This is a genomic window from Streptomyces sp. NPDC047022 (assembly GCF_040644155.1).
Lineage (GTDB): Bacteria > Actinomycetota > Actinomycetes > Streptomycetales > Streptomycetaceae > Streptomyces.
The window spans coordinates 1-57,671 of record NZ_JBEYVV010000027.1; the positions used below are offsets into that span (position 1 = coordinate 1).

The 57,671-nt window shown below is 70.4% G+C and carries 45 protein-coding genes, 1 tRNA gene and 2 pseudogenes; 34 read left to right on the forward strand and 14 right to left on the reverse strand.

Annotated features, from left to right (window positions below):
• The 3 genes and pseudogenes from ABZ845_RS24065 to ABZ845_RS24075 all read left to right on the forward strand — a co-directional run.
• A pseudogene (locus tag ABZ845_RS24065) lies at window positions 1–651 on the forward strand (bi-functional transferase/deacetylase); the annotation flags it as partial.
• Window positions 652–671: 20 nt separating this feature from the next.
• Complete coding sequence (locus ABZ845_RS24070) at window positions 672–2,927, forward strand: transglycosylase domain-containing protein (RefSeq protein ID WP_360982963.1); 2,256 nt, start codon at window positions 672–674, stop codon at window positions 2,925–2,927.
• Window positions 2,928–3,196: 269 nt separating this feature from the next.
• The gene (locus ABZ845_RS24075) at window positions 3,197–4,390 is read left to right on the forward strand and encodes a S53 family peptidase (RefSeq protein WP_360982965.1); all 1,194 of its coding nucleotides are present in this window, start codon (window positions 3,197–3,199) and stop codon (window positions 4,388–4,390) included.
• Between the two features lie 183 nt (window positions 4,391–4,573).
• Here ABZ845_RS24075 and ABZ845_RS24080 read toward each other — a convergent pair.
• A tRNA-Gly gene (locus ABZ845_RS24080) sits at window positions 4,574–4,647 on the reverse strand.
• Window positions 4,648–5,141: 494 nt separating this feature from the next.
• Here ABZ845_RS24080 and dcd point away from each other — a divergent pair.
• The 3 genes and pseudogenes from dcd (at window position 5,142) to ABZ845_RS24095 (ending at window position 8,111) form a co-directional block, all read left to right on the forward strand.
• A complete protein-coding gene (dcd, locus tag ABZ845_RS24085) occupies window positions 5,142–5,717 on the forward strand; it encodes a dCTP deaminase (RefSeq protein ID WP_360982967.1) in 576 nt (191 codons plus the stop codon).
• A gap of 52 nt (window positions 5,718–5,769) precedes the next feature.
• Window positions 5,770–5,973, forward strand: a pseudogene (locus tag ABZ845_RS24090) (phosphoribosyltransferase family protein); the annotation flags it as partial.
• Window positions 5,974–6,449: 476 nt separating this feature from the next.
• Window positions 6,450–8,111: a right-handed parallel beta-helix repeat-containing protein gene (locus ABZ845_RS24095; protein ID WP_360982969.1), complete on the forward strand. Its 1,662-nt coding sequence runs from the start codon at window positions 6,450–6,452 to the stop codon at window positions 8,109–8,111.
• A gap of 258 nt (window positions 8,112–8,369) precedes the next feature.
• Here the strand turns inward: ABZ845_RS24095 and ABZ845_RS24100 are convergent, their stop codons facing one another.
• The 3 genes from ABZ845_RS24100 to ABZ845_RS24110 all read right to left on the reverse strand — a co-directional run bounded on the left by ABZ845_RS24100 (window position 8,370) and on the right by ABZ845_RS24110 (window position 11,851).
• Window positions 8,370–9,362 carry a Yip1 family protein gene (locus tag ABZ845_RS24100; RefSeq protein ID WP_360982971.1) on the reverse strand — a complete coding sequence of 331 codons (993 nt, stop codon included), beginning with the start codon at window positions 9,360–9,362 and terminating at the stop codon, window positions 8,370–8,372.
• A 96-nt stretch (window positions 9,363–9,458) separates the two neighbouring features.
• A complete protein-coding gene (locus ABZ845_RS24105; RefSeq protein WP_360982973.1) occupies window positions 9,459–10,679 on the reverse strand; it encodes an MraY family glycosyltransferase in 1,221 nt (406 codons plus the stop codon).
• Between the two features lie 5 nt (window positions 10,680–10,684).
• Complete coding sequence (locus tag ABZ845_RS24110) at window positions 10,685–11,851, reverse strand: NAD-dependent epimerase/dehydratase family protein (RefSeq protein ID WP_360982975.1); 1,167 nt, start codon at window positions 11,849–11,851, stop codon at window positions 10,685–10,687.
• A 261-nt stretch (window positions 11,852–12,112) separates the two neighbouring features.
• Between ABZ845_RS24110 and ABZ845_RS24115 the strand changes: the two genes are divergently transcribed.
• Window positions 12,113–13,399, forward strand: a complete 1,287-nt coding sequence (locus ABZ845_RS24115; protein WP_360982977.1) for a nucleotide sugar dehydrogenase — start codon at window positions 12,113–12,115, stop codon at window positions 13,397–13,399.
• Between the two features lie 392 nt (window positions 13,400–13,791).
• On the opposite strand, the gene ABZ845_RS24120 is transcribed toward ABZ845_RS24115, so the two are convergent.
• The 4 genes from ABZ845_RS24120 to ABZ845_RS24135 form a co-directional block, all read right to left on the reverse strand.
• On the reverse strand, window positions 13,792–14,730 hold the full coding sequence (locus ABZ845_RS24120; protein ID WP_360982979.1) for an NAD-dependent epimerase/dehydratase family protein: 939 nt from the start codon (window positions 14,728–14,730) through the stop codon (window positions 13,792–13,794).
• On the reverse strand, window positions 14,727–15,944 hold the full coding sequence (locus ABZ845_RS24125) for a glycosyltransferase (protein WP_360982981.1): 1,218 nt from the start codon (window positions 15,942–15,944) through the stop codon (window positions 14,727–14,729). Before ABZ845_RS24125 ends, ABZ845_RS24120 begins: the two co-directional genes overlap by 4 nt.
• A gap of 233 nt (window positions 15,945–16,177) precedes the next feature.
• Window positions 16,178–18,460 (reverse strand): (Fe-S)-binding protein, encoded by a 2,283-nt coding sequence (locus ABZ845_RS24130; protein ID WP_360982983.1) that lies wholly within the window; start codon window positions 18,458–18,460, stop codon window positions 16,178–16,180.
• Window positions 18,461–18,722: 262 nt separating this feature from the next.
• On the reverse strand, window positions 18,723–19,217 hold the full coding sequence (locus ABZ845_RS24135; protein WP_360982985.1) for an LPXTG cell wall anchor domain-containing protein: 495 nt from the start codon (window positions 19,215–19,217) through the stop codon (window positions 18,723–18,725).
• Between the two features lie 431 nt (window positions 19,218–19,648).
• Here ABZ845_RS24135 and ABZ845_RS24140 point away from each other — a divergent pair, with 431 nt between their 5' ends.
• The 8 genes from ABZ845_RS24140 to ABZ845_RS24175 all read left to right on the forward strand — a co-directional run bounded on the left by ABZ845_RS24140 (window position 19,649) and on the right by ABZ845_RS24175 (window position 29,380).
• Window positions 19,649–21,109, forward strand: a complete 1,461-nt coding sequence (locus tag ABZ845_RS24140) for a polysaccharide biosynthesis tyrosine autokinase (protein ID WP_360982987.1) — start codon at window positions 19,649–19,651, stop codon at window positions 21,107–21,109.
• Window positions 21,106–21,822 (forward strand): hypothetical protein, encoded by a 717-nt coding sequence (locus tag ABZ845_RS24145; protein WP_360982989.1) that lies wholly within the window; start codon window positions 21,106–21,108, stop codon window positions 21,820–21,822. Before ABZ845_RS24140 ends, ABZ845_RS24145 begins: the two co-directional genes overlap by 4 nt.
• A 213-nt stretch (window positions 21,823–22,035) precedes the next feature.
• Window positions 22,036–23,883: a molecular chaperone DnaK gene (gene dnaK, locus ABZ845_RS24150; RefSeq protein WP_360982991.1), complete on the forward strand. Its 1,848-nt coding sequence runs from the start codon at window positions 22,036–22,038 to the stop codon at window positions 23,881–23,883.
• Window positions 23,880–24,542: a nucleotide exchange factor GrpE gene (gene grpE / locus ABZ845_RS24155; RefSeq protein ID WP_360982992.1), complete on the forward strand. Its 663-nt coding sequence runs from the start codon at window positions 23,880–23,882 to the stop codon at window positions 24,540–24,542. The genes dnaK and grpE overlap by 4 nt, the downstream gene beginning before the upstream one ends.
• A gap of 84 nt (window positions 24,543–24,626) precedes the next feature.
• Window positions 24,627–25,808: a molecular chaperone DnaJ gene (dnaJ, locus tag ABZ845_RS24160; RefSeq protein ID WP_360982994.1), complete on the forward strand. Its 1,182-nt coding sequence runs from the start codon at window positions 24,627–24,629 to the stop codon at window positions 25,806–25,808.
• A gap of 4 nt (window positions 25,809–25,812) precedes the next feature.
• On the forward strand, window positions 25,813–26,256 hold the full coding sequence (locus tag ABZ845_RS24165) for a helix-turn-helix domain-containing protein (protein ID WP_360982996.1): 444 nt from the start codon (window positions 25,813–25,815) through the stop codon (window positions 26,254–26,256).
• Between the two features lie 266 nt (window positions 26,257–26,522).
• The gene (locus tag ABZ845_RS24170; protein WP_360982998.1) at window positions 26,523–27,629 is read left to right on the forward strand and encodes a substrate-binding domain-containing protein; all 1,107 of its coding nucleotides are present in this window, start codon (window positions 26,523–26,525) and stop codon (window positions 27,627–27,629) included.
• Window positions 27,630–28,282: 653 nt separating this feature from the next.
• Complete coding sequence (locus ABZ845_RS24175) at window positions 28,283–29,380, forward strand: LuxR C-terminal-related transcriptional regulator (protein ID WP_360983000.1); 1,098 nt, start codon at window positions 28,283–28,285, stop codon at window positions 29,378–29,380.
• On the opposite strand, the gene ABZ845_RS24180 is transcribed toward ABZ845_RS24175, so the two are convergent.
• Window positions 29,316–30,326: a helix-turn-helix transcriptional regulator gene (locus ABZ845_RS24180; protein WP_360983002.1), complete on the reverse strand. Its 1,011-nt coding sequence runs from the start codon at window positions 30,324–30,326 to the stop codon at window positions 29,316–29,318. The two genes, ABZ845_RS24175 and ABZ845_RS24180, sit on opposite strands and share 65 nt — an antisense overlap.
• Window positions 30,327–30,655: 329 nt before the next feature.
• Here ABZ845_RS24180 and ABZ845_RS24185 point away from each other — a divergent pair, with 329 nt between their 5' ends.
• Window positions 30,656–30,991, forward strand: a complete 336-nt coding sequence (locus ABZ845_RS24185; protein ID WP_360983004.1) for a hypothetical protein — start codon at window positions 30,656–30,658, stop codon at window positions 30,989–30,991.
• Window positions 30,992–31,162: 171 nt separating this feature from the next.
• On the opposite strand, the gene ABZ845_RS24190 is transcribed toward ABZ845_RS24185, so the two are convergent.
• Window positions 31,163–31,576, reverse strand: coding sequence for a TIGR03618 family F420-dependent PPOX class oxidoreductase (locus ABZ845_RS24190; protein ID WP_360983006.1), 414 nt, complete (start codon window positions 31,574–31,576; stop codon window positions 31,163–31,165).
• A 141-nt stretch (window positions 31,577–31,717) separates the two neighbouring features.
• Between ABZ845_RS24190 and clpB the strand changes: the two genes are divergently transcribed.
• Both clpB and ABZ845_RS24200 read left to right on the forward strand, forming a co-directional pair.
• A complete protein-coding gene (clpB, locus tag ABZ845_RS24195; RefSeq protein WP_360983008.1) occupies window positions 31,718–34,315 on the forward strand; it encodes an ATP-dependent chaperone ClpB in 2,598 nt (865 codons plus the stop codon).
• 139 nt (window positions 34,316–34,454) lie between these two features.
• Entirely contained in the window at window positions 34,455–34,979 is a 525-nt protein-coding gene (locus ABZ845_RS24200) for a YbjN domain-containing protein (protein ID WP_360983010.1), read from the forward strand.
• A gap of 73 nt (window positions 34,980–35,052) precedes the next feature.
• Here the strand turns inward: ABZ845_RS24200 and ABZ845_RS24205 are convergent, their stop codons facing one another.
• Window positions 35,053–36,252: a mannosyltransferase family protein gene (locus ABZ845_RS24205; protein WP_360983012.1), complete on the reverse strand. Its 1,200-nt coding sequence runs from the start codon at window positions 36,250–36,252 to the stop codon at window positions 35,053–35,055.
• Window positions 36,253–36,356: 104 nt separating this feature from the next.
• A complete protein-coding gene (locus ABZ845_RS24210) occupies window positions 36,357–37,547 on the reverse strand; it encodes a pyridoxal phosphate-dependent aminotransferase (protein WP_360983014.1) in 1,191 nt (396 codons plus the stop codon).
• 224 nt (window positions 37,548–37,771) lie between these two features.
• Between ABZ845_RS24210 and ABZ845_RS24215 the strand changes: the two genes are divergently transcribed.
• From ABZ845_RS24215 to ABZ845_RS24255, 9 genes are all read left to right on the forward strand, one after another.
• Complete coding sequence (locus ABZ845_RS24215; RefSeq protein WP_360983016.1) at window positions 37,772–38,626, forward strand: hypothetical protein; 855 nt, start codon at window positions 37,772–37,774, stop codon at window positions 38,624–38,626.
• Between the two features lie 169 nt (window positions 38,627–38,795).
• Window positions 38,796–39,116 (forward strand): hypothetical protein, encoded by a 321-nt coding sequence (locus ABZ845_RS24220; RefSeq protein ID WP_360983018.1) that lies wholly within the window; start codon window positions 38,796–38,798, stop codon window positions 39,114–39,116.
• Window positions 39,117–39,584: 468 nt separating this feature from the next.
• Window positions 39,585–40,109, forward strand: a complete 525-nt coding sequence (locus tag ABZ845_RS24225) for a DUF2617 family protein (protein ID WP_360983020.1) — start codon at window positions 39,585–39,587, stop codon at window positions 40,107–40,109.
• A 96-nt stretch (window positions 40,110–40,205) separates the two neighbouring features.
• Entirely contained in the window at window positions 40,206–41,849 is a 1,644-nt protein-coding gene (locus ABZ845_RS24230) for a polyamine aminopropyltransferase (RefSeq protein WP_360983022.1), read from the forward strand.
• Between the two features lie 78 nt (window positions 41,850–41,927).
• A complete protein-coding gene (locus ABZ845_RS24235; RefSeq protein WP_360983024.1) occupies window positions 41,928–42,869 on the forward strand; it encodes an SRPBCC family protein in 942 nt (313 codons plus the stop codon).
• Between the two features lie 157 nt (window positions 42,870–43,026).
• Window positions 43,027–43,815, forward strand: coding sequence for an aldose 1-epimerase (locus ABZ845_RS24240; protein WP_360983026.1), 789 nt, complete (start codon window positions 43,027–43,029; stop codon window positions 43,813–43,815).
• A gap of 10 nt (window positions 43,816–43,825) precedes the next feature.
• The gene (pyrE, locus tag ABZ845_RS24245; RefSeq protein ID WP_360983028.1) at window positions 43,826–44,374 is read left to right on the forward strand and encodes an orotate phosphoribosyltransferase; all 549 of its coding nucleotides are present in this window, start codon (window positions 43,826–43,828) and stop codon (window positions 44,372–44,374) included.
• 145 nt (window positions 44,375–44,519) lie between these two features.
• Window positions 44,520–45,551, forward strand: coding sequence for a class II fructose-bisphosphate aldolase (gene fbaA, locus ABZ845_RS24250; RefSeq protein ID WP_360983030.1), 1,032 nt, complete (start codon window positions 44,520–44,522; stop codon window positions 45,549–45,551).
• A gap of 164 nt (window positions 45,552–45,715) precedes the next feature.
• Complete coding sequence (locus ABZ845_RS24255) at window positions 45,716–47,212, forward strand: MFS transporter (protein ID WP_360983032.1); 1,497 nt, start codon at window positions 45,716–45,718, stop codon at window positions 47,210–47,212.
• A 57-nt stretch (window positions 47,213–47,269) separates the two neighbouring features.
• Here ABZ845_RS24255 and ABZ845_RS24260 read toward each other — a convergent pair whose 3' ends face one another.
• Complete coding sequence (locus ABZ845_RS24260; protein ID WP_360983034.1) at window positions 47,270–47,689, reverse strand: DUF3151 domain-containing protein; 420 nt, start codon at window positions 47,687–47,689, stop codon at window positions 47,270–47,272.
• A gap of 4 nt (window positions 47,690–47,693) precedes the next feature.
• The gene (locus ABZ845_RS24265) at window positions 47,694–49,268 is read right to left on the reverse strand and encodes a hypothetical protein (protein ID WP_360983109.1); all 1,575 of its coding nucleotides are present in this window, start codon (window positions 49,266–49,268) and stop codon (window positions 47,694–47,696) included.
• Window positions 49,269–49,705: 437 nt separating this feature from the next.
• Here ABZ845_RS24265 and ABZ845_RS24270 point away from each other — a divergent pair, with 437 nt between their 5' ends.
• The 7 genes from ABZ845_RS24270 to ABZ845_RS24300 all read left to right on the forward strand — a co-directional run bounded on the left by ABZ845_RS24270 (window position 49,706) and on the right by ABZ845_RS24300 (window position 57,594).
• Window positions 49,706–50,554, forward strand: coding sequence for a tryptophan 2,3-dioxygenase family protein (locus ABZ845_RS24270; RefSeq protein ID WP_360983036.1), 849 nt, complete (start codon window positions 49,706–49,708; stop codon window positions 50,552–50,554).
• Window positions 50,547–51,800 (forward strand): kynureninase, encoded by a 1,254-nt coding sequence (kynU, locus tag ABZ845_RS24275; RefSeq protein ID WP_360983038.1) that lies wholly within the window; start codon window positions 50,547–50,549, stop codon window positions 51,798–51,800. The genes ABZ845_RS24270 and kynU overlap by 8 nt, the downstream gene beginning before the upstream one ends.
• Window positions 51,801–52,070: 270 nt before the next feature.
• Window positions 52,071–53,024 carry an alpha/beta hydrolase gene (locus ABZ845_RS24280; RefSeq protein WP_360983040.1) on the forward strand — a complete coding sequence of 318 codons (954 nt, stop codon included), beginning with the start codon at window positions 52,071–52,073 and terminating at the stop codon, window positions 53,022–53,024.
• Window positions 53,025–53,198: 174 nt separating this feature from the next.
• Window positions 53,199–54,287, forward strand: a complete 1,089-nt coding sequence (locus ABZ845_RS24285) for an alpha/beta hydrolase (RefSeq protein ID WP_360983042.1) — start codon at window positions 53,199–53,201, stop codon at window positions 54,285–54,287.
• The gene (locus ABZ845_RS24290) at window positions 54,280–55,503 is read left to right on the forward strand and encodes an acyltransferase (RefSeq protein WP_360983044.1); all 1,224 of its coding nucleotides are present in this window, start codon (window positions 54,280–54,282) and stop codon (window positions 55,501–55,503) included. Before ABZ845_RS24285 ends, ABZ845_RS24290 begins: the two co-directional genes overlap by 8 nt.
• A 10-nt stretch (window positions 55,504–55,513) precedes the next feature.
• Window positions 55,514–56,923, forward strand: coding sequence for a sensor histidine kinase (locus ABZ845_RS24295; RefSeq protein ID WP_360983046.1), 1,410 nt, complete (start codon window positions 55,514–55,516; stop codon window positions 56,921–56,923).
• Window positions 56,920–57,594 (forward strand): response regulator transcription factor, encoded by a 675-nt coding sequence (locus ABZ845_RS24300; protein WP_360983048.1) that lies wholly within the window; start codon window positions 56,920–56,922, stop codon window positions 57,592–57,594. Before ABZ845_RS24295 ends, ABZ845_RS24300 begins: the two co-directional genes overlap by 4 nt.
• The last annotated feature ends 77 nt before the right edge of the window (window positions 57,595–57,671 follow it).

Genomic DNA, 57,671 nt, shown 5'->3' on the forward strand with positions numbered 1-57,671 from the left:
TGCTACGGCACCCTGCAGGCGATGTGGAAGCACCGCGGCGCGCTGGTGCAGCGCGGTGCCGCCGGCAAGCTGGGCCGCCGCGGCCTGGTCTACCTCCTCCTCTTCCAGGTACTGCTGCCCCTGCTCGCGCCGGTCGTGGACGTCTTCGCCCTGTACGGCCTGGTCTTCCTGGACCCGGCCCGGATCACCGCCCTGTGGCTCGCCTTCCTTCTTCTGCAACTCGGCATGGGCCTGTACGCGTTCCGCCTGGACGGCGAACGCCCCGGCCCGCTGTGGAGCCTGCCGTTGCAGCAGTTCGTATACCGGCAGCTCATGTACCTGGTGGTGGTCCAGTCCGTCTTCACCGCTGTGTCCGGATCACGCCTTCGCTGGCAGCGCATGGAGCGCTACGGCAGCCTGCGGGCACCGGCGGGAGCGGAGCCTTCCGGGGAGGGCCGCATCACGGCACCCGCACAGCCGGAACCGGAACCCTTCGAAGGCGCCGCGCAGCCGGAACCGTACGCGGCTGCCCCCGGACCGTACGCGACCGCCCCGCAGCCCGGACCGTACGAGTCCCACCCGGGCCCCTGGCCGTACCAGGACCATCCGCAGCCCTGGCCGTACGCGGTCCCTCCACAGCACGCACCCCGCGATACCACCCATTGGTACTGAAAGGAGAGTGATCCGATCCCATGAGCGGTACCCGGCGCAGGCCGCCGCAGCGCACCATCTCCGGCAGGCGGGCGCGGGTTCGTCGCAGCGTGAGCCGCACCGCATCGCGCAGACGCTGGATCGATTACCCGAGAAAGGGCCGCGCGGGCGCGCGCCGCTGGCTGCCCTCGTGGCGCCAGGTGCTGGCGTCGCTGCTGTTCTGCGTCGGTGCGACGACCGCGGCCATCGGGTACGCCTACGCCACGGTCACCATCCCCGACCCCAACCCCTCGACGCTGCTCCAGAACAACGTCTACTACTGGTCAGACGGCACGGTCCTGGCGACCGACGGCAGTGTCAACCGGGAGAACATCTCCCTGTCGAGGGTCCCGGTGGGCGTACAGGGCGACTTCATCGCCGCCGAGAACGCCTCTTTCTACTCCGACCCGGGCATCGACCCGCAGGGCATCGCGCGCGCCGTCGTGCACATGGCCGGGGGAGGCTCCGTCCAGTCCGGTTCGACGATCACCCAGCAGTTCGTCAAGAACACCTACCTCGACCAGTCGCAGACGATCTCCCGCAAGCTCAAGGAGCTGCTGATCTCCGCCAAGATCGGCGCGAGCATGAGCAAGCAGCGGATCCTCCAGGGCTATCTGAACACCTGCTACTTCGGCCGGCAGGCGAACGGCATCGAGGCCGCCGCGCGTGTGTACTACGACCTTCCGGTCGAGAAGCTGACCGTGAGCCAGGGCGCCTTTCTCGCCGCCGCCGTCAACGAGCCGAGCCTCTTCCAGTACGCCGACTCCGCCGCCGGGGCGCGGACGCAGGCCCAGGCCCGCTGGTCCTGGGTGCTCGACCGCATGGTGGAGACCGGGAGGCTGACGGAGCAGCAGCGTGCCCAGTACGCGGCGGCCGGTTTCCCGGCGCCCAGGAAATGGACCCCCGGCTCGGGTCTCACCGGCCAGGCCGGCTATCTGGTCCAGGTGGCCCGGTCGTACGTCCAGCAGCACGACCCCGGCATCACCGACAGCAGCCTGAGCCGGGGCGGCTACCAGATCCACACCACCTTCGACCGCACGAAGACGGGGCAACTGGCCAGTGCCGTCGCGAAAGTACGTGCGCAGCGCCTCGACCCCGCCCACCGGGCGGCCGACCGGGATGTCCAGACCGGCGCCGCCTCGGTGGACCCGGCCACCGGCCGGATCCTGGCCCTCTACGGCGGTCCCGGCTACGAGCGGGACCACTACGCGGACAACGCCGACACCTCCGGCGTCCCGGTGGGCTCGACCTTCAAACCGGTCGTCCTCGCCTCCGCGCTCCAGTACGGGGCCGTCCTGAAGCCCGGCACGTCCCCGGCACCCGTCACCCCGGCGAGCAGGTTCGACGGGGACGACGGCATACGGATCAAGGACCGGCAGGGCACCTACGTCACCGACGACAAGGACCCGACCGGCCTCCTCCACCAGCACAACGACACCACTAACCGGTGGGGGTACATCTCCCTGCGCACGGCGATGGAGCAGTCGGTCAACACGCCGTACGTGCAGCTGGGCGAGGACGTCGGCTACACCGACGTCTCCCGGACGGCGAAGGCGATGGGCCTGCGCTCCGGGAGCCTTGCAGCGCCCAGCGCCGGCTTCTACATCGGCACCTCGACCCCGAGCGCCATCCGCATGGCGGGCGCCTACGCGACGTTCGCCGCGTCCGGGACGCAGGTCACGCCGTACTCGGTGGTCAGGGTGACCCACGACGGGGCGATACGGCCCGGCTTCACCGCACCCGCCCCCGTACGCGCCCTGCCGGCGCCAGTCGCCGACAACGTGACCGACGTTCTGCGTGGCGTCATCACCCGGGGCACCGGCACCAAAGCCGAGGCCCTCGGCCGGATCGCGGCGGGCAAGACCGGGACCACCGACGACTACCGGTCGGCATGGTTCATCGGCTACACCCGCCAGCTCGCCACCTCCGTCGTCCTCTTCAAGGAAGATCCTGCCCATCCCCAGCTCCAGTCCTTGGTGGGCGTCGGCGGCCTTCAGAAGGTGTTCGGCGGCGACATCCCGACCGAGATCTGGACCCGGTACATGCACGACGCCCTGACCGGCCTGCCCGACCTCCCCTTCCCCACCCCCACGTCGCTCGGCCGCGGCACCGACGAGCCCGGCGTCCCCTCCGCCTCTCCCACCCCGGCCCCCACCAAGCACGCAGGCCGGCCCGGCAGGCGAGCGACGCCCACGGCCGCCCCCAGGCCGGGCCTTCCGACGTCCGGTCCCAAATGCCGCCCGCACAAGTGCCGTTGACGCTGGATCGATGCAGCTCTGTCAACCCACGGGAGGGTCGAATTTTGGCCATGTTTTATTGGGAAACGGCATATGTGCTGCACAGGAACGGCAAAGGAATGCTTCCCGCTTCAACCTCATCTTGTTGACGTGGTCTCGACATCCGTATGTTCTGCGCGGCCCTGGTGCGTACCCCGCGCCACGGTCGTACCGCGCACCCCCCACAGCCCTTCCCGGTACACCCACCACGTGGAGGACGTACGTTGCGCAGAACCGTTTCCCTCACCGCCGTGACCACACTTGCCACGGCCGCCCTCGCCCTGGCCGCCCCCGTCGGCCAGGCGGCCGAGGCCACCGCCCCCTCGTCCCACGGCGTCTCCGCCGCCCGCGCCTGCGCGGTCCCGACGAAGAAGGACGTGATGGCCTGCAACGCCCTTCAGGTCACCGCGGGCACCCCGGCCTCGGCGCACGCCGAGAGCGCTCTGACGGCCGCCGCCGCACCCTCCGGCTACGGTCCCGCCTCGCTCCAGTCGGCCTACGACCTGCCCTCCGCGAGCGGTGGTTCGGGCCAGACCGTGGCGATCGTCGACGCCTACAACGACCCCAGCGCCGAGTCCGACCTCGCCGTCTACCGCTCCCAGTACGGTTTGTCCGCCTGCACGACGGCCAACGGATGCTTCCAGAAGGTGGACCAGAACGGCGGCACCAAATACCCGCGCGGCAACTCCGGCTGGGCCGAGGAGATCTCGCTCGACCTCGACATGGTCAGTGCGGCCTGCCCGAACTGCAAGATCCTGCTGGTGGAGGCGAGTTCCTCCAGCATGACCAACCTGGGCACGGCCGTGAACACCGCCGTCAGGCTGGGCGCGAAGTTCGTCTCCAACAGCTACGGCGGCTCCGAGTCCTCCAGTGACGCGTCGTACGACTCCACGTACTTCAACCACCCGGGCGTCGCCATCACCGTCTCCTCCGGTGACGGTGGCTACGGTGTCGAGTACCCGGCGGCCTCCAAGTACGTGACGGCGGTGGGTGGTACGTCCCTGAAGACCGCCTCGAACTCCCGGGGCTGGACCGACACCGTGTGGAGCGGGGCGGGCTCCGGCTGCTCCAAGTACGACGCCAAGCCCAGCTGGCAGAAGGACTCCGGCTGCGCGAACCGCACGGTCGCGGACGTCTCGGCCGTCGCCGACCCGAACACCGGTGTCGCGGTGTACGACACCTACGGCCAGGGCAGCGGCTGGATGGTCTTCGGCGGCACAAGCGCCTCCTCCCCGCTGATCGCGGCGGTCTACGCGTTGGCCGGTGTCCCGTCCTCCGGTTCCTACCCGGCGTCCTTCCCGTACGCGCACACCTCGGCGCTGTACGACGTCACCAGTGGCTCGAACGGCAGCTGCGGCGGCTCGTACCTGTGCACCGGCGCCACCGGCTACGACGGGCCGTCCGGTCTCGGCGTCCCGAACGGCACGGCCGCCTTCACCGGCTGAACCCTCCCTGTGGGGTAAGCCGGTCGCCTGTGTGCACCACGCGGAGTACGGTCGGCCTCCTTGCTGCGGCTCTCCCGATCCTGCGCCACGGGCCCGGCCGCTTCGTTCCGCCATGCCAGAAGTCACGCCCCCCAAGAGATGACCAAAAACAAAACCCCAGGTCGCCGACCTGGGGTTTCCCATTGGAGCGGGTGACGAGAATCGAACTCGCGCTCTCAGCTTGGGAAGCTGATGTTCTACCATTAAACTACACCCGCGTAAGACGCCGATGATCATCGGTGTCGTAGTGCTCGCTCACTCTACCTCATGTCGGGCCCCCGGTGTCGAAGCCGCGGGGCCCGCCGTCGTTCGGGGGTGTGGACAGGGCTGCGGCGGGCCGGAGTTGGGGCGTACGGTGGGGGTGTTGGAGAGGGGCCGCGGGCGGTCGGAGTGCCGCCTGGAGGGCCGTCCCTTTCATCCCGTAATGTGGCTTTCGTCGCCGTCACGCCAGTGAGACGAAGGCTCTTGGGGAAGGGACTCAGAGGACTTGATGGAGCGCACCGTCGTCCGTTGTGCCGAAGGGCACGTGTTCAGCACCGCTTCGTTCCCGATGCAGCAGGCCGGGCGCCTCGGTCCCGGCCGGCTCGTCCGGTGTCCGCGCTGCGCCCGGCTGCGCAGTGCGGTGCCGGTGGCTCTGGAGAAGCGCTAGCGTACGGGCGCGCGGGGACGTCACGATTGTGGCGGCTCCGCGCGCCTTGCGTATTCTCGGGACGTGCTTCTCTCAGACATGGACATCCGGACCGAGATCGACAAGGGGCGGGTCGTGATCGACCCGTTCGAACCGAGCATGGTGCAGCCCTCGAGTATCGACGTGCGCCTCGACCGCTACTTCCGGGTGTTCGAGAACCACAAGTACCCCCACATCGACCCCTCCATCGAGCAGGCCGACCTCACCCGGCTCGTGGAGCCGGAAGGCGATGAGCCGTTCATCCTGCACCCTGGTGAGTTCGTGCTCGCCAGCACGTACGAGGTGATCACCCTCCCCGACGATCTCGCCTCGCGCCTCGAGGGCAAGAGTTCCCTCGGGCGGCTCGGGCTCGTCACCCACTCCACCGCCGGGTTCATCGACCCCGGCTTCTCCGGGCATGTGACGCTCGAGCTGTCCAACCTCGCCACGCTCCCGATCAAGCTCTGGCCGGGGATGAAGATCGGGCAGCTGTGCATGTTCCGCCTCAGCTCGCCGGCCGAGTTCCCGTACGGCAGCGAGCGGTACGGCTCGCGCTACCAGGGGCAGCGCGGTCCGACCGCCTCCCGCTCCTTCGTCAACTTCCACCGGACCCAGGTGTGAGCGGGGCCGGACGGGCATGACAGGCGAGCCGGGCAAGGCAGGCGAGGCGGACATGGCAGAGGCGACGGACGGCCGGGAGAACCTCTCGTACGAGGAGTTCGGGCTCGCCGTGCGCGAGCTGGCCCAGGCGATCGCCGACGACGGGTACCGGCCCGACATCGTTCTCAGCGTCGCGCGCGGTGGTGTGTTCGTGGCCGGCGGGCTGGCCTACGCCCTCGACTGCAAGAACATCCACCTCGTGAACGTCGAGTACTTTGGGCTGGCTGCTTAGCATCTAGGGTCTGACCTTGGCAAACACGCTGATGAGGCCATGCGTCCTCGCAGTTCGATCTTGCCGGTGATTGGCGTTGATTACCGCTGATCATGGTCCCTGTGCTGAGTCAGTGCTGACTCGCCTGCCTTGCTGTCGGCGTTGCAAGCATTCCCTTCCTCTGCATCGCCTAGGGCCTGTGGTGAGTGGTCATCACCTTCACCCTTGCCGCAGCCCTGTGGCGGCTTGTCCTGCGGGAAGCCGTAGCTCCTCGACTGAGTGATCGGTCCGCGGCTGTGGTCCGCGCCATCCCTCGCCTTCCTCCTTCGCGCGCGCCCAGGCGGTACCGCCGTACTGGTCATCGCGTCTGCCCGTACCGGCGAGTCTGCTTGTCCCTCTCCTTTGTGTGATCACACAGTGCAAGCGGACAGCGATACCGATGCAAGGTCACCAGGCGCTGTGCGCGGCGTGGGGGAGCTCTGTTGTCGCGTCCGCCGTTGTCGGCCATCCATCTGGACAAGCAGGTGAAGATGAAGATGCGTCGTGCCGTTGTGCCGGTGCTCGTGGCAGTGCTCACAGTGCTCTCGGCGTTCCCCGCGTTCTCGGCCACGACCGGCCGACCGAGAGCGTCCACGCTGATCGTGGACGATGACGGGGTGCAGTGCCCCACGGCGACTTTCACGACGATCCAAGCCGCGGTCAACGCCGCCTCGCCCGGGGACACCATTCAGGTCTGCCCCGGCACCTACAACGAGATCGTCAGCGTCAACACGTCGGATCTGACGCTGGTGGGCCAGACCACGCTCCCGGCGAACTGCGATGTTTTCGTGGCGCCCGACCCGACCGTCGACTCGATCATCCAGGCCACGACCCCGATCGGGAACGGGATCGTGAACCTCGGCGCGGACAACATCCACCTTCAGGGTTTCACGATCCAGAACAATGCGGGGTCGACCTTCGGCGGCTACGGCGTCAACACGTCCGTCCAGCACTCCGGGTACCTGGTCACGAACAACGTGATCCAGAACAACCCGGCGGGGGTGTACTTCAACACGAGCGGCGTGACGCAGTCCGAGGTCGCGAGCAACTGCATCCGCCTGAACAACACGGGCTTCCCTGCCCAGCCTGCATCCGGGAACGGTGTCTACTCCGACCAGGGCATCGCCAACGCGGTGATCGACAACAACGCGTTCTTCCAGCACCAGAACGGTGCGATCACCCTCGACAGGTTCCAGAACACGGTGCAGGTCAACATCAACCACAATGTCTCGCACCAGGACGCCGGGCTGCTGAGCATCTTTCACTCGACAAACAGCGTGGTGAGCGACAACACGGCCGTCGACAGCGCCTTCCCCTCGATCTTCGTCGCCGACGACAACCACGGGCTGCAGGTCCTGCGCAACACCATCCAGACAAGTACTGGCGGCGTGGAAGTGGGAACCTTCTCGGTGGGCAGCGACCACGTGACGATCAGCGACAACACCATCAGCGACTCCACGCAAAACGGCATCATCGTAGACCCCGGCTCGCTGTCCGATTCCACGATCTCGAACAACACCGTGACCAACAGCGCGAACGACGGCGTCCTCATCCAGGACACGAGCGGCAACAGCGGCAACCTGGTCACCACCAACGTGCTACAGGGCAGCGGCCACTTCGACTGCGAGGATCTCACCACCGGTAGCGGCACAGCCGGGACGGCGAACACCTGGACCGCCAACCAGGCAACGACGAGCAACCCCGCCGCCTTGTGTGCCTCTTCCTCCCCCGCCCTGACGATCACGAAGACCCACCCGGGCAACTTCAAAGAGGGCAAGCACGGCACGTACATGATCATCGTCGGCAACAGCGGCCCCGCACCCACCGACGGCACCACCATCACCGCGCACGACACCCTCCCTGCGGGACTGACCGCCACCGCCATCAGCGGTCCCGGATGGACCTGCACCCTCGCCACCCTCACCTGCACCCGCAGTGACGTCCTGCCCGCCGGAAGCAGCTACCCGCCCATCTTCCTCAAGGTCTACGTGCAGTGCGGAGCCCCGGCCCAGGGAACCGATACCGCCACCGTGACCGGAGGCGGAGACCCCACCACCCATACCGCCACCGACCCCACCACCATCAAGCCCAGCAATAGCTGCTGAGAGAAGAACAAACACGACAAGTACGAGTACCCGAAGTGGTAGAACCGCCCGCCTCAACCGCGTGGCGCGCACGCCCCGGCTGCAACTGCCCCTGAGCCGCGGCGGAATGAAAGGTGGGGGCAGAAACGCTCGTTTCCGCCCCCACCGCCGACCCGTACAGTGCTGACCCTGCGGGAGGTGCTGAGCTGGTGCTGAGTTGAGGCGCAGTTGTCGGGCACGCTCCGGCACAGAGCACCGTGCCGGGTATCTGCGAGTGGGCTAGAACGTGCCGAGCTTCACGATCGACAGGATCGCGATCAGCTGGATCGCCGATGCCGCCAGCGCCCGCGGCCAGGGCAGATCGTGGGACTTGGACACCATCAGGGTGAGCAGCGCGCCCGCCCCGATCCAGGTCGCCCAGCCCAGAACCTGGACGAAGGAAGCGTCGCCGCCGGCGAACATCGCGACGAACAGACGCGGCGCGTCCGTGATGGCCATGATCAGCATGGACAGGCCGACCGTGGGCTGCCAGGCCCCGTCGCCGCCGAGCTGACGGGCGAGGGTGTGCGTGACCACGCCCAGCACGAAGGAGCTGAGCACCATGGCCACGGCCGTCGTCAGGACGATCGGGATCGCGTTCGACAGGGTGGCGTTGATCGCGTCCTTCCGCGCGCCGTCGAAGCCGAAGACCGCGAGCAGGCCGTAGAGGAAGGTCACGATGAGAGCCGGGGCCCACATCGTGTAGTCCCGCATCTGGAGGAAGGTCTGGGCCGGAGCCGTCACGATGCCCCGCAGCAGGGCCTTCCAGTGCAGCCGGGGGCCGACCGGCGGCGCGGACGCCTGACCCGCGCGGTAGGTCTCACCCGCGCTGTAGGGGTCCTCGCCGACGGAGAATGCCTGCGTGTGGCCCGGGTTGTTCGCCGCGTACGGATCCGCCGTCCCGGGGTGGCCCTGGCCGCCGTCGCCGAAGTACTCCGGCTCCCCCTGGCCCTGTGGCGCACGCCACTGGGGCCGGCCGCCGTACGGTCCTGGACCGCCGGCGGGCTGTGCTCCGCCGTGCTGCTGCCGCGGCGGCGCGGAGGGGTAGCCGTACGGCGAGCGCTGCGATGCCTGCTGTCCGTACGGGGGGTGTTGCGGTCGCGCTTGAGGGGCGCGGTTGTCACGACCGCGTCCGATCCTGAATCCAGCCACGTCTTCGAACGTACCTGGTCCCGGAAGACGGCGTACCGGGCCCGGGGCAACGGGCCCGGCTTTGCTGCCGAGCTGTGACATCCCCTAGGGGATCCGGGAACAGAACCGGTAAGGGATCCGGTAGGGGCTCCGGTGAGGGCTCCGGCACGTGTTTCCGAGGCTCCCTCGAGCGGACTTTCAAGGGGCGGCGGGCGGCGAGGGCGCGGGCGCCGTGCGCGCCGCCCGTGAGTGCGGCACCGCGGTCGGCCGGGACGGTCCGCCCCGGCGCCCGGACCAGCCACGCGGCCTCAGCTGGAGCGTGACCGGGGAGACCGCGGCGGGTGCCGGAGCGGCCGGGACCCTGACGCCCGGCGACGAGGCTGAAGTGGCTGAAGTCGTTGAAGTGGCTGAAGTGGCCGAAGTGGCGGGGATCTTGAGCAGCAGCCGTACCACGGTGACGCCCACCAGGCAGGCCACGGCGAGTGCCGCGCCGGGAGCGAGCAGCCTGTGGGTCACCAGCGACGACGCCAGGCAGCCCGCCACCGCGAACACGCTCAGGCTCCGTACGACCTGCCGCACCGGCATGCCCATGCGGCGCAACCGGTGGGCGATGTGGTCCGTGCCGCCCTGGAGCAGGGGCCTCGACTCCCGGTGGCGGGAGAGCATCACCAGCGTGGTGTCCAGCGTCGGCACCAGGGTGGCGAGGAGAACGCTGACCGGTCCGGAAAGACCCTCCTGGCCGCTGTGGAGCACCACCATCGCGGAGGCCAGTGTGAAGCCGAGGAAGAGCGAACCCGCGTCGCCGAGGAAGATCCGCGCCGGATGCCTGTTGTGGAAGAGGAAGCCGAGGCAGGCCCCGCTGAGGGACGCCATCAGCACTGCCAGGACGTCCGGACCGTCGATGAGGGCCATCACGCACACGAATCCGCCCATGACGACGCACAGCGACGACGCCGCCCCGTCCATGTTGTCCAGGAAGTTGAACGCGTTCATGGTGAAGACGATCCATACGACGGCGAGCAGCACGTCCGTCGCGCCGCCGAAGACGGCCGGGTGCCCCCCGGCGAGGACCACCACCGTGGCCGTCGCAGTCTCCACGCCCAGCCGGATCCCGGCGCCGAGGGGACGCAGATCGTCGATGAGCCCGAGCACGCACATGGCCGCGGCGCCCGCGAGCAGCACTCCGAGAACCGGGCCGAACGCGCCCGCCACGGCGGCGACCGTGCCGCCCGCCGCGAGGGTCGCGACCGCGATGGCGATCCCGCCGAGGTAGGGCGTCGGGCGGGTGTGCGCCTTGCGGGAGCTGGGACGGTCGGTGATCCCGTGGCGCAGGGCGAAGCGTCTGAGCGGTTCCGTCAGCAGCAGTCCGAGCAGCAGGGCCGCGCCGCCCGCGCCCGCCGTCGCCATTACCTCGCTCACGCCGCTCACCGGCGCGCCAGCGCGGACCCGGCGACGGGCCTGCAGGCGGACGGTGCGGCCGAGGGAACGGTCGGCGTGACGGACGACGGTACGACCGACGGAACACGCTGCTCCGGGGCGCTCGGCACACGCGCCGGCGTCTCGGCGCGCACATCGATGTGGGGTTCGCCGTGCGGTTCACCGTGCGGATCGGCGTGCAGACCGGCCCGGGCGTCCGCGATCGCGTCCGCGAGGATGTCGTCCAGTGTGTGCCGGGGCTGCCAGCCCGTCAGGGCGCGCAGCTTGGCGGTGTCGGGAACACGTCGTTCCATGTCCTCGAAGCCCGGCCCGTACGCCTCGGCGTACGACAGGTGCTGCACCGGTGAGACGCTGCCGGCCCGGGTGATGAGCCGGTCGGCCAGCTCGCGGATGCTGATCTCGTCGTCCGCGCCGATGTTGAAGGTCTCTCCTTCGGCCCCCGGGTGTTCCAGCAGGAGCAGCAGAGCCGCGACGGCGTCCGCGACGTGCAGGAAGCAGCGCCTCTGACGGCCGTCCGCGTGGATCGTGAGGGGTTCGTTCCGTACGGCCTGCCGGGCGAAGCGCGGGATGACCATTCCGTACGCCGGGCTCTGGCGGGGACCCACGGTGTTGAAGAACCGGACGACGGTCGACCTCAGCCCTCGCTCCTGGTGGTAGAAGCAGGCCATGATCTCGTCCACCGCCTTGGCGGTGCTGTAGGACCACCGGGCCACGGAAGGGCTGCCGAGGATACGGTCGGAGGTCTCGTCGAGCGGCCCCGAGGAATTCTTTCCGTAGATTTCCGAAGTGCTGGCGACAAGAATCCTACGGTCATGCCGCTGAGCGCACTCGATGACGTTCTCGGTGCCTTTTGTGTTTGTCACGAACGACTTCAGGGGCTGCTCAATAATGAGCTTGACCCCTACGGCGGCGGCCAAATGGATGACGCTATCGCATTCAGCTACCAGTTCGTCGACGAGCGGGGCATCCAGAATGGATCCCTGAACGAAGCGGAATCGTGGATCCGTCTGTGCCCGGGTGAGGTTCTCCTGCCGTCCGGTGGTGAGATCGTCGAGCACCGTCACGCTGTGTCCGCCTGCCAGCAACGCGTCGACGAGGTGGGAGCCGATGAATCCGGCTCCGCCCGTGACCAGGTAATTCCAACTGCGATCCATGTGCGGCTTCACTCCGGTTCGGGTCGTGGTGTCTCAGTTCCACAGAGCTCGACCGCATTGCCGAGCCAACGTCACCTATGCGATCAATAGCGGAAACTGAAACCTCGTCAGACAATGCCCGTCTCTTCGGCGCGTCGTTTGGTTACGGAATCAGGGTGATGCCGGTCGGACACAGCCAGATGGCTTCCAACGGATCCATCGCACATGCGTCAATGGAGGTTGGCATATGCCGAAACCCCCCACAAAAACGGAGTGATGAGTGTGCGTCAGAGAAGCGACGTGGTCGCGGACGGACGAAAGCTGGTCGTCGTAGGCCTGGGGTATGTGGGCCTTCCCCTGGCCATGCGGGCCGTGGAGGCGGGCTATTCCGTCGTCGGAGTGGACACGGACGAGTTGCGGGTGAAGCGACTCGGCGCCGGTGACTCCTACGTCGAGGACATCGACGACGTACGTCTCATGGCCGCCGTCGACAGCGGCCGTCTCCACGCCACCACCGACTACGCCCGGACCGTCGGCTTCGACGTCTGCGTCATCACCGTGCCGACCCCGCTGCGCGAGGGCGTGCCGGATCTGAGCTTCGTGGAGTGCGCGGGCCGGAGCATCGCCGCCCACCTCACCCCTGGCGCCACCGTGGTCCTGGAGTCGACCACCTATCCCGGGACCACCGAGAGCCTGCTGCGTCCGCTGCTGGAGGAGGGCAGCGGACTGAAGGCCGGCGAGGACTTCCACCTCGGCTACAGTCCGGAGCGCATCGACCCGGGCAACTCCGAGTGGCGCCTGGAGAACACCCCCAAGGTGATCTCCGGGATCGACTCCGCGTCGCTGCGGCACGTCGAGCGCTTCTACGGTGACATCGTGGAGCGCACCGTGCCCGTGAGCTCCTGCCGCACTGCCGAGCTGACCAAGCTGCTGGAGAACACCTTCCGGCATGTCAACATCGCCCTGGTCAACGAAATGGCCATGGTGTCACGGCAGTTGGGTGCCGACATCTGGGAGGCGGTCGACGCCGCCAGTACCAAGCCCTTCGGCTTCATGCCGTTCAGACCCGGTCCCGGGGTGGGCGGGCACTGCCTCCCGGTGGACCCGTCCTATCTGTCGTGGCAGGTGAAGAGGCTGCTGCGGCAGGACCTCCGGTTCGTCGGCCTGGCCAACGAGATCAACGACCACATGCCCGCGCATGTCGTCAGGCGGATCGTCCGCGGGCTGAACGAGCGCGGCAAGCCGGTCAATGGCTCCCGGGTGCTCCAACTCGGCCTGGCCTACAAGAAGAACACCGGCGACATCCGCGAGTCCCCGGCCCTCACCCTCGCCCGCTCACTGCTCACGCTCGGCGCCCGGCTGGTGGTGGCGGAGCCGCACACCGACGCGTATCTCGTGCCGCCGGACATCACACGCGTCGAACTCTGCGAGGCGGAGGTCCGGGCGGCGGACGTGGTCGTGGTCGCGACCGACCACGACGACTTCGACTACGCACTCGTCGAGCGGGCGGGCGCCTATGTCCTCGACACGCGCAACCGCTGCCGTGGAGACCGGGTCGAGGTCCTCTGACCCACCTTCCCACGCAGATACCCGTGCCCCTGTCGTGTGTTGCCGGGTGCGGGTGCGTTGTGCTGCTCGCGCAGTTCCCCGCGCCCCTACGCAGTTCCCCGTGCCCCTGTCGGGGTGTGTCTCGTGCGTTGCCGGGTGCGGGTGTGTCGTGGTTTTTCGCGCAGTTCCCCGCGCCCCTATAGGGCGCACCGTGCGTCTTGGCCGGTCACGCACAGGCGAGGAACCGCCATACCCCCGCAGGCGACAACGCGCGGAACCCACCCACCAGGGGCGCGGGGAACTGCGCAAAAACCCACGACGTACGGGCAGATGGCGACGCACCGGTACGCACCCGATGGGGGCGCGGGGAACTGCGCAAAAACCCGCAGCACACCCCGGCAGGGACCCGCAGGCTACGCCGCCCCGCCCCCGCCCCGGAACCACCGCACCGTCTCCTCCAGCCCCCGCTCCAGCGAAACCGCCCTCAGCCCCGGGAACAGCTCGCGCAGCACCCCGTCATCGGCCTGGGAGTCCCGTACATCGCCCCGCCGGGGCTCCTCATGGCGGATCTCGACCGCCGACTCCATGGTCTTGGCGACCCGGTGGGCGAGTTCCAGGACGCTCACCCGCGTGCCGAAGGCCAGGTTGACCGGGCTCGCGCAGGTGACCTTCCGCTCGACGGCGTCGGCGAGCACGCGCGCGACCGTTCCGACGTAGGTGAAGTCGCGGGTCTGGTGGCCGTCCCCGTACACCGTCAGCGGCTCCCCGCGCAGCGCCGCGTCGATGAACGAGGGGACGACCGCGGCGTACGCGTGCCCCGCGGGCTGCAGCGGCCCGTAGACGTTGAAGAAGCGGAAGACGAGGGCCGGGAGGCCGAAGGCCGGCCCGTAGGCCAGTGTGTAGGCCTCGGTGGCGAGCTTGCTGGCGGCGTAGGGGCTCAGCGGCCGGGTCGGCAGGTCCTCGTGCTTGGGCAGGTCGGTGACCGCGCCGTACACCGAGGACGAGGACGCGGCGACCAGATGCGTGCCCCTGCGGCGGCACGCTTCCAGAACCCGTACGGTGCCGGTCGCGTTGACCTCGTGGCTGGCGAACGGATCCGCCAGGGAGCGCGGCACGGACGGGCGTGCGGCCAGGTGGACCACGGCGTCGGCCCCGGCCACCACGTCCTCCAGCAGGGTGCGGTCGAGGATGCTGCCCTCGACCAGTTCCGCGCCCGTGCCCGCGAGGTTGGCCGCCGAGCCGGTGCTCAGGTCGTCCAGGACCAGGACCTCGCCGACCCCGGGGCGGGAAGCGAGCTCGCGGCACAGGTTGGCTCCGATGAAGCCGGCGCCTCCGGTCACTACGACGTTCAACGGTTCACACCTTTCGGTTGGGCTGGTGAGGGCCACCAGCCGCGTGCGACAGCGATGGAGGCGTAGAGGTCGTGGGTGTCCCGGACCAGGCGCTCGGCCCCGAACCGCGCCGCGGTGTAGGTGCGCGCCTGCTGTCCCAGGCGGTGGCGGAGCGGGGCGTCGCGGAGCAGTTCGACGGTGTGCCGGGTGAGTTCACCGGCGTCGGGTGGGGCCAGCAGGCCGGTGCGGCCGTCCTGGACCACTTCGGCCACGCTGCCGACGTTGGTCGCCACGGTCGGCAGTCCTGCTAGGCCGGCCTCGATGAGGCTGACCGGCATGCCCTCGTTGTCCGAGGTGAGCAGCACCAGATCCGCGGCGGCGTACACGGTCTCCACGTCGGGGCGCCAGCCCAGCAGATGCAGTGACTCGCGCAGATCGCCCGCCCCCGCGAGCTCACCGTGGAGGTCACCGTCTCCGCACACCAGGAACCGCGCGTCCGGAACCGCCCGGCGTACCTCGCGGGCCACCGTCAGGAACCTGTCCGGCCGTTTGATCCTCGTCAGCCGTCCTACGTAGGCGACGACGGGGCCGTCCTGCGGGAGCCCGAGTCGTGCGCGTGCCTCGGACCGCGGGGGAGGCACGGCGGAGGTGGTGCCGGGCGGGATCACGGCGTACTGCCGTGGCCGGCCGATGCCGGCGGCGAGCAGGTCGTCGCGGACGGCACCCCCGACCGCCACCAGCCGGTCGGTGACGGCCGCCAGGCTCCGCTCGGCCTGGACGAGGATCCGGGTCTTGGCCGGTGAGAAGTAGCCCTGGAGAAGGTGGCCGTGGAAGGTGTGCACGCACGAGGGCACCCGGGCGAGTTTGGCCGCGGCGCGTCCCAGCGCCCCTGCCTTGGCGGTGTGCGTGTGCACGATGTGCGGCCGGAACGCGCGCATGGCCGTGGTCAGCTCGGCCAGTGCCCGCAGATCGTCGGTGGGCCGCACGGCGCGGCCGAGGGTGGGGACCCGCCGTACCCGTACGTCAGGGGCCCGCTGGTCGACGTAGTCGGCCTCGTCCGGGCCGACATGTCCGGCGTACAGCCGGTGGTCGAACAGTTCCTCGTCGAGCCCGCGCATCAGCGTGGAGACCTGGAGGGCCGGGCCGCCCACGTTCATTCTCGCGATGACCCTCATCACCCGGATACGCCGGGCGCGGGGGTCGTGACCGGTGGTGCGACGCCGGGCAGTCACCATTCAGCCTCACTGCGTTCCAGGCCCTGGCCACCGCCGAGGCGGGCACCGGTGCACGTTCATGACGGGCCGTCATCGTCACACGGCGGAAAGTGAGGGGAGGGGCGACGTGCCGCCCGCGCTGGGACCGGCACACCTACGGCGTACACGTATCCCGCCGGTACACGCCGAAGGGGCCGGGATCGCGCTCTGCGACCCCGGCCCCTTCGGCGTGCCAGAACACTGGCGGCACTGGCCTACTTCACGGGCTCCGGCTCCGGCTCGTTCTCCGTCTGCGCCTCGCCCGCCGGGTCGATCGGCGTCCTGACGGAGTCGAGGAGCAGCTGGGCGACGTCCACGACCTGGATGGACTCCTTGGCCTTGCCGTCGTTCTTCTTGCCGTTGACCGAGTCGGTCAGCATGACGAGGCAGAACGGGCAGGCGGTGGAGACGATGTCCGGGTTCAGGGAGAGGGCCTCGTCGACGCGCTCGTTGTTGATGCGCTTGCCGATCCGCTCCTCCATCCACATCCGGGCGCCGCCGGCGCCGCAGCAGAAGCCGCGCTCCTTGTGGCGGTGCATCTCCTCGTTGCGCAGGCCCGGGACCTTGCCGATGATCTCGCGCGGCGGCGTGTAGATCTTGTTGTGGCGGCCCAGGTAGCACGGGTCGTGGTAGGTGATGATGCCCTCGACCGGGGTGACCGGGATCAGCTTGCCCTCGTCCACCAGGTGCTGGAGGAGCTGGGTGTGGTGGATGACCTCGTAGTCGCCGCCGAGCTGCGGGTACTCGTTGCCGATCGTGTTGAGGCAGTGCGGGCAGGTCGCGACGATCTTCTTGGCCGACCTGGGCTTGCGGGACTCCTCCGTCACCTTGCCGTCGTCGTCCATCTCCTCGCCGAACGCCATGTTCAGAGCCATGACGTTCTCCATGCCGAGCTCCTGGAACAGGGGCTCGTTGCCGAGGCGGCGGGCGGAGTCACCGGTGCACTTCTCGTCGCCGCCCATGATCGCGAACTTGACGCCCGCGATGTGGAGCAGCTCGGCGAACGCCTTGGTGGTCTTCTTGGCCCGGTCCTCCAGGGCGCCGGCGCAGCCGACCCAGTACAGGTACTCGACCTCGGTGAGGTCCTCGATGTCCTGGCCGACGACCGGCACCTCGAAGTCGACCTCCTTGGTCCACTCCAGGCGCTGCTTCTTGGCCAGGCCCCAGGGGTTGCCCTTCTTCTCCAGGTTCTTGAGCATCGTGCCCGCCTCGGACGGGAACGCGGACTCGATCATCACCTGGTAGCGGCGCATGTCGACGATGTGGTCGATGTGCTCGATGTCCACCGGGCACTGCTCGACGCAGGCGCCGCAGGTGGTGCAGGACCACAGGACGTCCGGGTCGATGACGCCGTTCTCCTCGGCGGTGCCGATCAGCGGGCGCTCGGCCTCCGCGAGGGCGGCGGCGGGGACGTCCTTGAGCTGCTCCTCGGACGCCTTCTCCTCGCCCTCCACGGTCTTGCCGCCGCCGGTGAGCAGGTAGGGCGCCTTGGCGTGCGCGTTGTCGCGCAGCGACATGATCAGCAGCTTCGGGGACAGCGGCTTGCCGGTGTTCCAGGCCGGGCACTGCGACTGGCAGCGGCCGCACTCGGTGCAGGTGGAGAAGTCCAGCAGGCCCTTCCACGAGAACTGCTCGACCTGCGAGACACCGAAGACGTCGTCCTCGCCCGGGTCGGTGAAGTCGATCGGCTTGCCGCCGCTCGACATCGGCAGCAGCGCGCCGAGCGCGGTCTCGCCCTTGGCGTTCCGCTTGAACCAGATGTTCGGGAAGCCCAGGAAGCGGTGCCAGGCCACACCCATGTCCGTCTTCAGGGAGACCGTGATCATCCAGATGAAGGAGGTGGAGATCTTCAGGCACGCGAAGAAGTAGGTGAGGTTCTGGAGCGTGGAGAGGTTCATGCCCCTCAGCCACGACACCACCGGGTACGAGATGAAGAACGACGCCTCGTAGCCGCCCACGTGGTGCTGGGCGCCCTCAAGCGCGTGCAGCATGAAGATGCAGACGCCGATGATGAGGATGACGGCCTCGACGAAGTACGCCTGGCCGAAGTTCGAGCCGGCGAAGCGGGACTTGCGGCCCGGCTTGTTCGGCTTGCTCAGCTGCCGGATCACGATCAGGGCGAGGATGCCGAGCGTCGTCGTCGTGCCGATGAACTCGACGAAGACGTTGTACGGAGCCCAGTCGCCGAGGATCGGCAGGAGCCAGTCGGCCTGGAAGAGCTGGCCGATGGCGTTGACGATCGTCAGCACCAGTGTGTAGAAGCCCACCGCCACGAACCAGTGCGCGACACCGACGACGCCCCAGCGGTTCATCCGGGTGTGGCCGAGGAACTCCCTGACCACGGTGAGGGTTCGTTGGAAGGGTTCGTCCGTGCGCGTGCCCGCGGGCACGTTCTGACCGAGCCGCATGAAGCGGTAGAGCTGTAGGAGGGCGCGGGCGAACAGGGCCACGCCGACCACGATCAGAACCAGCGACACGATGATCGCGGCGAGTTGCATTTCGGGGCTCCTCGGGCCTGCTGCGAGGGACATTACTAAGCGGTAACTTATGCAGTCCGTTCGAGACTACCCGCATCTTTACCCGCACTGTAGCCAGGAGCAGGGTGATCTGGGTCGCTGAGGTGGTGCCCCGGGCCGATCGACGGGGTCTCGCGCCATCGCGGGTGCCGGATACGCGGACGGCGTCCCGGCCGGGGCCGGGACGCCGTGCTGCCGCTGTGCTACCGCCGTACGGATGTCCGGGTCGCTGCTGAACCGCCCGTCACGAACTGCGGCGGCGACGCATCGCGAGCAGCATGCCACCGCCCGCCGCGATCATCCCGGCCGCGGCGCCGCCGTAGGCCAGGGCCTTCTCGGCACCTGTCTTGGCGAGGCTGTCGTCACCGCCGGCCGTCGTGAGGCCGTGTTCGCTGCCGGAGTGCCACGTGTGCTGCCCGTGTCCGTCCTCCCACCCACCGTTCGGGCCGCCGCCTCCACCGGGCGTGCCTCCGGCGGGCGGGTAGGCGGCCCCGATCACCTGGATCTGGACGGAGCAGGTGTGCTGGGGGCCGTGCCAGGCGGTGAGACTGAACATGTGCATGCCGCGGTGGGCCCACGGGATGTGCACGGTGCCCTCCACCGTTCCGCTGCCGTCCGCGTGGCGCAGCCTGAGCGCTCTCTGGTCCAGCATCGCGAGGACCCTCTGGTGAGGGGTGAATCCCGTGCCGGTGAAGTGCACCGCGTCCCCGATGTGCACCGTGGTGGCGCTGAGCGTCACGCACGACGCTGGAGGCGGGTACGGAGCCGCGGCGTGGGCGGTCTGGGCTCCTGCCAGCGGCGCGGCTACGAGCACGGCAGCGGATGCTGCTGATGCCAGTGCGACGCGCCATCTGGACGATGACGTCATTTTCTTCACTCTCCTCGACTCGGCTTCCGTTCGGGCCAGGCGGCTGGCGCGTCCGCCGTATTCGCGATCAAGTCACCAAGATCTAGATATATGGGATAAATGGGACATATCTAAGGCAGTTGACGGGGCGTCGCCCAGAAGTCACCGGATGGGGGAGTGGCGAGGATGTTCCGCGGGCCGACGGGGCGAACCCAGGGGTGTCTCCCGGGCTCTGGGTACGGGAGTCCCTATCTTCGACTGGGTGAAAAGGGAACAGAACATCTCAATTCGGATGGTTCCCTCGGTCCTATGAGGGGTGCAGCTTGGATCTCCACGGTTTCCTTAAAGCCCTTGCCAGACGCTGGCCGACCGTCGTGGCGTGCCTGGCGCTCGCGATCGGGGCGGCGCTCGCCGTGACGGGCTTGAGCACCGCCGTCTACGAGGCCAGGACGCAGCTCTTCGTCGCCACGCGCACCGGAGCGGACACCACCCAGCTGAACCAGGGGCAGAGCTTCTCGCAGGCGCGCGTGCAGTCCTACGCCGCGATCGTGACGACTCGTCAGGTGACCGCGTCCGTGGTGCGGAAGCTGGGGCTGCACCTCACCCCGGAGGAACTGGCGTCCCGGATCACCGCCGTCGCCCCGCTCAACACGGTGCTCATCGACATCACCGTCCGGGACACGGTGCCCGAGCGGGCCGCGCGCATCGCCAACGCCGTGGCGAAGCGATTCAGCGCCGTCGTGGAACAGCTGGAGACACCCAGGCGCCTGCCGGGCACGGACTCCGGACAGCACCGCAAGAACCCCACGGACGACCGCGTCTCGCCCGTGTCCCTCGGCGTCACCCAGGAGGCCATCACCCCCACCGCCCCCGTCTCTCCCCGCCCGGCGCTGAACCTGGCCGCGGGGGTGCTCGGCGGACTGCTGCTCGCCGCCGCGCTCGTCGCCCTGCGCGAGACGCTCGACACCACACTGAAGAACAGTGAGGCGCTCGGCGAGTTCACCGCACTGCCCGGCCTCGGCGTCATCCCGTTCGACCGCAATGCCCCCAGGAGCCCGCTCATCACGTCCGACGTGCACTCCACGCGCGCCGAGGCGTTCCGCAAGCTGCGCACCAACCTGCAGTTCTCCCAGGTGGACGATCCGCCGCGGATCATCGTGGTGACGAGTTCGGTGCCCGGTGAGGGCAAGACCAACACCGCCGTGAACCTCGCCCTCTCGCTCGCCGAAGCGGGCGTCGCCACCTGCCTGGTGGACGCCGATCTGCGGCGCCCGTGCGTCGCCCCGACCTTCGGCCTCGTCCAGGACGCGGGTCTGACCACGGTGCTCATCGGGCAGGCCCGGATCGGGGACGTGGTGCAGCAGGCCGTCGGCGGGCTCGCGGTGCTCACCAGCGGGCCCGTGCCGCCGAACCCCACGGAACTGCTCGCCTCCGCGCGCATGGAGGAGGTGCTGCGCGAACTGGCGAAGACCTACGAGGTCGTGATCGTCGACACCGCGCCGCTGCTGCCGGTCGCCGACACCGTGGGGCTCGCCTCGCTGGCCCAGGGCACGCTGCTCGTCGTCCGCGCCGCGAAGACCAGGCGGGACCAGGTGCGTACCGCCGCCCAGTCGCTCGAACGGGTGGGCGTACGGGTCCTCGGTACGGTCTTCAGCGCGGCCCCCGTTCCCAAGGGCGACGGCTACGGCTCCTACGGGCACTACGGCGAGCTGCCCGCTCCGCGTGGGGCGGCCGCGGGCACGGCAGGGGCGCCCGCGGGGCCGCGGCGCGAAGGCGAGCGATGACCCGGGTCCTGTTCGTCTGCACGGGCAACGTGCACCGCTCGGTGCTCGCCGAGCGGCTGCTGGCCGCGAGGCTCCCGGCAGGCTCGTCCGTGCGGGCGGAGAGCGCCGGCACCCTGGCGCACCTGCGTCCGGGGATGGAGAGCGGCACCCGCGCGGTGCTGGAGCGCATGGGCGGCAGCGGTCACGGCTTCTCGGCGCGCCCGCTCACCGAACGGCTGGTCGCGGAGGCGTCCTTGGTGCTCGGGCTCGCGCGCGAGCACCGCGAGGCGGCCGTGCGGCTCGCCCCGTCGGCGATGCGGCGCTGCTTCACGCTGAAGGAGTTCGTGCGTCTGGCGGCGGGGGGAACCGCGAGGGACGCGGCGGACGCGATGGCGCCGTGCCGGGACGGAGCGTCGGCCGCGGACGGCGGGCCGAGGGACGAACGGGTGCCATGGGTCGTACGCCTCGGGACTGCGGACGGACGGGGACCGGGCGATGTGGCCGCCCGGGTGGCGGACGACGGGGAAGGTCCGGGCGGCCCGGAGGGTTTCGACAAGGTGGTGGCCGCCGCGGCGGCGCGCCGGGGCCGGACCGCACCGGTCCCGGAGGCCGAGGACGACGTGGCGGACCCCTGGGCGAAACCGCGTGATGTGCTCTACGAGTGCGCCCGGGAGATCGACCGGGCCGTGAGCCGGCTGGCCCTGCTGCTGGGCGGGGGCGGCACGAGCGGGTGAGGGAGCCTCGCTCGGCCCTCGCTCGGCCTTCGCTCGCCCTCGCTCGCACCGACCGCCCGGCCCCTGCCGTGGGCCGATGACCAGGGCTTTTCCGCGGTTGCCGTACGGCGTCGGACAAAAGTTGAGTCCCACTGACTCAGGTCTGTTGACGCCGGACGGGTGCCTCGTGCATCCTTGAGCCTGTTCCACTCAAGTCAGCTGGAGGAATCGAAAATGGCACGTGCGGTCGGCATCGACCTGGGCACGACTAACTCCGTCGTCAGCGTTCTGGAGGGCGGCGAGCCCACCGTCATCACCAACGCCGAGGGCGCCAGGACCACGCCGTCCGTCGTCGCCTTCGCGAAGAACGGCGAGGTGCTCGTCGGCGAGGTGGCCAAGCGCCAGGCGGTCACCAACGTGGACCGGACCGTCCGGTCGGTCAAGCGCCACATGGGCACTGACTGGAAGATCAACCTGGACGGCAAGGACTTCAACCCGCAGCAGATGAGCGCCTTCATCCTGCAGAAGCTGAAGCGGGACGCCGAGTCGTACCTGGGCGAGAAGGTGACCGACGCGGTCATCACCGTCCCGGCGTACTTCAACGACTCGGAGCGCCAGGCCACCAAGGAGGCCGGCGAGATCGCGGGCCTGAACGTCCTGCGCATCGTCAACGAGCCCACCGCCGCCGCCCTGGCGTACGGCCTCGACAAGGACGACCAGACCATCCTCGTCTTCGACCTCGGTGGCGGCACCTTCGACGTGTCCCTCCTCGAGATCGGTGACGGCGTCGTCGAGGTGAAGGCCACCAACGGTGACAACCACCTCGGTGGTGACGACTGGGACCAGCGTGTCGTCGACTACCTGGTCAAGCAGTTCCAGTCCGGCCACGGCGTGGACCTGAGCAAGGACAAGATGGCCCTCCAGCGCCTCCGAGAGGCCGCCGAGAAGGCCAAGATCGAGCTGTCCTCGTCCACCGAGACCTCGATCAACCTGCCCTACATCACGGCCTCCGCCGAGGGCCCGCTGCACCTGGACGAGAGGCTCACCCGGGCCCAGTTCCAGCAGCTGACGGCCGACCTGCTGGAGCGCTGCAAGACGCCGTTCCACAACGTCATCAAGGACGCCGGCATCCAGCTCGGCGAGATCGACCACGTCGTCCTCGTCGGTGGCTCCACCCGTATGCCCGCCGTCGCCGAGCTCGTCAAGGAGCTGACCGGCGGCAAGGAGGCCAACAAGGGTGTGAACCCGGACGAGGTCGTCGCCATCGGCGCCTCGCTCCAGGCCGGTGTCCTCAAGGGTGAGGTCAAGGACGTCCTGCTCCTCGACGTGACCCCGCTGTCCCTCGGTATCGAGACCAAGGGCGGCATCATGACCAAGCTCATCGAGCGCAACACCACGATCCCGACCAAGCGGTCCGAGATCTTCACGACGGCCGAGGACAACCAGCCGTCCGTGCAGATCCAGGTCTACCAGGGCGAGCGCGAGATCGCGGCGTACAACAAGAAGCTCGGCATGTTCGAGCTGACCGGTCTGCCCCCGGCCCCGCGTGGCGTCCCGCAGATCGAGGTGTCCTTCGACATCGACGCCAACGGCATCATGCACGTGACCGCCAAGGACCTGGGCACGGGCAAGGAGCAGAAGATGACCGTCACCGGCGGCTCCTCGCTGCCGAAGGACGAGGTCGACCGGATGCGACAGGAGGCCGAGCAGTACGCGGAGGAGGACCACCGCCGCCGCGAGGCCGCCGAGACCCGCAACCAGGGCGAGCAGCTCGTCTACCAGACGGAGAAGTTCCTCAAGGACAACGAGGACAAGGTCCCCGGCGAGATCAAGACCGAGGTCGAGGCCGCCGTCGCCGAGCTCAAGGAGACGCTCAAGGGCGAGGACACCGCCGAGATCCGCACCGCCACCGAGAAGGTCGCGGCCGTCTCGCAGAAGCTCGGCCAGGCCATGTACGCCGACGCCCAGGCCGCGCAGGCCGCGGGCGGTGCCGGTGACGCCGGTGCCGGCCAGGCGAAGGCCGAGGACGACGTCGTGGACGCCGAGATCGTCGACGAGGACCGCAAGGACGGTGCCGCGTGACGGAGGAGACCCCGGGCTTCGAGGAGAAGCCCGACGTCCCCTCCGGCGTCACCCCTGAGGACGCCGAGCCGAAGGCCGCCTCTTCCTCTCCGAAGGAGGCGGCGGCCCCGGCGGGGGACGCGAACGCGCAGAACGCCGGTCTGGTGGCCCAGCTCGACCAGGTCCGCACGGCGCTCGGTGAGCGCACGGCCGACCTCCAGCGCCTTCAGGCCGAATACCAGAACTACCGCCGACGCGTCGAACGCGACCGGATCACGGTCAAGGAGATCGCCATCGCGAACCTCCTGACCGAGCTCCTGCCCGTGCTCGACGACATCGGCCGCGCCCGGGACCACGGCGAGCTCGTCGGCGGCTTCAAGTCCGTCGCCGAGTCGCTGGAGACGGTCGCGGCGAAGATGGGTCTGCAGCAGTTCGGCAAGGAGGGCGAGCCCTTCGACCCGACGATCCACGAGGCCCTGATGCACTCGTACGCGCCGGATGTCACCGAGACGACGTGCGTGGCGATTCTGCAGCCCGGGTATCGCTTCGGCGAGCGCACCATCCGCCCCGCGCGGGTGGCCGTCGCCGAGCCGCAGCCCGGAGCTCAGAGCGTCAAGGCGGAGGAGACGTCCGAGACGACGGGCGACGACAAGGAGAGCGGTGGCCCGGACGAGGGCTGACGTGATCGCCGCGGGAGCCCGTGACGGGCTCCCCGCGGAGAACGACATCGAGCGGGACATCGAACGGAAGGAGGGACGTCGGGGATGAGCACCAAGGACTTCATCGAGAAGGACTACTACAAGGTCCTCGGCGTCCCCAAGGACGCCACCGAGGCCGAGATCAAGAAGGCGTACCGGAAACTCGCCCGCGAGTTCCACCCGGACGCCAACAAGGGCAACGCCAAGGCGGAGGAGCGCTTCAAGGAGATCTCCGAGGCGAACGACATCCTCGGCGACCCCAAGAAGCGCAAGGAGTACGACGAGGCGCGCGCCCTCTTCGGCAACGGCGGCTTCCGTCCCGGTCCCGGGGCGGGAGGAGGATCGTTCAACTTCGACCTGGGTGACCTCTTCGGAGGCCAGGGCGGGGGAGCCGGCGGCGGAGGGTTCGGCAGCGGCGGCGGTCTCGGTGACGTCTTCGGGGGCCTGTTCAACCGCGGTGGCGGCGCGGGCACGCGTACGCAGCCCAGGCGCGGCCAGGACATCGAGTCCGAGGTCACGCTGAGCTTCATGGAGGCGGTGGACGGTGCGACCGTACCGCTGCGCATGTCCTCGCAGGCGCCCTGCAAGGCCTGTTCGGGCACCGGCGACAAGAACGGCACGCCGCGCGTGTGCCCGACCTGTGTCGGCACCGGCCAGGTGGCGCGAGGCTCGGGCGGCGGCTTCTCCCTGACCGACCCCTGCCCGGACTGCAAGGGCCGTGGGCTCATCGCCGAGCACCCCTGCCTGGAGTGCAACGGCAGCGGCCGGGCGAAGTCGTCCCGGACGATGCAGGTCCGCATCCCCGCGGGCGTCACGGACGGGCAGCGCATCCGGCTGCGCGGCAAGGGCGCGCCCGGCGAGCGGGGCGGCCCGGCCGGCGACCTGTATGTCGTCGTCCATGTGGACGCGCACCCCGTCTTCGGCCGCAAGGGCGACAACCTGACGGTGACCGTCCCCGTGACGATCGCGGAGGCCGCCCTCGGCGCCGAGATCCGGGTGCCCACCCTGGGCGGGCCCCCGGTGACCCTGAAGCTGCCCCCGGGCACGCCGGGCGGGCGCACGCTGCGCGCCCGCGGCAAGGGCGCGGTCCGCAAGGACGGCACCCGCGGCGACCTCCTGGTCACCGTCGAGGTGAGTGTTCCCAAGGACGTGACGGGGAAGGCTCGTGACGCACTGGAGGCGTATCGCGAGGCGACCGCGGACGAGGATCCGCGGGCGGAGCTGTTCCAGGCGGCGAAGGGAGCATGAGGAGATGGACGGCCGTCGACGCAATCCGTACGAACTGACCGAGGAAACCCCGGTCTACGTCATCTCGGTGGCGGCCCAGCTCTCCGGACTGCACCCCCAGACTCTGCGCCAGTACGACCGCCTGGGGCTCGTGTCGCCGGACCGCACGGCCGGCCGGGGCCGGCGCTACTCGGCCCGCGACATCGAACTGCTGCGCCAGGTGCAGCAGTTGTCGCAGGACGAGGGCATCAACCTGGCCGGCATCAAGCGCATCATCGAACTGGAGAACCAGGTCGCCGCGCTGCAGTCCCGTGTCGCGGAGCTTCAGGACGCGCTGGACGGCGCGGCGGCGGCGATGCGCCAGCGCGAGGCGGCTGTGCACGCCTCGTACCGCCGTGACCTCGTGCCGTACCAGGAGGTACAGCAGACCAGTGCGCTGGTGGTGTGGCGGCCGAAGCGGCAGCAGTAGGACCGGCGGCGTCCGGTCAGCCGTGCGAGAGGCCGGGAGGCCACACCTCCCGGCCTCTTGCCGTGCGGAGGTTTGGAAACCGTGCGGGCACCACACTCTCTTGGTCTTCACTTGACTTCTACGTGAATGCTGTTGCCATCTCGTTAACCGGTACTTCTTGACGCTGTGCACCGTCTACGCGTTGGCTTTCAGCCATTGGGGCGCAGTGCTGCTCCCCCGCCCGGAAGGCCCCTGTTGTGACTGCTCGTACCACCCGTAGGACTGCTGTGCGTCGTACCGCCATAGCCCTGGCCGCTTCTGCGGCTGCCGTATCGCTCGCCGCTTGCGGCGCCTTCGACGGATCCAGCGGGGGCAGCGGTTCCGCGACCCCGAAGAAGGGCGACGACATCCAGGTGGGCCTCCTTCTGCCCGAGAAGGAGAACCCGAGGTACGACAACTTCGACTACCCGATCATCCAGAAGCAGGTGCAGTCCCTCACTCACGGCAAGGGCAAGGTCGTCTACGCCAATGCCGAGGCGGACGCGGCCAAGCAGAGCCAGCAGCTCGACCAGATGATCCAGGACAAGGTCGACGTCCTGCTGGTGGACGCGGTGGACTCCAAGGCCATCGCGCCGGATGTGCAGAAGGCCAAGGACGCGGGCATTCCCGTCATCGCCTACGACCGGCTCGCGCAGGGCCCGATCGACGCGTACATCTCCTTCGACAACGAGCTTGTCGGCCAGGTGCAGGGGCGCGCCCTTGTCGAGAAGCTGAACGACTCCACCGGGTCCAGCAAGATCGTCATGATGAACGGCTCGCCCACCGACCCCAACGCGGCGCAGTTCAAGGAGGGCGCGCTCAGCGAGCTCTCGGGCAAGGTGAACATCGTCGCGAAGTACGACACCAAGGACTGGAAGCCGGAGAACGCCAAGGCGAACATGCTCGAGGCGATCAAGGCCGTCGGCGCGAACAACATCGCCGGGGTGTACTCCGCGAACGACGGCATGGCCGGGGCGGTCATCGAGGCGCTCAAGGAGTCGGGCGTCACCAAGCTTCCGCCGGTGACCGGGCAGGACGCGTCGCTGGACGCGGTGCAGCGGATCGTCACGGGCGAGCAGTACATGAGCGTGTACAAGTCCTATCCGCAGGAGGCGACCAACGCCGCGGAGATGGCGGTGGCCAAGGTCCAGGGCCGCTCCATCGAGTTCGACGCGCTGACCCGTGACTCGGTCGACAGCCCGACGGAGAAGAAGATCCCGTCCATGCTTGTTCCGGTGGTCGCGCTGACCCAGAAGAACATCAAGGACACGGTGGTCCAGGACAACATCTTCACCATCCAGCAGATCTGCACGGCGGCGTACAGGACGGCCTGCGCGGAAATCAGACTGAAGTAGCCACTCCTGCGGGCGCGCGGACGATTGCGCGCAGTTTCCCGCGCCCCTGCCGAGCCCGCTCCGGCACGTCGCCGCCTGCGGGCGGGCGGGCGGTTTTGCGCAGTTCCCCGCGCCCCTAATCTGCTTGAGGCCGCTCCGGCACGTCGGCACCTGCGGGTGGGTGGGTGGTTTTGCGCAGTTCCCCGCGTCCCTGTGGTGTGGCCTTGCGGTGCGTCGTTGTCTGCGGGTGGGTGGGGCGTTTTGCGCAGTCCCCCGCGCCCCTGTGGTGTGGCCTTGCGGTGCGTCGTTGTCTGCGGGTGGGTGGGGCGATTTGGGCAGTTCCCCGCGTCCCTGGTGGTCGCCCTTCCGTGCGTCGTCACCTGCTGGTGGGCCGCGGCTGCCCACCCGGTGAAGCCACATGCCGCAGACGACGATGCACCGAAGCGGCCTCGAAAGGGGCGCGGGGAACTGGGCGAAGAACCCCGACGCGCCCGCAGGGGCCGACGTGCCGAAGCGGGTTCGACAGTGGCGCGGGGAACTGCGCAAATCCCCCCACGCAGCCGCAGGTCATATCGGCCCCCCAGCGGAGCGACCCGGTTGCGGAGCCGCCCCGCTCCGCGCATAGTTGCGCTGCGGAGACAGGAGTCCGCAGAAGTCAAAGCCAGGGGTGGAAGATGGCCGGGCACGGGACGGACGCGCATCCGCACGGCGCTGACCGCCTCTGCGAGACCGGAAACCGCGTGTACTCCCGTGCCGTACGCCGAGGCCGCGTACCCCGCGCGGACGCCGGCCCCGTGCCCTGCCTGCTGGAACTCGCGCTGCTGCACCCGGACCCGGACGACATGGACTGGCTGGTGCCGACCTCCCCGCAGGAGGTCATGACCCGGCTGTTGCGCGGTGTCCACGACGAGGTCAGCGCGAGCCAGGCCAGGGTGGGGGCGGCCGTGGCGGCGGCCGAGTGGTATGCCGGGCTCGGCGGCCGCGGCTGCGAGCAGACGCCCACGGAGGGCGTGGCGATCCGCGTCCTGGACGGGCTGCCGCGGATCCGCGCCGCCATGGACGAGGCGACCGAGCTGTGCGCGAGCGAGGTACTGACGGTCCAGCCGGGCGGGATCCGCCGCGAGGACGAGCTCTCCGAGGGCCTGCACCGGGCGCTGGAGATGCGCCGCAGGGGCGTACGCATGCGCGACCTGTACACGCATGTCGCCCGCCACGGCCAAGGACTGCACACGTACATGGAGTTGATGGGCGACGCGGCCGAGGCGCGCACCCTGGACGAGGTGCCCGAGCGCCTGATCCTCTTCGACCGCAAGGTCGCGTTCATCCCCGCGAACACCGACCGCACGATCGCGCTGGAGCTGCGGCATCCGGCGCTCATCGACTATCTGGTGACCGTGTTCGAGCGTCTGTGGCGGCTCGCGATCCCGCTCACCTCCCCGCTCCCGGACACGGGCATCGACGGCATCACCCACCGGGAGCGCTCGATCGCGGCGCTGCTCGCGGAGGGCCACCAGGACGCGGTCATCGCCGAGCGGCTTGGGATCAGTGTCCGTACCTGCCGTGCGCACATCGCCCGGCTCTCGGAGACCCTGGGCGCGGCGAGCAGGACGCAACTGGGCGTCCGTATCGCCCAGGAGGGCCTGGACGGGCCGGTGCGTTCGGCGGGGCCGCTCCCGGCCGAGGCGTCCGGCGCGCCGGCGCGAGGTCTCATGGCGGGGGACTACCCCCGGGGGCCTGGTCGTTCTGGGTCAGAATCCCCGACTGCGCTATGAGGTAGCCGAGTTGGGCTCGGCTGCCGCTGCCCAGGGCGGTGGCCAGCTTCGCGATGTGGGCGCGGCAGGTGCGCACGTTCATGCCCAGGCGGCGTGCGATCGCCTCGTCGACGTGGCCCTCCACCAGGAGTTTGGCGATGGAGTGCTGGATGTCCGTGATGCCGTCCGGGTCGGTCTCGTAAGGGGTTCCCGCCCGCAGTGGCACTGCCCGGCCCCACATGAACTCGAAGACCTTGATCAGATAGCGGACGAGACCCGGATGCCTGAGCTCCAGGGCGACCTGGCGGTCATCGCTGACCGGGATGAACGCCACGGTCTCGTCGCAGATGATCAGGCGTTCCACGAGTTCGTCGATGGTGCGGTACTCCACCTTCCCGGTGGAGAACTGGTCCACGTAGGCCAGGCGCTCGGGGCTGTAGCGCGCCGTGTGCTGGTACAGGGTCCGGATGCGCACACCGCGATCCATCAGCGTCCGGTCGCGTTCAAGCCCCTCTATGAGCCTGCGCTCGGGGCGCTGGCCGCTCGGCTGGACCGTGAGCATCTCGTTCTGGCACTGGGATGTCGCCAGGTCGAGCGATGTGTTGATGCGGTCGAGGCCCTCCAGCACCGTTATCGCGTGTGTGGGCACGGTCAACTGCGCGCTGAGGGCCATGAATGGCTCGAAAGTCTCGGCGAGCCCCGTCGACAGCCGCCTGCGCTCGGATATCTCACGTTCTATGGGGCTGAGCCGCTGAGCGAGGGCGACCGTGGGCGGAACCGGGCGCAACCAGGTGGCGTCGTCTGGATCGGGGTGAAGGAGTGCGAACTCCATCAGACAGGGAGCGTCTTCTGCGTCGGAGCGGGCGATACGTCCCATGCGCAGTGCGTTCGCGTAGAGGCGGCCGCCCTCCTCGCACAGCTCGGTCAAGGCGTGGGGATGTATCGCTTTGGACCGATTTGTTGTCAAAACTCCACCCCCCAGGGTCCTGAACGTGCAGGAACATGATGCACCGATTGTGTGGCCATGACGTGCCTGAATGAGCCATCGTCTTACTACAGGACGGGGGAATAGGGGACTTCAAGTGAGGACGAAGCCGACTATGGGTAAGAGAATGCTTCGCTCGGCGCTTGCCGTTGCCTTCTCCGCCGGTGTGGCCCTCGGGGTACTGGGTGGCCTCTCCAGCGCGCGGGGGGACGATGTGCGAGCGGACAGTGTGTGGTCAGTGACGCACCAGTCTTCTCCGGCGGACGCCGACAAGGCTGCCGCGAGCCCGGATGACAGCGTGTGGAGCTGATGTGACCACTCCTCCGGACGACCGCTCCTTCCGTCGGGAGATGGCCACGGCCTACCGCTCCGGCTGGCACTTCATCGACCTGGTCACCGCGGTTCCTCACAGTGGAGACTCGCTGATGGTGACCGTGTTCGGCGAGCCGGTTGTCGTCTCGCGGGACGAGGACGAGGACGTGCGGGCGTACCGGCTTCTGCGGCGGCCTCGGGGGGCGCCGCAGCCCGTACGGTGTGCCATACGGTACGGAATGATCTTTGTGAACCTGGACCAGCGTGACCACCGACTGGTCGAACCCGACGGTACCGACACCAGGACCATCTCAGCCACCCCCCGCAGTGCCTGACGCGATTCCCCCGTCGCAAGAGATCGCTCAGGCGCTTCCCCCCGCAGCGGCGTCACCGTGACCTGAACACGGTGACGCCGCTGCAGTTTGTGCGGACATCTCCGGTATCTCCGGATACGGTCCGGAACCGGCTATGGCTGAAATGCGGCGTGTCGGATCCGCCGCCGAGCCTCAGCCGTGCCCCAGCGCCCTGGTGAGCTCGATCTCGATCACCACACGTGACGGATTGGGCCTCGGCGTCCGCCCGTAGCGCTCGGCATAGCGTCGCTCCGCCTCCGCGATCCGCTCCGGGTCCCTGCGGACCCGCGCCAGGCCCTCCAGGGTCGCCCAGCGCCGCCCGTCCACCTGGCAGACCGCCACTCGCGCCCCTTCGGGCCCGGCCGTAGCCACATGTCTCACCTTCGCGCTCGTGACGCTCGCGATCACCCGGGCGAGGCGTGCCTCGGGGTCGTACGTCACTCCGACCGGAACGACGTGCGGGCTGCCGTCGGGGCGGAGGGTGGTCAGCGTGCACAGGTGCCGTTCCCGCCAGAAGCCGAGATACGGGGCGTCCGGCGTGCCGGGGTCCGAGGGGTGGGGAGCCATGAGCCGGAACTTAACGGTTCGCGCTCCCGTTCCTCGGCTTGAGTGCAGTAGACTCAACTTTGTGCACGTTGCTCCAGTCAGGCTGGAAGCGACGTCGAGCAGACGTCTGAGCGCGGGCGACGCTAGGAGGAGAAGGCGAACGTGGACGCCGAGCTGACCAACAGGAGCAGGGACGCGATCAACGCGGCCGGAGAGCGGGCGGTTGCGGACGGGCACCCGGACCTCACCCCCGCCCATCTGCTCCTGGCCCTGCTCGAGGGGCAGGACAACGAGAACATCACCGACCTGCTGGCCGCGGTCGACGCCGACCTGGCATCCGTACGGTCCGGCGGCGAGCGCGTGCTCGCCGGTCTGCCCAGCGTGACCGGGTCGACCGTCGCGCCGCCCCAGCCCAATCGCGATCTGCTCGCCGTGATCGCCGACGCGGGCAGGCGCGCCAGGGAGCTCGGCGACGACTATGTCTCCACCGAGCACCTGCTCATCGGTATCGCCGCGAAGGGGGGTGCCGCCGGGGACGTACTCTCCCAGCAGGGAGCGGACGCCAGGAAGCTCCTCGACGCGTTCCAGAAGAGCAGGGGAGGTCGCCGGGTGACGACCCCGGACCCGGAAGGCCAGTACAAGGCCCTGGAGAAGTTCGGCACGGACTTCACCGCAGCCGCGCGCGACGGAAAGCTGGACCCGGTCATCGGCCGGGACCAGGAGATCCGCCGTGTCGTACAGGTGCTGTCCCGCCGCACCAAGAACAACCCGGTCCTCATCGGCGAGCCCGGCGTCGGCAAGACGGCCGTGGTGGAGGGGCTCGCCCAGCGGATCGTGAAGGGCGACGTGCCCGAGTCCCTCAGGAACAAGAGGCTGGTCGCGCTCGACCTGGGTGCCATGGTCGCCGGCGCGAAGTACCGCGGCGAGTTCGAGGAGCGCCTGAAGACCGTCCTCGCCGAGATCAAGGACTCCGACGGCCAGATCATCACCTTCATCGACGAGCTGCACACCGTCGTGGGCGCCGGCGCGGGAGGCGACTCCGCGATGGACGCCGGCAACATGCTCAAGCCGATGCTGGCCCGCGGTGAGCTGCGCATGGTCGGCGCCACCACGCTGGACGAGTACCGCGAGCGGATCGAGAAGGACCCGGCGCTGGAGCGGCGTTTCCAGCAGGTGCTGGTCGCCGAGCCGACCGTCGAGGACACCATCGCGATCCTGCGCGGACTCAAGGGCCGCTACGAGGCCCATCACAAGGTGCAGATCGCGGACAGCGCGCTGGTCGCCGCGGCCACCCTCTCCGACCGTTACATCACCTCCCGCTTCCTGCCCGACAAGGCCATCGACCTGGTGGACGAGTCGGCATCCCGGCTGCGGATGGAGATCGACTCCTCCCCCGTCGAGATCGACGAGCTCCAGCGCGCCGTGGACCGGCTGCGCATGGAGGAGCTGGCGCTCAGCAAGGAGACCGACCAGGCCTCCAAGGAGCGCCTGGACAAGCTGCGCCGCGACCTCGCGGACAAGGAGGAGGAGCTGCGCGGGCTCAACGCCCGCTGGGAGAAGGAGAAGCAGTCCCTCAACCGGGTCGGTGAGCTGAAGGAGAAGCTGGACGACCTTCGCGGTCAGGCCGAACGCGCCCAGCGCGACGGCGACTTCGACACCGCCTCCAAGCTGCTGTACGGGGAGATCCCGGGCGTGGAGAAGGAGTTGGAGGCCGCCTCCGAGGCCGAGGAGGAGGCCTCCAAGGGCACGATGGTGAAGGACGAGGTCGGCCCCGACGACATCGCGGACGTCGTCGCCTCCTGGACCGGCATTCCCGCCGGACGCCTCCTGGAGGGGGAGACGCAGAAACTGCTGCGTATGGAGGAGGAGATCGGCAGGCGGCTGATCGGCCAGGGCGAGGCCGTGCGCGCTGTGTCGGACGCCGTACGCCGCAGCCGGGCCGGTATCGCCGACCCGGACCGGCCCACCGGCTCCTTCCTCTTCCTCGGCCCCACCGGCGTGGGCAAGACCGAACTGGCCAAGGCCCTGGCCGACTTCCTTTTCGACGACGAGCGGGCGATGGTCCGTATCGACATGTCGGAGTACGGCGAGAAGCACAGCGTCGCCCGGCTGGTCGGCGCCCCGCCCGGATACGTCGGCTACGAGGAGGGCGGCCAGCTCACCGAGGCCGTACGCCGCCGCCCGTACAGCGTGGTGCTGCTCGACGAGGTGGAGAAGGCCCACCCCGAGGTCTTCGACATCCTTCTGCAGGTGATGGACGACGGCCGTCTGACGGACGGTCAGGGCCGTACGGTCGACTTCCGCAACGTCATCCTCGTGCTGACCTCCAACCTGGGCAGCCAGTTCCTGGTCGACCCGATGACCAGCGAGGAGGAGAAGCGCCAGCAGGTGCTCGAGGTGGTGCGCGCCTCCTTCAAGCCGGAGTTCCTCAACCGGCTGGACGACCTGGTGGTCTTCTCGGCGCTGTCGAAGGACGAGCTGAGCCGGATCGCCCAGCTGCAGATCGACCGCCTGGCCAGGCGGCTGTCCGAGCGGCGGCTGACCCTGGAGATCACGCCCGCGGCGCTGGCCTGGCTCGCGGACGAGGGAAACGACCCGGCGTACGGCGCCCGGCCGCTGCGCCGCCTGGTGCAGACCGCCATCGGCGACCGGCTCGCCAAGGAGATCCTGTCCGGGGAGATCAAGGACGGCGACACGGTCCGGGTGGACACCTTCGGCGAGGGGCTGATCGTGGGCCCGGCCACGGGCAAGTCGCTGTGACGCGGCTGCCCCCGCCCGCCGAATCCGCGCTCGTCAGGCCGGATCATGTCAGCCTAGGGCTGACAGCTCCCGCCAGGGCTTGCCACCCCCCGCCCCGCATGGGGGAGGATGGCGGAATCCGTACGAAGGGAAGAACACGGTGAGCATCGACCCGTCCTCGATTCCGAATTTCGGGGGCCAGCCCGAGCCGCAGCCGCCGGCTGGACCCGTGGTTCCGGATCAGGACCTCGTGAAGCAGCTCCTGGACCAGATGGAGCTCAAGCACCTCGTCGACGAGGAGGGAGACCTCGTCGCGCCGTGGGAGCAGTTCCGTACGTACTTCATGTTCCGCGGCGAGGCCGATCAGCAGGTCTTCTCGGTGCGGACGTTCTACGACCGGCCGCACAAGATCGACGAGAAGACGCAGCTGCTGGAGTCCATCGACGACTGGAACCGGCGCACGCTGTGGCCCAAGGTGTACACGCACACGCACGACGACGGCACCGTCCGCCTCATCGGTGAGGCGCAGATGCTGATCGGCACGGGTGTCAGCCTGGAGCACTTCGTCTCGTCCACGGTCAGCTGGGTGCGGGCCGCCATCGAGTTCGACCGGTGGCTCGTGGAGCAGCTCGGCCTCGCGGAGGACGTCGACAACTCGGAGAAGCCCGAGGAAGACGGAGAGTAGACCGTCGGTGGTCCGTCGGAACCTCCGCCGGAACACCCGGTCCGCATATCCGTCCGTTCATCCGGATATCCGGCTAGAGGGGCGACCTGGCGAGGACCAGGAGGTACGCCCCGTAGACGAAGGAGAGCCCGGCCAGGGCACTCGCCACCACGGTGGCGTGCCAGGGCCGGGCTCTCGCCGTACGCACCAGCGCCCGCGCGACCGGGATCAGCAGCGGGTAGGCGGGCAGCAGGAAGCGCGGCTTGGACTCGAAGAACCCGGATCCGCCGAGCGCGACGACCAGCAGCAGGCCGCTGTAGACGGCGAGCGGCAGCGGGGCGCGGTCGGCGAGCAGCAGCCCGAAGAGCAGGGTGCCCGCCGCCACGATCAGCATCGCGATCACATAGACCAGCCGGGTGTCGTGCCGCGCCATGTGCTTGGCGAACTGCAGTGAGCCCCGCCCGAAGTCGAAGCGCGACCCCCACAGCCGCTGGATGGTGAAGTAGCCGCCGAGCGGGTCGCCCCTGCGGTGGCCCACCCACAGCACATAGCCGCACCAGCCGACGGGCGCGAGCGCCGCGCCCGTCCACAGCCTGGGGGAAACTCCGCGCCCCCGGGCCCGCCACACCTCCTGCGCCGCCGCCGCGAGGACCGCCGCGGCCACCGCGAAGCCATTGGGCCGGGACAGGCCCGCGAGGGTGGCCAGGGCCCCCGCCCACAGCCAGCGCCGGGTGACGGCCGCGTACAGCGACCAGGCGGCGAACGCGGTCATCAAGGGTTCCGTGTACGCCATCGACAGCACGACGGAGTGCGGGAGCAGGCCCCACAGCGCGACGAGGACGGCGCCCACGGCGGGGCCGTACAGCCGGGCGCCGAGCGTGTGGATGCCGACCGCGGCGACCGCGGCGGCCGTCCAGGACACCAGCAGGGCCGAGGTGATGCCATGGAGCGGGGTGAGCAGGGTCAGGGCCCGGATCAGCGCCGGGTACAGCGGGAAGAACGCCAGGTCGTTGTGGATGGCGCCCGCGCTGTGCTGGTCGAGCCCGTAGCCGCGCTCGGCGATGCGCACGTACCAGACGGAGTCCCAGGAGTGCCCGAGCAGCAGCAGGGGCCCCCTGACCGGGGACCTGGAGACGACGGAGAGCACCAGGCCGCCGCAGACACGGGCGGCCACGAAGAGCCCGAGGGCGGCGAGGGCCGGGACGGGCAGCCGCCCGCCCCGGGCCGGACGTGCGTGGTCGCGGTCTCCCGGGCCCCCGACGGCAGAGGCCGGGACGGTACTGGCGTGGGTCACATCCGCACCATGCGCCGGGCATGACCGTTTCGCGAACCGCGCACGTCCGTGCGGACGGGAATTGCCACCCCTTGGTGTGCCGCCGGGGGCTCGCCGGGCCGGCCTCAGTCCGCCAGTGCCTTCAGCCGCCGTACGGCCTCCTCCAGGACGTCCGCGCGCTTGCAGAAGGCGAACCGCACGAACGGGGCGCCCGCCTCGCGGTGGTCGTAGAAGACCGCGTTCGGGATGGCGACGACGCCCGCGCGCTCGGGCAGGGAGCGGCAGAAGGCGAAGCCGTCGCTCTCGCCGAGGGGGCGGATGTCGGTGGTGACGAAGTAGGTGCCCGCCGGCCGGAACACCCCGAACCCCGCCTCGGCGAGCCCGGTCGCGAGCAGGTCCCGCCTGGCCCGCATGTCCGCGCGGAACTCCTCGAAGTAGGTGTCCGGCAGGGCCAGCGCTTCGGCGACGGCGTACTGGAACGGCCCGGAGGACACATAGGTCAGGAACTGCTTGGCCGAGCGCACCGCCGTGACGAGAGGGGCCGCCGTCGTCACCCAGCCGACCTTCCACCCCGTGAACGAGAAGGTCTTCCCGGCCGAGCCGATGGTGACCGTACGCTCGCGCATGCCGGGGAAGGTGGCGAGCGGAACGTGTTCGGCGTAGTCGAAGACCAGATGCTCGTACACCTCGTCGGTCACGACCAGCAGATCACGCTCGACGGCGAGCGCGGCGACGGCCCGCAGCTCCTCGCGGGTGAGCACGGTGCCGGTCGGGTTGTGCGGGGTGTTGATCAGCAGCAGCCGGGTGCGGTCGGTGACGGCGTCGCGCAGCTCGTCCAGGTCGAGCCGGAAGCCGCCCTCGTGCGGGCGCAGGGTGACGGGCACGCGCCGGGCGCCCGCCATGGCGATACACGCGGCATAGGAGTCGTAGTACGGCTCCAGCGCGATCACCTCGTCGCCGGGTTCGAGGAGCGCCAGCAGGGCCGCGGCGATCGCCTCGGTCGCTCCGGCGGTGACGAGCACCTCGGTGCCGGGGTCGTACGTCAGCCCGTAGTACCGCTGCTGGTGCGCGGCGATGGCGTCGCGCAGCTCTGGGACGCCCGGACCCGGCGGGTACTGGTTGCCGCGCCCGTCGCGCAGCGCTCGTACCGCGGCCTCGCGCACCTCCTCGGGGCCGTCGGTGTCGGGGAAGCCCTGGCCGAGGTTGATGGACCCCGTGCTCACCGCGAGGGCCGACATCTCGGCGAAGATCGTCGTCCCGAACTCGGCGAGACGGCGGTTGAGGAGAGGACGCACGCTGGAGGTCATGGCCGTCATCCTGCGCCGAAGCTCTCGGGTTCCTCAACCCATCTCACTGATGGTCGCCCGCGCAGGTGTACAAGGCGCCGCCCCGAGCGGGGAAAAGCCGCCGGTGACGGTCGATGACGGGCTGTCACCCGTCTGTGGCATGGGGGCGATGGTTCCGGAACAGGTGATCTTTAGCGTTGTTCCCGCTGGTCAAAGAGGCCGGCACGTCAGAAGCCAAGCCGCCAGGAGCAGCCATGAGCATCGCACTCCGCACCACCCTCGCCTCCCTCGCCCTCCTCGGCACGGCCACCGCTTCTGTCCTCTCAGCCACTGCGGCCAGTGCCGCCACGGCGGCCCCGTCGGCGGCAGGCGACTCCTGCGTCGCCGTAAAGACCATCCCCTCCGTCTTCGGCGGCATGAAGGTCCGGCTGGTCAGCAGCGCCGACAACGGCGCGTCGGCCAAGCTCCTGGACGCCAGTGGCGGCGTCGTCGAGACCGTGGACCAGAGCAGGCCCGCCGACCTGGCCGACGGCCTGAAGATCACCGGAGTGCTCGGCGCGAAGCCCGTCTTCGAGCAGCGCAGCCAGGGCGGGCCCACCCCCTGGCAGGCCGCCGCCTTCCCGGCGCTGTCCGCCGACTGCACGCTGCGAGGCAAGCTCGTGCGCACCCTGCGCCCCGACGCGCGTACGACCGTGCAGCTCTTCAAGGTCTCCGTCGGCCACTACCAGGCCCGCGTCTTCGAGGGCGGCAAGCTGGTGCGCTTCCTCGACGCCGACAGCCGCGCCGGCGGCGCCGTGTTCGGCGACCGCACGCTGGTGCTGAACCCGGACGGGACGACCGTCACGTGGACCGGCGCCAAGACCACCGCCGAGCCCCGGCTCGGCCGTTACAAGCTGACCGACGGCACGATCGTGAAGCTCGTCGAGCGAGGCGGTGTCTACGGGGTTCAGATGACCACCTCCCACGGCACGTTCCCCGTCGCGTACGCCAAGGGCCGCCCGATCGTCCTCCAGGACAACGTCACCCTGGTCGTCCTGGGCGCCGACGGCACGATCAGCGGCTACGTCCACGGCAAGGCCCAGAAGCCTCCCGTGTACCTGGGCGCCTGAAGGAACGGCCCCTGAACTGCGCTTCTGCGCAGTTCAGGGGCCGTTTGTCCGTGCGGGACCCTCAGAAGTTCCTCAACTCTGCTTTGGCAGGCGCGGTGCGGGGGCATTCCCCGTTCACCCCGGAAGGAAGACGGGCCCACGGGGGGCCGGTCCGGGGAATGCGCAAGGCATGAGAAAGGGGGACGGCGTCATGATCCTGGGCATCTTCCTGGTGGTCGTGTTCGTCGCGTTCTTCGCGGCTCTCGCGAGGATGGGGCGCAAGTCCCGTGGCGCGAAGGGGCGTCCGGGCGGACGGGGCAGGTCGTGGAGCGGCAGCCGGGGCAGCGGCGACAGCGGCGGCAGCTGGTGGGTCGCCGGGGCCGACAGCGGTTCGTCGTCCGGCGGGCACCACTCCGGCGGGCACCACTCCTGCGGCGGTGGCCACTCCTGCGGTGGCCACTCCTCGTGCGGCTCGTCCTGCGGCGGGGGCGGCTGCGGCTCGAGCAGCTGACGCGGGTGCCGGAGCAGACATCACTGAACACGCGTCCGAGATACATCGATACGTCGAGTGCCCGCCGGAGAAAATCCGGCGGGCACTCGGCATTTCACCCGGATGAGGGGGCGTGAAAGCGCATAGTGCGGGCGCGTTCTGAAATGCGCGCGCCTGCCGTCCGACCGCCCCGGCTCCCTGACCTGCGCATCAACACTGCCTCCAGAAGCGGTAGTTGAACAGTTGCGCAGTTGGGTCCCCGGTGGGATGGAAACCCTACGAACTTGGGTAAAAATAGTGTGGCGGCGCCGCAGTTCATGATTCCCTCTCAACCACCAACGCAGCTCCCGGACGCCAGTCCAGCAGGTGTTTCGCCCGGACGGCCGACCCGGACGGCGCGCCCGGCCGGCCGAGCCGGCCGAACCTCCGGTACCGGCCGGGGCGCGCCGGAGCCCTCCCCCATTTTTTGCGTGCTAGCGGAGCCGATCCATGCTCACGACCCTGAACACCTCCTACACCGACACGCGCGCGGCCGACCTCGCCTGGACCCTCGGGCGCGAGCCGCTGCCGGCACTCGCCACGCTCGATCTGGAACTCGCCGGGGCGCAACTCCAGTTGAGACTCCTCGGCGCGTCCCACCAGGTGATCCTGGACGAGGAGCGGGGCACCTGCTCGGAGACGGTGGCGTGCATCGCGGGTTCCAGCACACCGCTGCCTCTGGGTGTCGCCAAGCGGGTCGGCGACTGGGAGTACGAGTTCGCTGCCCGTGTCGAGGTCCTGTCCCCCGGCTCCTTCGAGGGCCGTGCCCAGGAGTTGCTTGCCCTTGTCTCCGACCACCCCAACGGTCTGGCGGGCGTCTTCCCCGGCAGCCCCCACGCGTTCACGGCGATGCTGGCCCACCGCCACGAGGGCCAGGTCCACTGGCGCACCTGGCACGCGTACCCGCAGGACGGCCAGTTGGTGGCGACCAGGACCCGGGTCGGCGTGAGGGTACCCGCCGCTTCCGGTGTCTGAGCCCGTCGCCGGGCGCCCTCCGGGCGTCGCCGGATCCGGGAGTTCCACACGTGTGGGTGACAAGACGCAGCGCGTGGGTCACGTAGCGTTCCGAACGTGATCGATCCGCACGCGCCCGCGCCACCCGGCGTGCCACACCCCCCGGGCGAGAGCCGCCCGAACCAGGCGCGGCTGCCGGTGCGGCCCGGCACGGGACGGTTCCTCGTACTCGTCGGCGTGTTCGCCTGCGCGGCCTGCGGTCTTGTGTACGAACTCGAACTCGTCGCCCTTGCCTCGTACTTGATCGGCAACTCCGTCACCCAGGCATCGGTCGTGCTCTCGGTGATGGTCTTCGCGATGGGGATCGGCTCGCTCGCCGCCAAACGGTTGCGCCACCGCGCCGCGGCGGGCTTCGGCGCGGTAGAGGCGGCGCTCGCCCTGGTCGGCGGATGCAGCGCGATGGCCCTGTACGCGGTGTTCGCCTGGACCGGCGACTGGGGCGGCGTCTGGTCCGGCGGCCCGCGCTGTCTGCTGGTGGCCTTCTCGCTCGCCATCGGCCTGCTCATCGGTGCCGAGATCCCGCTTCTGATGGAGCTGATCCAGCGCATCCGCCGTCAGGACGCGGGCGGCGCGGTCGCCGACCTGTTCGCCGCCGACTACGTGGGCGCGCTGGTCGGCGGACTCGCCTTCCCCTTCCTGCTGCTCCCGCAGTTCGGCCAGTTGACGGGCGCCCTGCTGACCGGCGCGGTCAACGCGGTCGCCGGCGGCGCCCTGGCGCTCGGCCTGTTCCGGCGGGACCTGACCCGGCGGGGCCGCTGGCTGCTCCTGGTCGCCAACGTCGTCGTCCTGGGGGTGCTCGCCGCGGCGGCGGCCCTGGTCGGCGACTTCGAACGGGCGGCGCGCCAGGCGGTGTACGGCGGGCACGTACGGGTCGCGCTGCGCACCGGTGTCCAGGAGGTGGTGCTGACGGGCGGCACCCACGGCCGGCCCCTGGACCTCTTCCTCGACGGCCGGCTGCGGGTGAACGGCGACGACGAGCGGGCCTACCACGAGGCGCTGGTGCACCCCGCGATGAGCGGCGGCCCGCACGCGCGCGTGCTCGTCCTCGGCGGCGGCGACGGTCTCGCGGCGCGCGAGGTGCTGAGACATCCGCGCGTGCGCCGCGTCGATGTGGTCGACCCGGATCCGGTGCTGGTCCGGCTGGCCCGCCGCGACCCGGCCCTGTCCACGCTGAACGGCCACGCCCTGTGGGACCCGCGCGTCCATGTGTGCACGGAGGACGCCTTCCGCTGGCTGCGGCACACCCGGCGGACGTACGACGTGGTGATCGTGGACCTCCCCGGCCCGGGGATCACGGCGAGCACCAAGCTGTACTCGCAGGAGTTCTACGGACTGGCGCGCCGCGCCCTCGCGCCCGGTGGCCGGCTCGTGGTGCACGCCGGCCCGGTGGCCTCCCGCCCGCGAGCCTTCTGGACGGTCGAGGCGACGATACGGGCCACGGGGCTGCGAACGGCCGCGTACCGCGTCGGCGGGCGGACGCCCGGCCCGATGGCCGGTCTCGCACCTTCGTCCGGGGCGCCCGGCGACTGGGGGTTCGTGCTCGCGGCCCGCTCCCGCCCGGTGCTGACCCTCGACCCGTACGAACTGCGCTCGCGCACCCTGACCCCGGCTTCCCTGCGGGCGGACGAGCGCGCGGCGGTACGCACCTGGGTGCCCGGGCTGCAGCCGTCGACACTGGTGCACCCGAGGTACCCGGATTGAGTGTCCCCGGCTCCCCGGTCGTGCGAATCCCGTGAGGTATGGGTGCGCTCGGCGTGCTCCTGGGTAGGCTCGGCAGACATGGAGCATGAGGTGTTCGTCATGGTTCCCGCCGAGCGGCTCGGGGAGGCGCTGGCCGATCCCGCCCGGGTGGCTCGCGCGATCCCGGGGCTCCAGCAGGACGTGGGCGCGGACGCGGAGTCGGTCGCCGGACGCCTGAAGGTGCGCGTCGCCGGTCACACGATCACCTACCGGGGCACAGTGAGGGTGGCACGGCAGGGCGAGGGGGCCTACGCGGTCCAGGCCGAGGCGTCGGAGGCCCGCGGCACCGGCACGGTGAAGCTCTCCCTGTCCGTACGCCTGCTCCCGGCCGAGGGCGGCACCACGGTCGCCTTCACGGGCACGGCCACCGGCGACGGCCGGATCGCGGAACTGCCCGAGGACGCGGTCGTCTCGGCCGGGACACGGCTGCTGGGGCGGTTCGCGGAGGGGCTGGGGAACGGGGCGGGGACGGGGCTCGGAACCAGGGAGAAGGAGAAGGAGAAGGCGCCGGAGACGGGGGCGGAGGCTGCGATGGACACGTCACCCGACACCACGTCGGCGAACGAGCCCACCGAAGAGGACGACCTCACCGACGACGGCGAACCGACCGTTGACAGCGTAGCGGCCGGTGACGGCGAAGCGGCCGGTGACGGCGAGCCGATCGACCAGGACCTGCTCGCCGCCGAGGACGAGTCCGATGACGACTACCTGGCGGGCGGCTTCGCCGGTGAGGAGGAGACCTCCCCGGTCCCCGCCTCGCTCGACGGAGACCCCCATGCCGAGGCGGCCCATGCCCGGCGCACGATGATCGGCCGCAGCGCGGAAGAGGTCGACCACGCGCCCCCGCGCGGTCGCTACGCCCCCGTTCCCGCTCCGGAGACGGTGACGGCCACCGACACCCTGCGCTGGGCGGCCCCGGCGGCGGCCCTGATCGTGGCGTCGGCGATCGTGGCGGGCCGGATGCTGCGCCGACGCCGCTGATCCGCCGCATACGCCGTTGATCCGCCGCATACGCCGCTGATCCGGCTGCGTACGCCACCGATCCGGCTGCGTACGCCACGGACCCGGTCGAGCGCCATGGCACCGCGTGTGCCCCCATGATCGGCCGAGTGCCGATCCGCCCAGTAGGGTCGCCCTCGTGAGCAACGACGAGATCACGCTGACCGCGGGAGACGCGGAAGCCGTGCTGGCACCGGGGAACGGCGGGCGCGTGCGCAGTCTGCGCCTCGGCGGGACGGAACTGCTGCGGCAGGGCGAGCGGTTCGGGTGCTTCCCGATGGCGCCCTGGTGCGGCCGTATCCGGGACGGCAGGTTCCGCGACGGCGGCACGGTCCACCAGATGCCCCTCAACTCCCCGCCCCACGCCATTCACGGCACCGTGCGGGACGGGGCCTGGCGGGTGGCCCGCGCGGACCGCGCCGAGGCGGTCCTCGTCTACGACCTGGTGGACCCCTGGCCCTGTCCCGGCCGCGTCACCCAGATCTTCACGCTCTCCGAGGACTCCCTCACGCTCGCCATGGCGGTGGAGGCGCACGACTCCTCGTTCCCGGCCCAGATCGGCTGGCACCCCTGGTTCAACCGCACCGTCGAGGGGGCGGACGCGCGCATCGACTTCACTCCGGCCTGGCAGGAGGAGCGCGGCGAGGACCATCTGCCCACGGGCGACCGCATCGAGCGGGGCCCGGGCCCGTGGGACGACTGCTTCGGCATGCCCGGCGGAGTCGAGGTCACCCTCACCTGGCCGGAGCGGCTGGAGCTGAAGGTCACCAGCCGCGAGGAGTGGGTGGTCGTCTACGACGAGCAGGAGGAAGCCGTGTGCGTCGAGCCGCAGACGGGACCGCCCAACGGCCTCAACACCCTTCCGCGCCTGGTCACCCCCATCGAGCCGCTGGAGGCCGCGACGACGTGGAGCTGGCGTCGCCTTTAAGCTGAGGGCCATGAGTGACGTACGCGGTGAGCTGTTGCAGCAGATCAAGGACAAGGCCGTGGTGCACGGCAAGGTGACCCTGTCGTCGGGCAAGGAAGCCGACTACTACGTCGACCTGCGCCGTATCACCCTCGACGGTGTGGCAGCCCCTCTGGTCGGTCAGGTCATGCTCGACCTGACCGCCGACCTCGACTTCGAGGCCGTCGGCGGCCTGACCCTGGGTGCCGACCCGGTGGCCACCGCGATGCTGCACGCCTCCGCCGCGCGCGGCCGGACGCTCGACGCGTTCGTCGTCCGCAAGGCGGGCAAGGCGCACGGTCTGCAGCGGCGTATCGAGGGCGCCGAGGTCGCGGGACGGCGCGTCCTGGCCGTCGAGGACACGTCCACCACCGGGGGTTCGGTGCTGACCGCGGTGGAGGCGCTGCGGGAGGCCGGCGCCGAGGTCGTCGCGGTCGCCACGATCGTGGACCGGGCGACGGGCGCGGCCGAGGCGGTAGCAGAGAAGACGGGGCTGCCGTACCTGTTCGCGTACTCGAAGGACGAACTGGGTCTGGACTGAGACCGCGGTTTTCCACAGGCTGGACAGGGTTACCTACGCATCCGGCTCCGTCTGCAAAGATGGGCCGCGACGATGACGTCACCCCCTAGGTCAGGGCCGCAGTACGCAGAACGCAACCGCAACCCGCACAACAAGGAGCGGACAGATGCCCATCGCAACCCCCGAGGTCTACAACGAGATGCTCGACCGGGCGAAGGCTGGCAAGTTCGCCTACCCGGCCATCAACGTGACCTCGTCGCAGACCCTGCACGCTGCCCTGCGCGGCTTCGCGGAGGCCGAGAGCGACGGCATCGTCCAGATCTCGACGGGTGGTGCCGAGTTCCTGGGTGGCCAGTACAGCAAGGACATGGTCAGCGGCGCCGTCGCCCTGGCCGAGTTCGCGCACATCGTCGCCGAGAAGTACCCGGTCAACATCGCACTGCACACGGACCACTGCCCGAAGGACAAGCTCGACGGGTATGTGCGTCCGCTGCTCGCGATCTCCGAGGAGCGCGTGGCCCGCGGCGAGAACCCCCTGTTCCAGTCGCACATGTGGGACGGCTCGGCCGAGACCCTCGCCGACAACCTGAAGATCGCGCAGGAGCTGCTGGAGCGCGCCCGCGCCGCCAAGATCATCCTTGAGGTGGAGATCACCCCCACCGGCGGTGAGGAGGACGGCGTCACCCACGAGATCAACGACTCGCTGTACACCACGGTGGACGACGCGATGCGTACGGCGGAGGCGCTGGGCCTCGGTGAGAAGGGCCGCTACCTGCTGGCCGCGTCGTTCGGCAATGTGCACGGTGTGTACAAGCCGGGCAACGTGGTGCTGCGCCCCGAGCTGCTGAAGGAGCTGAACGAGGGCGTCGCCGGCAAGTACGGCCGCCCGGCGGGCAGCCAGCCGTTCGACTTCGTCTTCCACGGCGGCTCCGGCTCCTCCGAGCAGGAGATCCTGACGGCGCTGGAGAACGGCGTGGTCAAGATGAACATCGACACGGACACCCAGTACGCCTTCACGCGTCCGGTCGCCGACCACATGTTCAAGAACTACGACGGCGTCCTGAAGGTCGACGGCGAGGTCGGCTCCAAGAAGACCTACGACCCGCGCACCTGGGGCAAGCTGGCCGAGGTGTCGATGTCCAAGCGTGTCCTCGAGGCGTGCGGCAACCTCCGCTCCACGGGCACGAAGATCAAGTAACCGGTTGGCCGGGGTGGGGTGCGCCCCACCCCGGCACACCACGCTCTGGCCCGTCGGCGGCGGACGAGAGATGATCCGAGCATGGCTGTCGGCGCACAGCAGGCTCCCGCCGTCAGGATCGCCTCGCTCTGGCCCGTCGGCGGCGGACGAGAGATGATCCGAGCATGGCTGTCGGCGCACAGCAGGCTCCCGCCGTCAGGATCGCCTCCCCGCGGGGCAAGTGGATCCTGTTGACCACGGTGCTCGGCTCCAGCATGGCGATGCTGGACTCCACCGTCGTCAACGTCGCGCTGCCCCGTATCGGCGAGGATCTCAACACGGGCCTCGCCGCCCTCCAGTGGACCGTCAACGCGTACATGGTCACGCTCGCCGGTCTGATCCTGCTCGGCGGCTCCCTCGGCGACCGCTTCGGCCGCCGCAAGATCTTCGTCATCGGGGTCGTCTGGTTCGCGAGCGCCTCCCTGCTGTGCGGGCTCGCCGTCAACGCGGGCATGCTCATCGGCGCCCGCGCCCTTCAGGGCATCGGCGGAGCCCTGCTGACCCCCGGCTCGCTCGCCCTCATCCAGGCGTCGTTCCACCGGGACGACCGGGCCCGCGCGGTCGGCCTGTGGTCCGGCTTCGGCGGCATCGGCGCCGCCGTCGGCCCGTTCCTGGGCGGCTGGCTGGTGGCGGGCCCCGGATGGCGCTGGGTCTTCCTTCTCAACGTCCCGATGGCCCTGATGTGCGCGCCCATCGCCCTCAGGCACGTACCGGAGTCGTCGGACAACCGGGCCCACGGCCGCTTCGACGTCCTCGGCGCGGTTCTCGGCGCGCTGGCCCTCGCCTTCGTGACCTACGCCCTGATCGAGGCCCGGGGCGGATCCCTGCTCGTGGCCCTGGCGGCGGTCGCGGGCGTGGCGGCGGGCGTCGCCTTCGTGTTCGTGGAGAAGCACCGCCCCGACCCGATGCTGCCGCTCGACATCTTCGCGTCCCGCCAGTTCACCGCGGTCAACCTGGTGACCCTGTGCGTGTACGCGGCCTTCGGCGGTTTTTTCTTCCTCACCGCGCTCCAGCTCCAGGTGGTCGCGGGCTACTCGCCCCTCGGAGCCGGAACGGCCCTGCTGCCCACGACCGCCATGATGCTGCTGTTCTCGTCCCGCTCGGGCGCCCTCGCCGAGCGCATCGGACCGCGCATCCCGCTCACCGTGGGCCCCCTGCTGTGCGCGGGCGGCATGCTGCTGATGCTGCGCGTCGGCAAGGACGCGTCGTACCCCGTCGACGTACTGCCCGCCCTGCTGGTGATGGGCGCGGGCATGGTCACCCTGGTCGCACCTCTGACCTCCGCCGTGCTCGCCTCGGTGGACACCGCGCGGGCGGGCCTGGCCAGCGGCATCAACAACGCGGCGGCCCGCGCGGCCGGACTGATGGCGGTGGCCGCGCTGCCGCTGCTCACGGGGATGGGACCGGACGCCTACCGCTCACCGGACGCGTTCGACGCCGCCTTCCGCCGGGCGATGCCGTTGTGCGCGGGCGTCCTGGTGGCCGGGGCGGTGCTCGCCTTCGCGACCGTACGCCGTCCGGCACCGGACTGCCGCCGCCCGGAATGCCGCATGCACGGCTGCGTCACGTCACCGCCCCTGGAACCACGGCGCGGGCCGAGAGCCTCCGAAGCCGGGCCGTGAGCCCGATGACCACCGCCTCGACCACCGCCCGGCCATCGCCTCGGCCACTGCCTTCGGTTACCGCCGCAGCTCGGCGTACGCCTCGGCGCTGCTGTCCTGGAGGAACTGCCAGCAGCGCTCCGACTCGTCCTTCTCGTCGATCGCGCCGGCGGCACGCGCGAGGGCGGCGAGGCAGCGCAGGAACCCGCGGTTGGCCCGGTGCTCCCAGGGCACGGGACCGTGTCCCTTCCACCCGGCCCGGCGCAGCGCGTCCAGACCGCGGTGATAGCCGGTGCGCGCGTACGCGTACGACTCGACCACCCGCCCCGCCTCGAAGGCGTCGTCGGCGAGCATCGCCCAGGCCAGCGAGAACGTGGGGTGCTTCGCCGCGACCTCGGCCGGCGGCAGGGACTCCTCGCCCAGCAGGCGGTACGCCTCCTCGTCCTCCGGGAGGTGGGTCGGCTCGGGGCCGCCGAGCAGGTTCTTGTGCGTCGTCATGCCGTCAGTCTGCCACTCGCGGCGGGGCGCCGGGCGTGAAGCCGGTGCCGCACGGGCACGCCGTGAAGGCCCCGTTCCGGGCAGTCGCGGGCAGCCGCAGGGAAGGCTCCCCCGCGAGGTCCTGGACCTTGACCCGCCCCTCGGGGCCGAGGCTCCGAGGGTGAGCCGCCTCCCCGTCCCGCCGTCGTTCGTACACCGTCACCCGCCGCCCGCGGACCTGCTTGTCCGCGATCACGGTGAAGTACCGCTCCAGCGCGGCGGTCTTCGCCCTGTCCCGCTCCGCCGACACCGGTTTCGCCACGTCCGCCGAGTCCGTGACCAGCAGTATCCGCCGCTGCGCGAGCACCGAGGCCCTGATCTGCGCCGGGTCTTTCTCCACGCCCTTCAACGTCCCGGAGTCCTCGGGACTCCGGAGCAGAGCCATGTCCCGCAGACCGGCGAAGGCCTCGGGGGAGACCAGCTCGGTGTCCCGCCGCGCCGCCGGCACGAAGAGCACCCCGTCCCCGGCCGCCTTGACCCGCCTCACCTCGGCGGCCACCGCCAGTACGTCGTCCACCCGGCTCCCCGGGGACCGCTCGGACAGCGACTGCGGCAGCAGCGCCGCCACCGCCACCATGACGATCACCGGCAGGATCCACCGTGACGCCCTCGGGGACCGCGGTGCCGCCCCCCGCACCGCCGCGTCGATCGCCGACCCGATCAGCAGCGCCAGGCCCAGCAGACTGAACAGGATGTACCGGTCAAGGAACAGCGGCTGTATCAGGGACAGACCGATCAGGGCGATCTGCGGCACCGCCAGCAGGGGCAGCGCGACGGCCGCCGTGGACAGCCGCCCCGCCCTGGGTTCTCGCGGCCGGTCCAGCAGGGCTCCGAAGCCGCCGATCGCCAGCAGGACCACGGGGGCGATCAGTGTGTGCCCGGTGAGCGGCGGTATCCAGGAGATCTGATCGGACTGGCGCCGGCTGAACAGGATCAGCGGCAGCACCCCCGCCACGGCGGCGGCAGCGGCCACCGCCCAGTGCCCCCGGGTTCGGCGCCCGGCCCGGGCCCGGACGAGGGTGGCCGCGTGCGCGGGCAGGATCAGCAGCGACAGCCAGTTCAGCAACCCGCACAGCAGAACCGTGGCGCCGTACGCCGCCCAGCGCCTCCTCCGGCGGCCACGCCCCTCGATCCCGGTCACCAGCAGCAGGGTCGAGATCCCGGCACCGGCCGCGACCAGCGCGTACGGGCGGCCTTCCTGGAGGTGGAACTGCACGGCCGGGAGCAGTCCGAAGGCCAGCCCGCCCCCCAGCCCCGCCCAGGCGCCGGACAACCGGTGGCCGATGACCGCCACACAGGCCGCCGCCACGGCCATGGCCAGCACGGAGGGCAGCCGCAGCGTGGTGGTACCGGGGCCGAAGCATGCGAAGAGTTCGTGCATCAGCAGGTAGTAGAGCCCGTGCACGGCGTCGACCTGGCCCAGCATGCGCCAGATGCCGGGGACGGACCGCTGGGCGACCTGCCAGGTCGCGGCCTCGTCCCGCCAGACGCTGTGCTGCCGGGAGAGTCCCCACAGGCCGAGGGCGCAGGTCCACAGCATCGGGATCAGCGGGACCAGCCAGATCGGCAGGTCCGGTCGGCCCGGCAGGTCCGGCCGGCTCGGCAGCTCCGGCAGCTCCGGCAGCTCCGACAGCTCCGGCTGGTTCGGCCGGATGGGCGGGCGGCGTCGCGGAGCGGCCGTACGGACGTTTATATCGGGTATATGGGGGTTCACGGAGGTGGTCGGACTCTCGGTGTAGGCGGTGCGGAGCGAAGTCAGCCGCCTGCGGAGATGGAACGAAGAGCCCTCGGACCGGCTGCGGTGCGGAACGGTTGCCGCAGAAGCGCCGGGTCCCCCACCCGCGCTAGATCATAAGTGCATGATTCTGTGTCTTGCGGTGCAGGAAATGATTGCGCAGGATGCGCGTGGGGACCGGGGCCCCCGTGCCGGAATCGGCAGGGGCGGACCGCTACCCGAGCACACAACAGGAGACAGCGATGGCCGCACAGGCTCATCACTCCCCGGAGAAGCAGGAGTCCGAGAACCCGCATCTCGACTTTCAGGGCACCACTCCGTACGAGGACTACGTCAAGGCGGATGTACTCACCCACCTTCAGAACCCCCTCTCCGACGACCCCGGAGAGATGGTCTTCCTGGTCACCACCCAGGTGATGGAACTCTGGTTCACGGTGCTGGTCCACGAGTGGGAAACCGCCGCGCGCGCCCTTCGAGGCGACCGGGTTCCGGTGGCGATCGACGCGCTGAAGAGGTCCGTACGGGAACTGGAGGCGCTGAACGCGTCCTGGCGGCCCCTTGCCCAGCTGACGCCCGCCCAGTTCAACTCCTACCGCTCCGCGCTCGGGGAAGGCTCCGGATTCCAGTCGGCGATGTACCGCCGCATGGAGTTCCTGCTCGGCGAGAAGTCGTCGTCCATGCTGGTCCCGCACCGCGGCGCACCGCGCGTCCACGCCGAGCTGGAGAAGGCGCTGCACGAGCCGAGCCTGTACGACGAGGTGCTGCGGCTGCTCGCGCGGCGCGGGTACGCGGTCCCGGACGAGGTGCTCTCCCGCGATGTCTCGCTGCGCTACACACCCTCGGACGAGGTCGAAGCGGTGTGGACCGCTCTCTACTCCGGGGACCCCGCGGACGAACTCGCCCGCCTGGGCGAGGCGCTGACCGACGTGGCGGAACTGATGTGGCGCTGGCGCAACGACCATCTGATCGCCACCCGGCGCGCGATGGGCGCCAAGCCCGGCACGGGCGGCTCCGCCGGGGTGGCCTGGCTGGAGAAGCGGGCGCAGAAGAACGTGTTCCCTGAGCTGTGGACGGCGAGGTCCCATGTCTGAGGCACCTGAGGCATCGGCACCTGAGACCCTCGAGGTATCCGAGACGTTCACCAGGGCGCAGGAACTGGACGCCGCCGACGAACTGGCTCCTCTGCGCGAGAAGTTCGTCCTCGACGACGTCGTCTATCTCGACGGGAACTCGCTGGGCGCGCTGCCGGCCTGCGTACCGGAACGGGTGCAGGACGTCGTCCGCACACAGTGGGGAAGCCTGCGGATCCGGTCCTGGGACGAGAGCGGCTGGTGGACGGCACCGGAGCGGATCGGTGACCGGATCGCCCCGCTGGTGGGCGCGGCGCCCGGACAGATGGTGGTGGGCGACTCGACCAGCGTCAACCTGTTCAAGGCGCTCGTGGCGGCCGTGCGCATGGCCGCGCAGGGCGGTCACGACGGAGGTGCGGGGGAGGTCCGTGACGAGATCCTGGTCGACGCGACCACGTTCCCGACGGACGGGTACATCGCCGAGTCGGCGGCCCGCATGACCGGTTGCACCTTGCGCCCGGTGGCCCCGGCCGAGGTGCCGGACGCCCTGAGCGGCCGTACGGCGGCGGTGCTGTTCAACCACGTCGACTACCGCACGGGCAGGCTGCACGACCTGCCCGGGCTGACGGCCGCCGCGCACGCGGCGGGAGCCCTGGCGATCTGGGACCTGTGCCACAGCGCGGGCGCCCTGCCGGTCGGACTGGACGAACACGGGGTCGATCTGGCGGTCGGCTGCACCTACAAGTATCTGAACGGGGGCCCCGGCTCCCCTGCCTTCCTGTATGTGCGGCGGGAGCTCCAGGACCGTTTCGACTCCCCGCTGCCGGGCTGGAACTCGCACGCCCAGCCCTTCGGCATGCGGCCGGACTACGAGGCGGCGTCGGGAGCGCTGCGCGGTCGTGTCGGCACCCCGGACATCCTGTCCATGCTCGCCCTGGAGGCGGCGCTGGAGGTGTGGGACGACGTCCCGGTCGACGCGGTGCGCGCCAAGTCCCTGGCGCTCACGGACTTCTTCCTGGAGTGCGTGGCGGCCTATGTCCCCGCGGGCGCGGTCGAGTGCCTGACGCCCCTCGCGCATGCGGAGCGGGGCAGCCAGGTGGCGCTGAGGTGCCGGGACGCCGGGGATGTGATGAAGCGGCTCATCGCCGGCGGTGTGGTCGGCGACTACCGGCCGCCGGACGTGCTGCGGTTCGGGTTCACTCCGTTGTACGTGGGGTTCGCGGACGCGGAGCGGGCGGCCAGGATTCTGGGGGAGACCCTGTCCTGAGGTGCCGCCCTGAGGAGCGTCCCTGAGGGGGCGCCCTCGAGGGGTGCCCTTGAGGGGGTCTCTCCGAGAGGGCTTCCCTGCGGGACGCCTTGTTCAGGCAGGGCCCGCAGGGCCGTTCTTCGAGCGGCCCTGCGGCAGAATCGTTTGCCCTTCACCGAGCGTGACAACCGCCTGCGGACACCCGTCACCCGCCTGATACCGTCCCCGCGAACGGCTGGTGGTCCACTGGCCGCAGCGCCCGATCCCGTGACGCCGCTGAGAGGTTGGAGCATGCCGGACGACGCCGCCCGCGATGCCGCAGAACCGGACGACGCGTCCGCCCGAGCCGCCGCGCGCGACGCCGCGGAAGAGGCATCCGCCTTTTCCCACCCCCCGGTCGAGCCGGACGCCACCGCCGCGTACGGAGACCATCCCGACCAGGTGATCGACTTCTACGCGCCGAGGGAGCCGGAGCCTTCCGGATCCGCCGGCGCCGCTCCCCTGGTCGTCGTGCTGCACGGCGGCGCGTGGCGCGCCCCGTACGACCGCCGGCACATCACCCCCTTCGCGGACTTCCTGGCCCGCAGGGGCTTCGCCGTGGCCAATGTCGAGTACCGCAGGGGGGCGCTCATCCCGGCCCAGGCCGACGGATCCGCCGCCGAGGGCGTCGCCGCGACTCCGGTGGCGGGCCGCTGGCCCGACACGTTCGACGACGTCGCGGCGGCGTTCGACGCGCTTCCGGGCCTCGTCGCCACGGCGTTGCCGGGAGCCGACCCGCGCCGCATGGTGATCACCGGGCACTCGGCGGGCGGCCATCTCGCCCTGTGGCTGGCGGCGCGCCATGTCCTGCCGCCGGACGCCCCATGGCGCACGGACCGGCCGGCCCCGCTCCGCGGAGTCGTGGCGCTCGCCCCGATCGTGGACTTCCAGGCCGCCGGGAAGCTGGATGTGTGCGGCGGGGCGGCGGCCCAGCTGCTGGGCGGGGAGGCGCTGTTCGCGGAGCGCAGGCCGTACGCGGACCCCGCGCTCCTGCTGCCCACGGGCATCGCCACGACCCTGGTCCAGGGGCGTACTGACATCGTCGTCCCGCAGGCGGTCGCCGAGGCGTACGCGGATGCGGCGGCGAAGACCGGTGAGGTCGTCGGCCTCACGCTCCTCGAGGACGTGGGCCACTTCCCCCTGATCGACCCGGCGGCGGACGCGTGCGCCGTGGTGGCGGAGGAGATCGCGCAGCTGGCGTGGTAGCTGTCGGACCGCTCCCCGGCCCCGCGCCCGGTGCCACGCGCCCCGGTCATACCCGTAGTACCTGAGAGCTACCTCCGCGATGAGACCTCTGGCATGACGCCGACTACACGTCAGCCTTCGTAACTTCCCTTCCGTGACGGCCCGATGAACGGGGCGGCGGAAGGGGAGGACGCCATGGGGCTGCGGGGTATGCACCCGGCCACGGCCACGGCCACGGCCACCGCGACGACGGCGACGGCGACATGCGCGGCGACGGACGCCGTCCCGGCCACGGACGACGGCGGGGACCAGGGTGTCCGCCGGTCCGGGAGAAGCTCCCGCCCGCGCCTCGGACGCCTGTGGCGCACGGTGCTCACGGCACTGGTGGCGGGTGCGGTCGTCGTCCCCCTCTCGGCAGCCGTCCGCCCCCCGATTCCCGCGCCGCGCCCGGCGAGGCAGGCCCCGCTCTCGGCGGCCACGCTCACCGCGGCCTACGGGGCGAACCGTGCCGACGCCGCCGAGGCGTCCCGCATGGCCGACGCCCATGGTGACCACCACCGCGCGGCGGCTGAGCGAGCCATGGCCTCCCGGGACCGCAACCTCCTGGCCTTCGACGGCCGGGGAACGGGCCGGGTGACCGAGGTCTTCGGGGACCTGGCCACGGCCGAACACATCGCGGTCCTGGTCCCGGGTTCCGACACGACTCTGGACACCTACGGCCGCCTCGGCGCGGGCGCGCTCGCCCTGCACCGGGCGACCGGCCCCCGTACCGCCGTCATCGCCTGGCTCGGATATGACACGCCCCGCATGATCAGCCCCGGAGCGATCACCACGACGCGGGCCGAGCAGGCCGCGCCGCTGCTGGAGCGGTTCATACGCGAACTGCGCCGTGTCCGGGGCGAGGCGCCCGGGATCTCCCTCCTCTGCCACTCCTACGGGACGGCGGTCTGCGCGAAGGCCGCGCGCGCCGTCGACGTCCAGGACATCGCCCTGGTCGGCAGCCCCGGCACCGGCGCGGACTCCGCCGCCGCACTGCACACCCGCGCCCGGGTCTGGGCGGCCCGTGGCGCGGGCGACTGGATCGCCGACGTGCCCCACATCAGCGCGGACCTGTTCGGCACGACCACCGGTTTCGGCACGGACCCGGTCTCGGCCGGCTATGGCGCCCGGGTCTTCGCCGCGGGCGGCGGCGGACACAGCGACTACTTCAAACCCGGCTCGGTCTCCCTGGGCAACCTCGCCCGGATCGCCCTGGGCCGGACGTCGGAGGTGACACATGCGTGAACAAGCGCCGGGCATCCGGAACCCGAGCCCCCTGCGCACGGCGGCCCACCGGATCGACAGGGCCACCCCTGCCGACCGCGACCGCGCCGTGGACGCCTTGCGGGCCCTGGCGATCCTCGGTGTCGTCCTGGGCCACTGGCTGGTGACCGCCCTGGTCGCGGACGGGAGTTCGCTCCGCACGGCGAGCCCGCTGCACTTCATGCCATGGCTCGCCCCCGTCTCCTGGGTGTTCCAGACGCTCGCCGTGTTCTTCCTGGTGGGCGGCCATGTGGCGACGAAGAGCCTCGCCTCGGCGCGTGCGCGGGGCCGCACCTACGGGCAGTGGGTGCGCGGCCGTCTGGCCCGGCTGACCAAGCCCGTCGCGGCGGTCGTGGGCCTGTGGGCGGTAGTGGCGTGCGGTCTGCTCGTGAACGGCGCTGACGCCGGCACCGTCCACACCTTGGTGAAGCTGGCCGTGTCGCCGCTGTGGTTCCTGCTGGTCTTCGCTGCCCTGACGGCGGCCACTCCGCTGCTGACGCGTCTCAACCCGCTCTGGCCGCTGGCCGTGGTCCTCCACGTGGACCTCGTCCGCTTCGGGCTCGGCGGCCCCTCCTGGCTCGGCTGGGTGAACCTGGCGGCGGGCTGGATGGTGCCGTACACGCTCGGCGCGGCCTGGACGCGCGGCGACCTGGAGGGCCGGCGAGCGGGCTGGACACTCCTGGCGGGCGGCGCGGCGGCGACCGCGGTACTGGTGGCCTTCGCGGGCTACCCGGCGTCGATGGTCGGCGTCCCGGGCAACGCGGTCTCGAATCTCAACCCGCCGACCCTGGCCGCCGTGACCTTCGGCATCGCCCAGTGCGGGCTGGCCCTCCTGCTGCGCGAACGGCTCCGCCGGGTGATGCGGCGCCGCCTGGTGCTGTGGGCGGCGGTCGCGCTGGTGAACCTCTCGGCGATGACGATCTATCTCTGGCATCTGACGGCGCTGATGGCGACCACGGCGACCGGACTCCTCGCGGGCCCGCTGCCGGGCCTGCACACCGTCCCCGAGGGCGTGGCCTGGGTGGCGTACCGGCTGGCGTGGCTCCCGGTGTTCGTCCTGGCTCTCTCCGTGTGCTGGACCGCCTTCCGCGGCTACGAACAGGGGCCGCGCCGGCGCAAGGGCCGCCGTTCCCGGGTGGTGGCTCTGCGCAGATCCGGCCCGGCCACGGTGCGGGGCACCGACGGTGCCCGGCATTAGGCTGGGCGCGATGGGGGAGTTCAGGCTTTCGAAGCTCCGCGGGCTGCCGCGCCGTCTGCGTGACGACCTGTGGGGGTTCGCCGCCGCCCCGCTCCCGCCGCTGCCGCGCCCGCGACTGCTGCGCTGGGCGCCGCACGTGCTGTTCTGCGACATCTCCATCGCCCTGGCCCTCGGAGCCGGAGGGGAGTTGAGGGACACCTACGGGCTGGCCTTCTGGCTCGGTACGGCGACCGGGCTCATACAGGGCGGGGCCGTGGCGCTCGCGCTGTGGTACCCGCTGCCCGCCTGGTGGCTGTCGCTGGCCGCGTTCGTCGTGGCGTCCCATGCGGCTCCCCAGATGAGAATCCCGTACCCGCGACCGCCCGTTGCCCCGCAGCCCTGGCCCTGGACGGGATCCGCCATCACGGCGTGCGTCCTCGTGCTGTTCCTGCTCGCCCTGCGGCTTCCCACCCGGGTCTGCGTGTCCGTCTGGGGTCTGACCGCCCTGGCGACGTATCTGACCGAGGGCGTCGAGGGCGGGGGTTACTACTCCGCGACCGGACTGCCGGCACTGGTCATCTTCGCCGCCGCCCTCCTGGTCGGCTCGCTGCTGCGCGCCCGCCGCGAGGCCCGTACCCAGATCGTCGCGCTCACCACCGTCAGCGCGGAGGAGCGCGCCCGCCGCACCCTGCTCGAAGAGCGCAGCCGCATCGCGCGCGAACTGCACGACGTGGTGGCGCACCACATGTCGGTGATCTCCATCCAGGCCCAGGTCGCCCCGCACCTGGTCGAGAACCCCTCGGACGAGCTGAGGGAGAACCTGGACGGTATCCGCGCCAACGCTCTCGAGGCCCTGGCCGAACTGCGCCGGGTCCTGGGCGTGCTGCGCTCGGAGGACCCCGGGGACCCCTACGGCATAGGCAGCGGTACCGGCGCCGCCCCCGACTCCCCGCAGCCCACCCTCGACCGGCTCGACGCCCTGGTGGAGAACACCCGCGCGGCAGGGCTCGAGGTGCGGACGGAGATCACCGGGCAGGTACGCCCGCTGCCGTCCGGCGTGGAGCTGTCCGCGTACCGGATCATCCAGGAGGCCTTGAGCAACGCACTGCGCCACGCCCCCGGTTCCACGGTCAAGGCCGAACTCGCCTACATCCCGGAGGGCTTGCATGTCCGTGTGGCCAACTCCCGCCCCACGAGTCCCGCTCCGCCCTCTCCGGGCGCGGGCCACGGTCTGCTGGGCATGCGGGAGCGGGCCGCGATGCTGGGCGGCACGCTCGCCACCTTCCCTACGGGCTCAGGCGGTTACGAGGTGCAGTGCTTCCTGCCCAGCCCCGGGGGCCAGGACAGCGACAGCCCCACGGCCCTTCCGGCCCCCTCGTCCTCCCCTCAGGACGACGACCCCACCGGCCCGACCACCCCGGCAGGAGAGAACAACCGATGACCAGCGGCACCATTCGCGTACTGATCGCGGACGACCAGATGATGGTCCGGCAGGGCTTCACGGTGCTGCTCAACGCCCAGCCCGGCATCGAGGTCGTCGGCCAGGCCGTCGACGGCAAGGACGCGATCGCCAAGGTCGCCGAGCTCGCCCCGGACGTCGTCCTGATGGACATCCGCATGCCCGAGCTGAGCGGCATCGAGGCGACCCGACGCATCACCGGGGAGGCCGGGCACCCGAAGGTGCTGGTGCTCACCACCTTCGACCTCGACGAGTACGTGTACGAAGCCCTGCGCGCCGGCGCCTCCGGCTTTCTGCTCAAGGACGCCTCCGCCGACCAGCTGGCTGAGGCCGTGCGGGTGGTGGCCGCGGGCGACGCCCTGCTCTCGCCAGGGATCACCCGGCGTCTGATCGCCGAGTTCTCGCGCCTGGACGGCACGCCCAGGCCCCCGCTGAAGTCACGCGTCGGCCAGCTCACCGAGCGGGAGACGGAAGTCCTCACCCTCATCGCGCAGGGCCTGTCGAACGCGGAGATCGCCGGACACCTCGTCCTCGCCGAGCAGACCGTGAAGACCCACGTCGGCCGCATCCTGGTGAAGCTGGGGCTGCGGGACCGCACGCAGGCGGCGGTGTTCGCCTACGAGTCGGGGCTGGTCCGGCCCACGGGACGCTGACCGCTGATCCGGCGTGGTCCCTGGGGTCCCCCGAGGTCCCCCAGGGAGGCATCCGTACCCCGTAGTACTTGAGAAGG

What these genes read in the sequence shown, in the direction of transcription:
- ABZ845_RS24130 (WP_360982983.1), bottom strand. Translation starts at nt 18,460, where the DNA reads ATGCAACTCGCCGCGATCATCGTGTCGCTGGTTCTGATCGTGGTCGGC.
- ABZ845_RS24190 (WP_360983006.1), bottom strand. Translation starts at nt 31,576, where the DNA reads ATGGCTCCCCACCCCTCGGACCCCGGCACGCCGGACGCCCCGTATCTC.
- ABZ845_RS24175 (WP_360983000.1), top strand. Translation starts at nt 28,283, where the DNA reads ATGGCCGGGCACGGGACGGACGCGCATCCGCACGGCGCTGACCGCCTC.
- ABZ845_RS24100 (WP_360982971.1), bottom strand. Translation starts at nt 9,362, where the DNA reads ATGTCACAGCTCGGCAGCAAAGCCGGGCCCGTTGCCCCGGGCCCGGTA.
- ABZ845_RS24290 (WP_360983044.1), top strand. Translation starts at nt 54,280, where the DNA reads ATGCGTGAACAAGCGCCGGGCATCCGGAACCCGAGCCCCCTGCGCACG.
- ABZ845_RS24285 (WP_360983042.1), top strand. Translation starts at nt 53,199, where the DNA reads ATGGGGCTGCGGGGTATGCACCCGGCCACGGCCACGGCCACGGCCACC.
- ABZ845_RS24270 (WP_360983036.1), top strand. Translation starts at nt 49,706, where the DNA reads ATGGCCGCACAGGCTCATCACTCCCCGGAGAAGCAGGAGTCCGAGAAC.
- ABZ845_RS24215 (WP_360983016.1), top strand. Translation starts at nt 37,772, where the DNA reads ATGAGCATCGCACTCCGCACCACCCTCGCCTCCCTCGCCCTCCTCGGC.
- ABZ845_RS24220 (WP_360983018.1), top strand. Translation starts at nt 38,796, where the DNA reads ATGAGAAAGGGGGACGGCGTCATGATCCTGGGCATCTTCCTGGTGGTC.
- ABZ845_RS24070 (WP_360982963.1), top strand. Translation starts at nt 672, where the DNA reads ATGAGCGGTACCCGGCGCAGGCCGCCGCAGCGCACCATCTCCGGCAGG.
- ABZ845_RS24145 (WP_360982989.1), top strand. Translation starts at nt 21,106, where the DNA reads ATGACCCGGGTCCTGTTCGTCTGCACGGGCAACGTGCACCGCTCGGTG.
- ABZ845_RS24280 (WP_360983040.1), top strand. Translation starts at nt 52,071, where the DNA reads ATGCCGGACGACGCCGCCCGCGATGCCGCAGAACCGGACGACGCGTCC.
- ABZ845_RS24295 (WP_360983046.1), top strand. Translation starts at nt 55,514, where the DNA reads ATGGGGGAGTTCAGGCTTTCGAAGCTCCGCGGGCTGCCGCGCCGTCTG.
- fbaA (WP_360983030.1), top strand. Translation starts at nt 44,520, where the DNA reads ATGCCCATCGCAACCCCCGAGGTCTACAACGAGATGCTCGACCGGGCG.
- ABZ845_RS24165 (WP_360982996.1), top strand. Translation starts at nt 25,813, where the DNA reads ATGGACGGCCGTCGACGCAATCCGTACGAACTGACCGAGGAAACCCCG.
- ABZ845_RS24235 (WP_360983024.1), top strand. Translation starts at nt 41,928, where the DNA reads ATGGAGCATGAGGTGTTCGTCATGGTTCCCGCCGAGCGGCTCGGGGAG.
- ABZ845_RS24125 (WP_360982981.1), bottom strand. Translation starts at nt 15,944, where the DNA reads ATGGTGACTGCCCGGCGTCGCACCACCGGTCACGACCCCCGCGCCCGG.
- ABZ845_RS24225 (WP_360983020.1), top strand. Translation starts at nt 39,585, where the DNA reads ATGCTCACGACCCTGAACACCTCCTACACCGACACGCGCGCGGCCGAC.
- ABZ845_RS24300 (WP_360983048.1), top strand. Translation starts at nt 56,920, where the DNA reads ATGACCAGCGGCACCATTCGCGTACTGATCGCGGACGACCAGATGATG.
- ABZ845_RS24265 (WP_360983109.1), bottom strand. Translation starts at nt 49,268, where the DNA reads ATGCTGTGGACCTGCGCCCTCGGCCTGTGGGGACTCTCCCGGCAGCAC.
- ABZ845_RS24110 (WP_360982975.1), bottom strand. Translation starts at nt 11,851, where the DNA reads ATGGATCGCAGTTGGAATTACCTGGTCACGGGCGGAGCCGGATTCATC.
- ABZ845_RS24260 (WP_360983034.1), bottom strand. Translation starts at nt 47,689, where the DNA reads ATGACGACGCACAAGAACCTGCTCGGCGGCCCCGAGCCGACCCACCTC.
- dnaJ (WP_360982994.1), top strand. Translation starts at nt 24,627, where the DNA reads ATGAGCACCAAGGACTTCATCGAGAAGGACTACTACAAGGTCCTCGGC.
- dnaK (WP_360982991.1), top strand. Translation starts at nt 22,036, where the DNA reads ATGGCACGTGCGGTCGGCATCGACCTGGGCACGACTAACTCCGTCGTC.
- kynU (WP_360983038.1), top strand. Translation starts at nt 50,547, where the DNA reads ATGTCTGAGGCACCTGAGGCATCGGCACCTGAGACCCTCGAGGTATCC.
- pyrE (WP_360983028.1), top strand. Translation starts at nt 43,826, where the DNA reads ATGAGTGACGTACGCGGTGAGCTGTTGCAGCAGATCAAGGACAAGGCC.
- ABZ845_RS24255 (WP_360983032.1), top strand. Translation starts at nt 45,716, where the DNA reads ATGGCTGTCGGCGCACAGCAGGCTCCCGCCGTCAGGATCGCCTCCCCG.
- ABZ845_RS24210 (WP_360983014.1), bottom strand. Translation starts at nt 37,547, where the DNA reads ATGACGGCCATGACCTCCAGCGTGCGTCCTCTCCTCAACCGCCGTCTC.